Source organism: Nocardia sp. NPDC051463 (genome assembly GCF_040681975.1).
Taxonomy (GTDB): Bacteria; Actinomycetota; Actinomycetes; order Mycobacteriales; family Mycobacteriaceae; genus Nocardia.
Genome location: NZ_JBFBAB010000020.1, coordinates 1 through 57,671 on the forward strand (window position 1 = coordinate 1; position 57,671 = coordinate 57,671).

General features: G+C 65.4%; 51 protein-coding genes (1 of these 51 running past the window's edge). 26 read left to right on the forward strand and 25 right to left on the reverse strand.

Annotated features, from left to right (window positions below):
• The first annotated feature begins 848 nt into the window (after positions 1 to 848).
• Positions 849 to 2,312 (forward strand): CCA tRNA nucleotidyltransferase, encoded by a 1,464-nt coding sequence (locus AB0M74_RS23710; RefSeq protein ID WP_366528467.1) that lies wholly within the window; start codon positions 849 to 851, stop codon positions 2,310 to 2,312.
• 9 nt (positions 2,313 to 2,321) lie between these two features.
• On the opposite strand, the gene AB0M74_RS23715 is transcribed toward AB0M74_RS23710, so the two are convergent.
• Positions 2,322 to 3,161 carry a hypothetical protein gene (locus AB0M74_RS23715; protein ID WP_366528468.1) on the reverse strand — a complete coding sequence of 280 codons (840 nt, stop codon included), beginning with the start codon at positions 3,159 to 3,161 and terminating at the stop codon, positions 2,322 to 2,324.
• A gap of 239 nt (positions 3,162 to 3,400) precedes the next feature.
• Here AB0M74_RS23715 and AB0M74_RS23720 point away from each other — a divergent pair, with 239 nt between their 5' ends.
• From AB0M74_RS23720 to AB0M74_RS23730, 3 genes are read left to right on the forward strand one after another with little or no spacing between them, the layout of a single operon-like run.
• Positions 3,401 to 4,156 (forward strand): 5-oxoprolinase subunit PxpA, encoded by a 756-nt coding sequence (locus AB0M74_RS23720; RefSeq protein ID WP_366528469.1) that lies wholly within the window; start codon positions 3,401 to 3,403, stop codon positions 4,154 to 4,156.
• Positions 4,157 to 4,169: 13 nt separating this feature from the next.
• Positions 4,170 to 4,895 (forward strand): allophanate hydrolase subunit 1, encoded by a 726-nt coding sequence (locus tag AB0M74_RS23725; protein WP_366528470.1) that lies wholly within the window; start codon positions 4,170 to 4,172, stop codon positions 4,893 to 4,895.
• Positions 4,896 to 4,902: 7 nt separating this feature from the next.
• Positions 4,903 to 5,760 carry a biotin-dependent carboxyltransferase family protein gene (locus tag AB0M74_RS23730; RefSeq protein ID WP_366528567.1) on the forward strand — a complete coding sequence of 286 codons (858 nt, stop codon included), beginning with the start codon at positions 4,903 to 4,905 and terminating at the stop codon, positions 5,758 to 5,760.
• 56 nt (positions 5,761 to 5,816) lie between these two features.
• Here AB0M74_RS23730 and AB0M74_RS23735 read toward each other — a convergent pair whose 3' ends face one another.
• Positions 5,817 to 7,346: a DUF4185 domain-containing protein gene (locus tag AB0M74_RS23735; RefSeq protein WP_366528568.1), complete on the reverse strand. Its 1,530-nt coding sequence runs from the start codon at positions 7,344 to 7,346 to the stop codon at positions 5,817 to 5,819.
• A 279-nt stretch (positions 7,347 to 7,625) separates the two neighbouring features.
• Between AB0M74_RS23735 and AB0M74_RS23740 the strand changes: the two genes are divergently transcribed.
• A complete protein-coding gene (locus tag AB0M74_RS23740) occupies positions 7,626 to 8,168 on the forward strand; it encodes a hypothetical protein (protein ID WP_366528471.1) in 543 nt (180 codons plus the stop codon).
• Here the strand turns inward: AB0M74_RS23740 and AB0M74_RS23745 are convergent.
• On the reverse strand, positions 8,142 to 9,488 hold the full coding sequence (locus AB0M74_RS23745; RefSeq protein WP_366528569.1) for an MFS transporter: 1,347 nt from the start codon (positions 9,486 to 9,488) through the stop codon (positions 8,142 to 8,144). The genes AB0M74_RS23740 and AB0M74_RS23745 overlap by 27 nt on opposite strands.
• A gap of 645 nt (positions 9,489 to 10,133) precedes the next feature.
• Positions 10,134 to 10,595, reverse strand: coding sequence for an NUDIX domain-containing protein (locus AB0M74_RS23750; protein WP_366528472.1), 462 nt, complete (start codon positions 10,593 to 10,595; stop codon positions 10,134 to 10,136).
• Positions 10,596 to 10,854: 259 nt separating this feature from the next.
• On the opposite strand from AB0M74_RS23750, the gene AB0M74_RS23755 reads away from it, so the two are divergent.
• Together AB0M74_RS23755 and AB0M74_RS23760 are read left to right on the forward strand one after the other, a co-directional pair.
• Positions 10,855 to 11,646 carry a pirin family protein gene (locus AB0M74_RS23755; protein ID WP_366528570.1) on the forward strand — a complete coding sequence of 264 codons (792 nt, stop codon included), beginning with the start codon at positions 10,855 to 10,857 and terminating at the stop codon, positions 11,644 to 11,646.
• Between the two features lie 218 nt (positions 11,647 to 11,864).
• A complete protein-coding gene (locus tag AB0M74_RS23760) occupies positions 11,865 to 12,464 on the forward strand; it encodes a DUF4190 domain-containing protein (RefSeq protein ID WP_366528473.1) in 600 nt (199 codons plus the stop codon).
• Here the strand turns inward: AB0M74_RS23760 and AB0M74_RS23765 are convergent.
• Positions 12,458 to 12,922: a hypothetical protein gene (locus tag AB0M74_RS23765; RefSeq protein WP_366528571.1), complete on the reverse strand. Its 465-nt coding sequence runs from the start codon at positions 12,920 to 12,922 to the stop codon at positions 12,458 to 12,460. The two genes, AB0M74_RS23760 and AB0M74_RS23765, sit on opposite strands and share 7 nt — an antisense overlap.
• 198 nt (positions 12,923 to 13,120) lie before the next feature.
• Between AB0M74_RS23765 and AB0M74_RS23770 the strand changes: the two genes are divergently transcribed.
• The 3 genes from AB0M74_RS23770 to AB0M74_RS23780 all read left to right on the forward strand — a co-directional run bounded on the left by AB0M74_RS23770 (position 13,121) and on the right by AB0M74_RS23780 (position 16,452).
• Positions 13,121 to 13,972 carry a Scr1 family TA system antitoxin-like transcriptional regulator gene (locus tag AB0M74_RS23770; protein ID WP_366528474.1) on the forward strand — a complete coding sequence of 284 codons (852 nt, stop codon included), beginning with the start codon at positions 13,121 to 13,123 and terminating at the stop codon, positions 13,970 to 13,972.
• Positions 13,973 to 13,982: 10 nt separating this feature from the next.
• Entirely contained in the window at positions 13,983 to 14,360 is a 378-nt protein-coding gene (locus AB0M74_RS23775; protein ID WP_366528475.1) for a DUF397 domain-containing protein, read from the forward strand.
• A 73-nt stretch (positions 14,361 to 14,433) separates the two neighbouring features.
• Positions 14,434 to 16,452: a M13 family metallopeptidase gene (locus AB0M74_RS23780; RefSeq protein ID WP_366528476.1), complete on the forward strand. Its 2,019-nt coding sequence runs from the start codon at positions 14,434 to 14,436 to the stop codon at positions 16,450 to 16,452.
• A gap of 454 nt (positions 16,453 to 16,906) precedes the next feature.
• Here AB0M74_RS23780 and ugpC read toward each other — a convergent pair whose 3' ends face one another.
• From ugpC to AB0M74_RS23820, 8 genes are all read right to left on the reverse strand, one after another.
• Positions 16,907 to 17,983: a sn-glycerol-3-phosphate ABC transporter ATP-binding protein UgpC gene (ugpC, locus tag AB0M74_RS23785; RefSeq protein ID WP_366528477.1), complete on the reverse strand. Its 1,077-nt coding sequence runs from the start codon at positions 17,981 to 17,983 to the stop codon at positions 16,907 to 16,909.
• 88 nt (positions 17,984 to 18,071) lie between these two features.
• Positions 18,072 to 19,400 carry an ABC transporter substrate-binding protein gene (locus tag AB0M74_RS23790; RefSeq protein ID WP_366528478.1) on the reverse strand — a complete coding sequence of 443 codons (1,329 nt, stop codon included), beginning with the start codon at positions 19,398 to 19,400 and terminating at the stop codon, positions 18,072 to 18,074.
• Between the two features lie 19 nt (positions 19,401 to 19,419).
• Positions 19,420 to 20,211 (reverse strand): carbohydrate ABC transporter permease, encoded by a 792-nt coding sequence (locus tag AB0M74_RS23795; RefSeq protein ID WP_366528572.1) that lies wholly within the window; start codon positions 20,209 to 20,211, stop codon positions 19,420 to 19,422.
• Positions 20,212 to 20,282: 71 nt separating this feature from the next.
• Positions 20,283 to 21,212, reverse strand: a complete 930-nt coding sequence (locus AB0M74_RS23800) for a sugar ABC transporter permease (protein WP_366528479.1) — start codon at positions 21,210 to 21,212, stop codon at positions 20,283 to 20,285.
• A gap of 301 nt (positions 21,213 to 21,513) precedes the next feature.
• Entirely contained in the window at positions 21,514 to 22,431 is a 918-nt protein-coding gene (locus tag AB0M74_RS23805) for a L,D-transpeptidase (protein ID WP_366528480.1), read from the reverse strand.
• Between the two features lie 367 nt (positions 22,432 to 22,798).
• Positions 22,799 to 24,181, reverse strand: coding sequence for a cytochrome P450 (locus AB0M74_RS23810; RefSeq protein ID WP_366528481.1), 1,383 nt, complete (start codon positions 24,179 to 24,181; stop codon positions 22,799 to 22,801).
• A gap of 45 nt (positions 24,182 to 24,226) precedes the next feature.
• Positions 24,227 to 25,504 (reverse strand): serine hydrolase domain-containing protein, encoded by a 1,278-nt coding sequence (locus AB0M74_RS23815; protein WP_366528482.1) that lies wholly within the window; start codon positions 25,502 to 25,504, stop codon positions 24,227 to 24,229.
• Between the two features lie 59 nt (positions 25,505 to 25,563).
• Positions 25,564 to 26,100 carry a DUF6764 family protein gene (locus AB0M74_RS23820; RefSeq protein ID WP_366528483.1) on the reverse strand — a complete coding sequence of 179 codons (537 nt, stop codon included), beginning with the start codon at positions 26,098 to 26,100 and terminating at the stop codon, positions 25,564 to 25,566.
• A gap of 234 nt (positions 26,101 to 26,334) precedes the next feature.
• Here AB0M74_RS23820 and AB0M74_RS23825 point away from each other — a divergent pair, with 234 nt between their 5' ends.
• On the forward strand, positions 26,335 to 26,967 hold the full coding sequence (locus AB0M74_RS23825) for a hypothetical protein (protein ID WP_366528484.1): 633 nt from the start codon (positions 26,335 to 26,337) through the stop codon (positions 26,965 to 26,967).
• 63 nt (positions 26,968 to 27,030) lie between these two features.
• Positions 27,031 to 28,560: an MFS transporter gene (locus AB0M74_RS23830; RefSeq protein ID WP_366528485.1), complete on the forward strand. Its 1,530-nt coding sequence runs from the start codon at positions 27,031 to 27,033 to the stop codon at positions 28,558 to 28,560.
• A 43-nt stretch (positions 28,561 to 28,603) separates the two neighbouring features.
• On the opposite strand, the gene AB0M74_RS23835 is transcribed toward AB0M74_RS23830, so the two are convergent.
• Entirely contained in the window at positions 28,604 to 29,278 is a 675-nt protein-coding gene (locus tag AB0M74_RS23835; protein WP_366528486.1) for a S1 family peptidase, read from the reverse strand.
• A gap of 560 nt (positions 29,279 to 29,838) precedes the next feature.
• Between AB0M74_RS23835 and AB0M74_RS23840 the strand changes: the two genes are divergently transcribed.
• The 9 genes from AB0M74_RS23840 to AB0M74_RS23880 all read left to right on the forward strand — a co-directional run bounded on the left by AB0M74_RS23840 (position 29,839) and on the right by AB0M74_RS23880 (position 39,360).
• Complete coding sequence (locus tag AB0M74_RS23840; RefSeq protein ID WP_366528487.1) at positions 29,839 to 30,657, forward strand: ABC transporter permease; 819 nt, start codon at positions 29,839 to 29,841, stop codon at positions 30,655 to 30,657.
• Positions 30,658 to 30,661: 4 nt separating this feature from the next.
• The gene (locus tag AB0M74_RS23845) at positions 30,662 to 31,525 is read left to right on the forward strand and encodes an ABC transporter permease (RefSeq protein WP_366528488.1); all 864 of its coding nucleotides are present in this window, start codon (positions 30,662 to 30,664) and stop codon (positions 31,523 to 31,525) included.
• 39 nt (positions 31,526 to 31,564) lie between these two features.
• Entirely contained in the window at positions 31,565 to 33,052 is a 1,488-nt protein-coding gene (locus AB0M74_RS23850; RefSeq protein ID WP_366528489.1) for an MCE family protein, read from the forward strand.
• A complete protein-coding gene (locus tag AB0M74_RS23855) occupies positions 33,049 to 34,077 on the forward strand; it encodes an MCE family protein (protein ID WP_366528490.1) in 1,029 nt (342 codons plus the stop codon). The genes AB0M74_RS23850 and AB0M74_RS23855 overlap by 4 nt, the downstream gene beginning before the upstream one ends.
• Entirely contained in the window at positions 34,077 to 35,072 is a 996-nt protein-coding gene (locus AB0M74_RS23860; protein WP_366528573.1) for an MCE family protein, read from the forward strand. The genes AB0M74_RS23855 and AB0M74_RS23860 overlap by 1 nt, the downstream gene beginning before the upstream one ends.
• Positions 35,069 to 36,160: an MlaD family protein gene (locus tag AB0M74_RS23865; RefSeq protein WP_366528491.1), complete on the forward strand. Its 1,092-nt coding sequence runs from the start codon at positions 35,069 to 35,071 to the stop codon at positions 36,158 to 36,160. Before AB0M74_RS23860 ends, AB0M74_RS23865 begins: the two co-directional genes overlap by 4 nt.
• Positions 36,157 to 37,260 (forward strand): MCE family protein, encoded by a 1,104-nt coding sequence (locus AB0M74_RS23870; RefSeq protein ID WP_366528492.1) that lies wholly within the window; start codon positions 36,157 to 36,159, stop codon positions 37,258 to 37,260. Before AB0M74_RS23865 ends, AB0M74_RS23870 begins: the two co-directional genes overlap by 4 nt.
• A 5-nt stretch (positions 37,261 to 37,265) precedes the next feature.
• Entirely contained in the window at positions 37,266 to 38,435 is a 1,170-nt protein-coding gene (locus AB0M74_RS23875) for an MlaD family protein (protein ID WP_366528574.1), read from the forward strand.
• Between the two features lie 169 nt (positions 38,436 to 38,604).
• Complete coding sequence (locus AB0M74_RS23880) at positions 38,605 to 39,360, forward strand: hypothetical protein (protein WP_366528493.1); 756 nt, start codon at positions 38,605 to 38,607, stop codon at positions 39,358 to 39,360.
• A gap of 87 nt (positions 39,361 to 39,447) precedes the next feature.
• On the opposite strand, the gene AB0M74_RS23885 is transcribed toward AB0M74_RS23880, so the two are convergent.
• From AB0M74_RS23885 to AB0M74_RS23920, 8 genes are all read right to left on the reverse strand, one after another.
• Positions 39,448 to 40,056, reverse strand: coding sequence for a ribonuclease H (locus AB0M74_RS23885; RefSeq protein ID WP_366528494.1), 609 nt, complete (start codon positions 40,054 to 40,056; stop codon positions 39,448 to 39,450).
• 10 nt (positions 40,057 to 40,066) lie between these two features.
• The gene (locus AB0M74_RS23890; protein WP_366528495.1) at positions 40,067 to 40,537 is read right to left on the reverse strand and encodes an SRPBCC family protein; all 471 of its coding nucleotides are present in this window, start codon (positions 40,535 to 40,537) and stop codon (positions 40,067 to 40,069) included.
• 132 nt (positions 40,538 to 40,669) lie between these two features.
• Positions 40,670 to 41,833 (reverse strand): L-2-hydroxyglutarate oxidase, encoded by a 1,164-nt coding sequence (gene lhgO, locus AB0M74_RS23895; protein WP_366528496.1) that lies wholly within the window; start codon positions 41,831 to 41,833, stop codon positions 40,670 to 40,672.
• Between the two features lie 176 nt (positions 41,834 to 42,009).
• Complete coding sequence (locus AB0M74_RS23900; RefSeq protein WP_366528497.1) at positions 42,010 to 42,771, reverse strand: hypothetical protein; 762 nt, start codon at positions 42,769 to 42,771, stop codon at positions 42,010 to 42,012.
• Between the two features lie 353 nt (positions 42,772 to 43,124).
• The gene (locus AB0M74_RS23905) at positions 43,125 to 43,916 is read right to left on the reverse strand and encodes a TIGR03084 family metal-binding protein (RefSeq protein WP_366528498.1); all 792 of its coding nucleotides are present in this window, start codon (positions 43,914 to 43,916) and stop codon (positions 43,125 to 43,127) included.
• Positions 43,917 to 44,024: 108 nt separating this feature from the next.
• Entirely contained in the window at positions 44,025 to 45,380 is a 1,356-nt protein-coding gene (locus tag AB0M74_RS23910; protein WP_366528499.1) for a hypothetical protein, read from the reverse strand.
• A 163-nt stretch (positions 45,381 to 45,543) separates the two neighbouring features.
• Positions 45,544 to 47,010, reverse strand: coding sequence for an MFS transporter (locus tag AB0M74_RS23915; RefSeq protein ID WP_366528500.1), 1,467 nt, complete (start codon positions 47,008 to 47,010; stop codon positions 45,544 to 45,546).
• A 438-nt stretch (positions 47,011 to 47,448) separates the two neighbouring features.
• On the reverse strand, positions 47,449 to 47,931 hold the full coding sequence (locus AB0M74_RS23920) for a hypothetical protein (protein WP_366528501.1): 483 nt from the start codon (positions 47,929 to 47,931) through the stop codon (positions 47,449 to 47,451).
• Between the two features lie 87 nt (positions 47,932 to 48,018).
• Between AB0M74_RS23920 and lon the strand changes: the two genes are divergently transcribed.
• Positions 48,019 to 50,388: an endopeptidase La gene (gene lon, locus AB0M74_RS23925; RefSeq protein ID WP_366528575.1), complete on the forward strand. Its 2,370-nt coding sequence runs from the start codon at positions 48,019 to 48,021 to the stop codon at positions 50,386 to 50,388.
• Between the two features lie 56 nt (positions 50,389 to 50,444).
• Here the strand turns inward: lon and AB0M74_RS23930 are convergent, their stop codons facing one another.
• Both AB0M74_RS23930 and AB0M74_RS23935 read right to left on the reverse strand, forming a co-directional pair.
• Positions 50,445 to 50,894 carry a PaaI family thioesterase gene (locus AB0M74_RS23930; protein WP_366528502.1) on the reverse strand — a complete coding sequence of 150 codons (450 nt, stop codon included), beginning with the start codon at positions 50,892 to 50,894 and terminating at the stop codon, positions 50,445 to 50,447.
• 35 nt (positions 50,895 to 50,929) lie between these two features.
• Positions 50,930 to 51,490, reverse strand: coding sequence for a TetR family transcriptional regulator (locus AB0M74_RS23935; RefSeq protein WP_366528503.1), 561 nt, complete (start codon positions 51,488 to 51,490; stop codon positions 50,930 to 50,932).
• A gap of 89 nt (positions 51,491 to 51,579) precedes the next feature.
• On the opposite strand from AB0M74_RS23935, the gene AB0M74_RS23940 reads away from it, so the two are divergent.
• The 3 genes from AB0M74_RS23940 to AB0M74_RS23950 all read left to right on the forward strand — a co-directional run bounded on the left by AB0M74_RS23940 (position 51,580) and on the right by AB0M74_RS23950 (position 55,075).
• Positions 51,580 to 52,650, forward strand: a complete 1,071-nt coding sequence (locus AB0M74_RS23940; protein ID WP_366528576.1) for a DNA polymerase IV — start codon at positions 51,580 to 51,582, stop codon at positions 52,648 to 52,650.
• A gap of 71 nt (positions 52,651 to 52,721) precedes the next feature.
• Positions 52,722 to 53,717, forward strand: a complete 996-nt coding sequence (locus tag AB0M74_RS23945; protein WP_366528504.1) for an oxidoreductase — start codon at positions 52,722 to 52,724, stop codon at positions 53,715 to 53,717.
• A gap of 626 nt (positions 53,718 to 54,343) precedes the next feature.
• A complete protein-coding gene (locus AB0M74_RS23950) occupies positions 54,344 to 55,075 on the forward strand; it encodes a TetR/AcrR family transcriptional regulator (protein WP_366528505.1) in 732 nt (243 codons plus the stop codon).
• A gap of 2 nt (positions 55,076 to 55,077) precedes the next feature.
• On the opposite strand, the gene AB0M74_RS23955 is transcribed toward AB0M74_RS23950, so the two are convergent.
• The gene (locus tag AB0M74_RS23955; RefSeq protein WP_366528506.1) at positions 55,078 to 56,958 is read right to left on the reverse strand and encodes an ABC transporter ATP-binding protein; all 1,881 of its coding nucleotides are present in this window, start codon (positions 56,956 to 56,958) and stop codon (positions 55,078 to 55,080) included.
• A 217-nt stretch (positions 56,959 to 57,175) separates the two neighbouring features.
• Between AB0M74_RS23955 and AB0M74_RS23960 the strand changes: the two genes are divergently transcribed.
• On the forward strand, positions 57,176 to 57,671 hold the beginning of the coding sequence (locus AB0M74_RS23960; RefSeq protein WP_366528507.1) for an FAD-binding and (Fe-S)-binding domain-containing protein. The gene runs 2,321 nt beyond the window's last position; the window shows 496 of its 2,817 coding nt (coding positions 1–496); it begins with the start codon at positions 57,176 to 57,178; its stop codon lies off the right edge, out of view.

Consider the following 57,671-nt stretch of genomic DNA (forward strand, 5'->3'; position numbering starts at 1 on the left):
ACGGGCCGCGAACTCTAATGCTCGGTCTCGCTTCGCTCGGAAGACATCATCGTGCCGAGTGGGGCGTCGGTGGCTGAGCTCGCGACTTCGGTGGGTGTAGTGGGGTTGGTGTGAAGGTGGGACACGCCGGCAACTTTGGTGCTGGGTCTCGCTGCGCTCGGAAGGTGTCGTCGTGCCGAGTGGGGTGTCGGTGGCTGAGCTCGCGACTTCGGTGGGTGTAGTGGGGTTGGTGTGAAGGTGGGACGGGTCGGTGACTCTGGTGTTCGGTCTCGCTGCGCTCGGAAGGTGTCGTCGTGTCGGGTGGGTGTGTTGGAGGTAGTTGAGGTTGCGACTTCGGTGGATGCAGTGGGGCTGGTGTGGGGGTGGGCGGGCCGCGAACGCTGGTGTTGGGTCTCGCTGCGCTCGGAAGGTGTCGTCGTGTCGGGTGGGTGTGTTGGTAGTTGAGGTTGCGACTTCGGTGGATGTGCTGTGGGGCGGGCTTGCGAGGTCTGGGCTGGGTCTCGCTGTGCTCAGAGGGTGCCATCGTGCCGAGCGGGGGTATTGATAGCGGGGCTGTGACCTCGGTGGATGGTCGTGGGTCGTGGGGCGCGACGGGGTGCACACTCTGGTTGCTGCGCGTGGTGGGGTGGCGTCGTGCCGAGTGAAGGCGTCGTGAGAGGTGGTCGGCGACCTTGTTGGAGACGCATCGGCTTGTGTGTGGTGGATGGGAGGGGGCAGACGTGCGACCTGAACTGGGGGCGTGGCAGGGATCCGGGGGTCGGCTATGCGGGAGGCCTTATATATCGGGTGGGGTGCTGCATGGGTTGCGCTGGAATATCGGTTGGTGGGGCTCGGTAAGCTGCCGATTCGTGGTTTCGCCCCAGTCTGAGGATGTAGCAACGCAGGATCGACGTACCCGATTGCTGGCTGCGGCCGCGGTCACGCTCGGCAGGTTGTCCGACGTGCTGACGCCACTCGGCGGATTATTCGCGGCGCGCGGATTCGAGCTGTACCTGGTCGGGGGCAGTGTGCGGGATGCGGTGCTCGGACGGTTGGGGACGGATCTGGATTTCACCACCGACGCGCGGCCGGAGCAGGTGCAGGACATACTGCGCGGCTGGGCGGATCATCTGTGGGATACCGGTGGGCTTGCCTTCGGGACGGTGAGCGCTTCCAAGGCCGATCAGCAGCTGGAAATCACTACTTTCCGCAGCGACTCCTACGATCGGGTCTCCCGCAACCCCGAGGTGACCTTCGGTGACTCACTCGAGGGCGACCTGGTGCGTCGGGACTTCACGGTCAACGCGATGGCGGTGCGGATCGGTACGGACGGGGCGATGGAGTTCGTCGATCCGCTCGGCGGGATGGACGCGCTGCTGCAAGGAATGCTGGATACCCCTGCGGCGCCGGAGGATTCGTTCCACGACGACCCGTTGCGCATGCTGCGCGCCGCCCGTTTCGTCGCGCAGCTCGGCTTCGAGCTGCATCCGCGGGTACGAGCCGCGATCACCGCGATGGCCGACGAAATCGATCGGATCACCGCAGAGCGGGTACGCGCCGAGCTGGACAAACTGATCGGCGCGGCGCACCCGATCGACGGCATCAACATCATGTGCGAGACCGGACTGGCCCAGCGGGTGCTACCGGAGGTGCCGGAGATGAAACTCGAGATCGACGAGCATCATCAGCACAAGGATGTGTACTGGCATTCGCTCACCGTGCTGGAACAGGCCATCGATCAGGAAGAGGGCGATCCCGACCTGGTGCTGCGCTGGGCCGCGCTGCTGCACGACATCGGTAAGCCGGACACCAAGCGCAACGAACCAGGCGGCGGCGTCAGCTTCCACCACCATGAGGTGGTCGGGGCGAAGATGGTGCGCAAGCGGATGCGGGCGCTGAAGTACCCCAAGCAGTTCACCGAGGACGTGGCCCGGCTGGTGTTCCTGCACTTGCGTTTCCACGGCTACGGCAAGGGGCAGTGGACCGATTCGGCGGTGCGCCGGTATGTCACCGATGCGGGCGATCTGCTCCCTCGGCTGCACAAATTGGTCCGCGCCGACTGCACCACCCGCAACAAGCGCAGGGCCGCGGCTTTGCGCGCCACCTACGACGAGCTGGAAGTGCGGATCGCCAAGCTGCAGGAGCAGGAGGATCTGGATCGAGTGCGGCCCGATCTGGACGGCAACGCCATTATGGAATTGCTCGGCCTGTCCGCGGGTCCAGAGGTCGGGAAGGCCTGGCGTTTCTTGAAAGAGCTGCGGCTGGATCGGGGACCGCTCTCTCGCGACGAGGCTGAGGCCGCGCTGCTGGAATGGTGGCAGACGCAGCGCTGACTCGGCCGGTCAGAAGACGATCAGCGTGGTTCCGGTGACGATGGCCGAGCGAATCTGCGCCAGATCGAACGACCCGGTTATCTGCGGCAGCTCGATCCGGAACCGGATGAGGTCACCCTCGCGGCTCGCGTGCACGACACGCGCATCGTTGGGCAGGCCCGCGAGTCGTAATTCGGGTGCCGACAGCATCTTTCGCGGCAACCGAATGCCGAGCCAGTTCGCGCGGCGGATCTGGACGGTCAGCAGGTTGTCGCGCACCTCGGCGTCCACCACCGCGGTGATCAGCCTGCGCCGATGGACGGCCTTGATCGACCCGCTCGCGTCGACCTGCAATTCCCAGTCGAGCGGCAGCGTGTTGAGCCATCCGACGAGTGCTGCGGTGGTCACGGTGCCGTCGAGGTCGAGTTGCTGGGTCCGCACCCTGGTCGGCACGCCGGGAATCAAACGGACGCCGTGCGCGATCACGGTCACCGACTCGATCGGGTGATCGTCCCAGCGCATCTGCGACAGGACGGTCTTGGTCTGGAAGTGCGCGCCGCGTCGCCGGACCTTCAGCACCTGCAGGGTGGCGTTCACGTCGTGTCCGAGCAAGGTCGCGGTGACCCGTTGGCCACCGAACCGGCTGAGAATGCCCTCACTGAGCACGGTCATCAGCACATCCGGCATCAGCGCCGTGACCGCGCCCGCGCTCAAGTCGGCGACCGGATCCACCCATGCGGTGGTGAAGGAGACCCACTGCTCGAGCAGGGACTGGTCGAACAGGCGCTTGCCGAGGTCGACGGCCCGCATCGGCGACCATGACGTCGGATCGAAATACGTGGCCATGATTGCTTCGAGGGTACTTGCCATCGGAGGACACGCCCATGCGAGCGAGTCCGGTCCTGTGGGTTTTTTGTCGGTATCGACCGATGGGCGGGCCCGCAGGCAGGGCCGACCCGATCCTTCGGCCGCGCCTTTCGCCCCGACACGTACGACATTCTCGATATCGGTCATCCTCATGGGACGAAGTCCGGCCCTCGAAACGTGGCACGCTGAGTGTGACGCAGGTCCTGGACGGCAGGGCTGGAACGAAGACCGGAAGGAGGCACATGTCGCTGGATCTGAACAGCGATCTCGGCGAGGGATTCGGCGCATGGACGATGGGCGACGACGCGGCGATGCTCGACATCGTCACCAGCGCCAATATCGCCTGCGGCTTCCACGCCGGTGATCCGTCGATCATGCGCCGCACCTGTGCGCTCGCGGTCGAGAGGGGCGTCCGGATCGGTGCGCACGTCGGATATCGCGATCTCGCGGGCTTCGGGCGGCGCGCGATCACCATGGCGCCTGCCGAATTGCGCGACGAGGTGCTCTACCAGATCGGCAGTCTCGATGCCTTTGCCAGGGCCGCGGGCGATCGGGTCCGCTACGTGAAACCGCATGGTGCGCTCTATCACTCGGCTTCGAAGGAGCGCGCGCTCGCCGACGCGGTGCTGGCCGCGCTCGCCGAGTACGAGCGCGAGCTGGCGTTGCTCGGCCCCGCAGGCACTCAGCTCGAGCGGGCTGCCGCGGACGCCGAGATACCTTTTGTCGGTGAGGGGTTCGCCGATCGCGCATACACACCGAGCGGGACCCTCGCCACGCGCGGCACACCCGGCGCGGTGTTGCAGCCGAACGAAGCCGTCGCCCAGGCGGTATCGATTGCGATGTCGGGCACCGCACGGACCGTGGACGGATCCGGTCAGGTGTCGGTCTCCGCGACGAGCATCTGTGTGCACGGCGATTCGCCCGCCGCAGTGGAGATGGCCAGGCGCATCCGAGCCGCCCTGGACGACGTCGGCGTGCCGGTGGGGGCATTCTGCTGAGGCCGGTGCCGTGATGACTTCCCCTCGCAGCGACGCCGTATCCGGCGCGACGGATCTCGACCCGAATCGGCTGATTCGAGCGGCAGGCGACCGAGCCCTGCTGATCACCCCGATCGAGCATGCTGCGGTGCCAGAACTCGTTGCGGCACTGCGGAGCAACCCGATCCCAGGTATCCAAGATGTGCTGCCCGCGGCGGAGACGATCCTGGTGTCGCTGCGTTCTGTGTCGGATTCGGAGCCGGTGCGCCGAAGGCTGAGCGACTTGATAGCGAAGACGTATGAACCTGGGCGTAAGCAGGATTCGACCATTGTTTCCCGTGGAACACTGCCGGACAGCGGCATCCGCGATGACGTGGTGGTGATCCCCGTCCGATATGACGGCGTCGATCTCGACGAGGTGGCTCGTACACTCGAGCTGAGCACCGCCGAGGTGGTCACCGCACACACTGGAACCATATGGCGATGCGCGTTCGTCGGATTCGCCCCTGGGTTCGGCTATCTCGAGTCGCCGGACCGCAGGTTGACGGTGCCGCGCCGGCCCGAGGCGCGCACCTCGATCCCCGCCGGTGCGGTCGGACTGGCCAGCGGATACACGGCCGTCTACCCGCGCAGCACCCCAGGTGGCTGGCAGCTCATCGGCAGCACCGACCTGGAAATGTGGGATGTCGACCGGGATCCCCCTGCGCTCATTCGGGTGGGCGCGGCGGTGCGATTCGTGGACACCGGCCGGCGTGACTGAGCCGCCGATGATTGTTGTCGACCAGGTGGGTCCGCTGGCCACGATCCAGGACCGGGGACGGCCGGGCTGGTTCGATTCCGGGGTCGGTGTCGCCGGCGCGGCGGACCGGTCTTCCTTCCAGCTGGCCAATCGACTAGTCGGAAATCCCGAGAAATGCGCCGGAATCGAGGTGCTGATCGGCGGGTTGGTCTTGCGAACCGCGCGGCGTTGCACGATGGCGGTGACCGGTGCGCCGGCTCCAGCTACCGTCGACGGCACTCCGGTCGGACACACGAGTGTGCTGGAACTGGGTGCGGGGCAGACGCTTCGGCTCGGCATGGCGAGCACCGGACTCCGCAGCTACGTCGCGGTACGCGGCGGCATCGACGTGCCGCCGGTGCTCGGCTCACGTAGTCGCGACACCCTGTCCGGGATCGGTCCGCGGCCACTGCGCTCCGGTGCTCGGCTACCGATCGGACCTGTGCCGCAGACCCTTCCGAACGTCGATTTCGCACCGGTTGCCAACCTGCCCACCGGAATGTGGACGATCCGAGTGATGCTCGGTCCACGCGCCGACTGGTTCGTCGATGCCGACGCGCTTTTCGATGGTGCGTGGGTCGTGTCGACAGATACCGATCGGATCGGCGCCCGCTTGGATCGGCACGACGGTCCCGCACTGCGGCGCAGTGTTTCGCGGGAGTTGCCCACCGAGGGCATGGCGCTCGGTTCTATTCAGGTGCCGCCGAGTGGTCAGCCTGTGGTATTCCTCGCTGACCATCCGATCACCGGTGGCTACCCGGTGATCGCGGTGGTTGTGGATGCCGACGTCGATACGATGGCCCAGGCCCGTCCCGGGCAGCCACTGCGGTTTTGTCGCGCCCGCTGATCAGCACCCCGAACGAGGTCGGCGAAACACCATGCCCGGCAATGGTTCTGTCGATATTACTTCGGCGGATTCAGTCGGGCATGCATGAGATACACGTTGTAACTGTCCCACGCCGAAATCGTGAAGTAGAGATCCTTGTCGGTCGACCACGGATGAATGAAGCCGCCGTAGGACTTCGGATAGTCGGAGGTCGAGACCAGCGGCACCGCATCGGTCCAGGCGCCCTGGGCCGCAGCGGCCGTACGCATCACGATGGCGCCGCGCACCGGATCCAGATACACCATCTGCCACTGCTGCGATGTCTGGTCGAACCGCACAGACAACTCGCTGGCCAAGCCGAAAACAAGGGGGGTGGCCTGGTTTTCGGCGGCAGGCGCCCATGTCCCGCCGACCCAGTATTGGTAGGCCGATTTGTTCAACACCTCGGCCTTCGGCACCCTGGCCAGACCGATCACGCCGACGCGACCGTTGGGAGTGCCGAACATGTAGACGTAGTCCCCCTGCGCAGCCATCGCCGCCACCTGGAAGCGGTTGATGCCGAAGAGGTTGTTCCACTTGGCATGCTGATCCTTGGTCCAGGTGCGTCCGTTGTCATCGGAGTAGGCGAGGCCGCCATAGTTGGTCCACCACAATCCGGGGATCCGACTCCACCGGTTCACCGACATGTAGCTCAGGTACTGGCGATTACCGATCGCGAACCCGGAGGTAGGGATGGTGGTCGTTTCCCAGTTCTTGATCTTGCGGCTGCCCAGCACTTCGACGGCGTGGCAGCGGCTGTCCTGGACCATCGTGTCGATGGTCAGGCCGTCGGACAGATCGCGATCGGTGCTGTAGCCGAGCACGTTGCTGCGCCAATCCTGGTCTTCGCCACCGATGCCACCACCGCTCCAGCCGGTGCCGAAGGTGTCGCCGAAGACCACGGCAACCTCCCCCGGCTTCGTCTCCCAGATCAGACCGAGATCAGTGCCGTCGACCTGCCAGCGCATGTCGGTCCGGTTCTGCGAACCGTGTCCGGTCAACTGCCCGACCAGCCGCACCGAGTCAACTCGAGGCGCGGTGACCGCCGGGGCAAGCGGGCCGGACACGGCCGGATGTACCACCGGGGGTGGCTCGGGTTGCGCAGGCTCGCCCTCGCCGCCCGCCACGGCGAACGGAATGGGCTCGATGTCGGGTTTTATCTCGATGCGTGGCACCATGATCGGCCCGCCCGACCCGGAGCCACTACCTGAACCCGAGCCGGAACTGGAGCCGCTCTGTGGAACCGCGCCGGGGGCTGGTTTCTGGTCGGTGCTGCTTTCCTGCGGTCTGGGTGAGTCGCGAATATCCGGGCACGGATTGCCACACGGGTCCGCCGGCAGCGGCTCGGGATCGATACGGGTGTTGTCCTGCGGTGGATCGGGCACCGGGACCGGCGTGAACTGCGGAACCGGTATCGGGATATCGATCTGCGGCGGCACGGGCGGCGGCGGTGGCGCGTTCGGGTCCGGCTCTCGGGCGAGTGGGTCGAAGCCGGTCTCGCCGCAGCTGTTCACCGGTGGCGGCGCCCAAGGGTGCGGCGTCGCCTGCGCGGGTGTGGGCAGGAGCAGTCCCGCGAGGAGCACACTGAACAGTACGGGGGCACATGAATAAGTGACGCCGGTTCGGGGTGTCACATCGGGTCGTATTTCTGTCGTCACTTCGCGGCGGCCGGTAGGTACGCACGCGACTTGTTCGGCAGAAATCTCATGTGATGTTGCCTCCCTGTCGAATCGGGTCGCCGAAAGATCAACTTACCGGACCTCGGTCTCCGAATGCGGGACGGCGAGCGAATTGAATCGATCGGGTCAGCAGGGAACCGAAAGCGGGCTCGTTGCGTCCAAAAAGACATGAACGAGATCGAGTACGTGTTCGGGACGGGTGACGGCACGGTTCATGTCTGGTCCAGCCAGGCGGATTTGGAGCTGTCGGGCCCCGACGTCGCCGATGCACTGCAACTGGATTTCGACGGTGACGGCCTTACCGATGACGCACTGTGGGATTCCCATGACGCCGGAGCCGCCGACGTGGCGGCGCTGGATCTGGACGAGGATGGCGTCCTCGATCATTTCTATACCGACCCCTCCGGTCTCGGAACCTGGAATCACCTGGTCACCGGCGCCGCGTCCGATGCAGGCAGTGAGCAGCTCGATTGGATCGTGCGCACCGGCCCGGCGTCGGACCATGATGTCGGCGCGGAAATCGCTACTGCACCTGCGGAATCCGATGCGCCGCTCGGCTATCCGTCGGCGTTCACCGATCGTTTGGCGCCGCTCGATCAGATCGGCGCATTACACATCCAGCGTGCCGGATCGGGCAACCATGCGACCGAGCAGCTCGATTCCGAAGGGCGAGAGGGCGAGTCGTCAGGGGATAATCGATCTACGCCGTGAATTGAGTGCGATCGCCGCTATTCCGGCACAATATATTCCGGCACCCGTGACCACCACGGCGAGCGAGCGTCCGTCGGCCGGTATCACCAGCGCCGTGATCGCGATCGCCATCACGAAGGCAATGTTGAAGACGGTGTCCTGCAACGCGAATACCTGGCCGCGTCGCGTGTCGTCAATATCGATCTGCATCGTCGCGTCACCGGTCAACTTGATCGTCTGCCCCGCCAATCCGAACAGAAATGCACCGACGAGCAGCAATTGATGTGCCCGGTGCGCGCCGGGACCAGCCTCGGCGACCGCGGTGGGAGTGACAAACGCCAATTGGACCAGTGTCGCCGTCAGCAGCCCGGCGATCACTGTTCGAGGTCGGCCGAGCCGAGGTATCAGCCAAGGCGCCACGATCGCGGCGACCAGCATGCCCGCCGCAGCCGCGCCGATGGCAAGTCCGAACCGCGTCAGCCCATTGTTCATGGTGCCGCCGTCGGCCGGGGCCTGACGCAGCACCAGCACCATGATCAACGTGTTGGTGCCGAACACGATCCGGTGCGCGCCGATACCGAGCATCGCGGTGGTGACATGCACCGATCCCCAGACCGCTGCGGCACCGTGGCGCAGGCCGGTGGCGATCGCCCGCACCGCGCTCTCCTCGGCTCCATTCTTCCGATCGGGGCCGAGCACCCTGGCGGCGAACCCGGCCGCGAGAACCGCACCGACAATCGACCAGACGCCGCTGATCGCCACTGCGAGCGCTGAAGCGGCATCGCCCGCACCGATCAGTCCGATGACCGACACCGAGGCCGCGGCGCCGACGCCCGCGCACGCCGAGGCGACCGTCGCGAGCACCGAATTCGCGGCAACCAGCCAGTGCTGGTCCAGCACCCGAGGCAACGCCGCCGACACACCCGACAGCACGAATCTGCTGATTCCGACCACCGCAAGCGCAAGCAGCAGTAGCGGTTTCGCACCCGCGCCCGCCAACAGCCCGATGCTCACCGCGCCGATCAGGACCGCTCGCAGCACATTGGCCACCAGCAACACCGCGCGCCGATCCCACCGGTCGAGCAGCGCCCCGGCATACGGGCCGATCAGGGAGTAGGGCAGCAGCAACACCGCGAAAGCCGCCGCGATCGCAAGCGGATCGGTTTCTCGCTCGGGATTGAACAGAATCGCCCCCGACAGCGCCGCCTGAAACATCCCGTCACCGAACTGCCCGGTGAAGCGCACCAGCGCCAGCCGCAGCACACCGGGGCTTTCGCGCAGCGCGCTCCGCAGCGAAACGTGCCGCTCATCCGCAGGTATGGAGCTCTCGGAGCGACCAATAGACACGCCGCGAGGCTACTGGGTTTTTGGCGGTGGTTACGCCACGGCCTGTTCGCTGGGTTTTTGGCAGCGCCTGCGGCGCGAACTCTAGTTGTGATGTCCAGGGAGGAAATGGGCCGACCGCTACCGCGCCGAGGGCACGCCTTTGCGGATGCGGTTCGGTCGTTCGGGAGCGAGATGGGCCGCGAACTCTGGTGCTCAGTCTCGCGGCGCTCGGAAGACATCATCGTGCCCAACGGGACGCCGGTAGGTGGGCTCGCGACTTTGGCGGATGCGCTTCGGCTGCGGTGGAGGTGGGGACGGGTTGGGAGTTGGGTTTGGCAGCGAGCGGAGGGTGTCATCATCCAGAGGGGGTGCGTCGGTGGGTGAGTTTGCGACTTCGGTGGGTGCGCGTCGGTGATTGTGAGATGAGATGGGCCGGGGCCGGGCCTCGCAGCGGGCGAGGGTGTCATCGTGCAGAGGTGGCGATGTTGTGACTGTGCCGGTTGTGCTTCGACTGGTCGGCGATCTTGCCGCGCTCATGGGCCGGTCGTGGAGAGGGGTGTGGTGGTGCTTCGGTGGCGTTGTTGCATGTACCGAGGGCGTGAGCTGGTTGTGAACGGACGCTGGTAAGCGTCGTCAGTGAGGTGCATCGTGGGGCGTGAGTCAGGAGATGTCGACGAGCATGCTGACTGTTTCGCGCATGTCGGGCGCCATCGGGAGGGTGGGGAGGGCGGTGGCGTCGATCCAGGCGAAGGCGTCGTGTTCGCCGGGGGCAAGGGCCACCTCCCCTGGTTCTACCTCCGCCACGAAGCTGTACTTGCGGACCCTGGCCTTGGTTCGGGTGGCGTAGTCGAAGCCGCCGAGGAAGTCGGTGATGCTGCGTACACGCAGGCCGGTCTCCTCGAACAGCTCACGTGCCACGCATTCAGCGAAGGTTTCCCCGGATTCGACTCCGCCGCCGGGCAGTTCGTACATGCCGCCGCGGTAGTCGTCCGGGACCCGGCGCACCAGCAGAAGTTTGTGGTCGCGGAACACGGCGACGCCGACGACGAAATCGGAGATGTCGTCGCGGCGCGCCTCGTCGCGCAGCTGCCGCTCGATGTCGGCGAGCGCTTCGGGTCGCATCTGGTTCTCACCTCCGGTTCTGTTGTGGCACATCATGTTATGAAGGCGGCCACCGGTGGAGCGATGCGCTGCGCCGGTGTCGAGCCGGTCGGCACAACGATGCGGCCTACGGTTCGGTTCTGCTCGCCTGCCGTTCACCCGCTGGTCGCTCGCGTAAAATGCCGAGTGCAGGACAATTTACTAGGAATTCGGAGTACCGCGACTGAAGTGCTCCTACCCTGAAAGGCGATCGGTGCACGGTCCCGAGAGGAGGACCATGATGTCCACACTCACGACACCACACATCGATGTCCATCGTGGCGGGGACCGCATGAAAACGCGCGTGTCCTGGCTCGATTCGAAGCACTCGTTCTCCTTCGGTGAGCACTACGACCCCGACAACACCCATCACGGCCTGCTACTTGTCAATAACGAGGACATTGTTTCCCCTGGTCAGGGCTTTGATACCCATCCGCATCGGGACATGGAAATCGTCACCTGGGTGCTCGGCGGCAGCCTGGTGCACCAGGATTCGCTCGGCCACAGCGGCATCATCTACCCCGGTCTCGCGCAGCGGATGAGTGCGGGCACCGGCATTCTGCACTCGGAGAAAAACGACTCCTGGCGGCTGGACGGCAGCAGCGCCGAACACGACGAGCCCGTGCATTTCGTGCAGATGTGGGTGGTTCCGGATGAGCCGGGGCTGACGCCGGGCTATCAGCAACTCGAGATCGACGACGAACTGGCCCGCGGCGGCCTGGTAACGGTGGCCTCCGGGCTGGCGCGCTACCGCGACAAGACCGCCATCGCGATCGCGAGCAGTCATTCCGCGCTACATGTCGCCAGAATGGCCGGCTCGGAGCCGGACGGCACCGAGCAGACGATCGACCTCCCCGACGCGCCCTACCTGCATGTGTTCATCGCGCGCGGCGAGGTAGAAATGGAAGGTGTCGGCACACTCTATGAGGGCGACGCCGTGCGCCTGACCAGGTCCGGTGGCCAGCATGTCATCGCGCGCAGGCCCTCCGAAGTGCTGGTCTGGGAGATGCATGCGCGTCTCGGCGCTCAATAAGCGGTGGGCTTGCCATCGCTCGGCCTGAGCGCGATTCGTGGCTTGTTTCTGTCGGGCTGTGATCGAGTAGGCGGCGGCCTCTCCGGCCCTCGGGCCGACGCGGGGTTGCGGCCGTGTTCAATGTCGGAGCGGCGTTCGCGGCATTAACATCCCTCAATAGGGAGCGCGATCAGTAGGGGACTGCCGTGTGCACGCCCCGTCGGACTGAGAGGAAGTCCATGTCGCAACATCCGCCGCCTGGTCAGTATCCGCCGCCCGGGAAATATCCGCCGCCTGGCCAAGATCCGCCGCCTGGCCAGCATCTACCGCCCGGCCAATACCCGCCGCCTGGTCAATATCCACCACCCGGGCAGTACCCGCCGGCCGGTCAGTATCCGCCACCGGGTCCGTATCAGCAGGGTCAGCCGAATTATTGGCAGGAGTCGCCCAAGGGCAAGGGTCTGGCGATCACCGCGCTCGTGCTCGGCATCATCGCCTTCCTGACGTGTTGGACTCTCGTCGGCGGCTACCTCTTCGGCGCCGCCGCGATCATCTTCGGCCTGATCGCGTTCGCGAAGACACGTTCGGGCACCGCGGGTGGCACCGGCATGGCCGTCACCGGACTGATCCTCGGTGTGCTGTCGCTGGCCGCCGCGATCCTGCTGTCGATTGTGGGCTGGAGTTTCTTTGTCGACTCCGGTGGCAAGGACTACCTCGACTGCGTGAACAAGGCGGGCAATGATCAAGCCAAGATTGATCAGTGCACGCGAGAGTGGAGCCGAACACTGGAGACCAAGTACAGCGTGACCGTGACACCTGCGCCTGTCCCGACCTACTGACGCTTCAGCGACGCGCAAGCCCGGGTGGCGGCGACGACCTCGGCGAGTTCGGGGCGAAAGTCGCTCTCGGGCGCTGCGATCCAGGTTCGGTAACCGCTGTGCTCGTCCGCGGGCGAGGGCAGCACGATATTGCTGCCAGGTAGCGCGACCGAGGCACAGACCCGGAACAGGTCCGAGAACAGGGCCATGTCCAGGTACGAATTGTCGGTGGGCCCGGTCAGGAAGGTCCAGCGGCCCGAGCGGGGGTGCGCGATGATCGGGCCGTTGCGTCCGTCGAGGTGGTCGCGCACCTGCTCGCCGAGCGCCGCGGGCATGACCACCGCCCCGACCGCCCCGACTTCCAGCATGATGCGCCCGAGCGCGGGATCCACGACACCGTAGAGCCCGTGGTCCTTGCGATAGCTGCGGCAGCGCGTGATGGCTTCCTGGACGGCCGCGAAATCCTGTCCGGGTGACATCGGATGGACGCGGGTCTGTCCGAACACTTCGTGGCTATCTGTTGTGCTCATGACGAACCTCGCCTCGATGCTCAGTGGATCGAAATGGAGTGGATCGAAATGATTCGTGGTACGGCCGCTGAAATCGACCCTAGACCTGCACAACATGCTTGACAATAGTCACACGCCGGTAACTCGACCGGCGTAGCATCGCCTGTCATGGCACCCGTCTCGCCTACCGTTGCCCGTTGGGAACTGGTGCTTCGCCTGCGCGAATTGCGCGAACAACGGGGTTTCGATTCGGCCACCTTCGCCAAGCGTGTCGGTTTCACCCCGGCCAATTGGTCGCATGTCGAGAAGGGCAGACGGGTGTTGACGACCAACACCATCGGCCCGGTGCTGGAGCTGCTCGAGGTCGACGCGGAGGAGCGCGAGGAATTACTCGCCTTGCTCGAGGCCAGCAAGCAACGCGGCTGGTGGGCGAAATCTTCCGCGCTGATCGGCCCGGAGTTGCAGCGGCTCTACGGCATGGAGGCGGGCGCGCAGAGCATCCGTAGTTACGACAGCCTCGTCGTGCCTGGCCTCTTGCAGACCGAGGACTATGCCCGTGCCCTGATCAGTGCCGATGTGATGATCAGGCCGGTGCAGGTCGAGCAGCTGGTCGCCATTCGAATGCACCGCCAGGAGCGGTTGCGCGGCAGGAACCGCATCGAACTGACCGCCGTGATCGGCGAGGGCACCCTGCTACAGCAGACCGGCGGACCGAAGGTGCTCTACGGACAGCTCGAGCACCTGGCCGCATTGATCGAGGAGCTCGACAGCATCGAGGTGCGCGTCATCCCGTTCGCCGCCACCGCGGGCGCGGTGCTCGGTGGCTCGAGTTTCCACCTGATCGACTTCGCGGGCGAGCAACTGCCGACCTTCGGCTGGGCGGAGAGCGCGGTGTTCGGCGGCGCTGTCGACGATCCCGAACAGGTGCGCGATCTGAGCTTCGCGTACGTGCGCGCGCTGGAGCAATCGTTGAACCGTGACGAGTCATTGGCCCTGATCAGCCGCTATGCCGGAGTGTAAAATTCTGCCCATGGCCACCACCGCTACCGCCCGGTCGGTTTTCACCGGCTGGTTCACATCGACTCGATCGAACAACGGCAATCAATGCGTCGAGGTCCGGTTCGATGGTGATGCGGTTCTCATCCGAGACAGTAAATACCGCCGCAACCCGGCCAACCGCCCCGCGCAAGAGCCCATCATCACCGTCACTGCCGACGAGTGGACCTCGTTCCTAGACACCATTGTCCGCGGACGCACACCCAGCGATCTGACCGCGAGCACTTCCGCCGACGGGCACACCACACTCCGTCGCGGCGAAACCACCCTCACTTACACCCCCGAAGAGTGGGACGCCTTCGTTGCCGGCGTTCACGACGGCGAATTCAACCGCATCATTCTGCCCGCATGATCACTCCCCCGGCCGCGCCGCGGCCGGGGCAACCCTCCGGCACCCGGTCGTTCCGATCGGCATACTGGAGATCGTGACTTCCGAGCTGACCAGTCCTTCCGGTATCGACCTGTCCTACCTCGACGCGGCCGTGCGGGTGCAAGACGACCTGTTCGCGCACGTCAATGGCACTTGGCTGGACACCCACGAGATACCGGCGGATCGGGCGGTCGACGGCGCCTTCCGGACGTTGTATGACCAGGCCGAACTCGATGTGCAGACGATCATCCAGAACGCGGCGGCCTCCGAGTCCGAGCCGGGCAGCGATGCCCGCAAGATCGGCGACCTGTACTCGAGCTTCATGGACACCGCCGCCGTCACGGCCGTCGGGCTCGCGCCGATCGTCATCGAGCTCGCGGCGATCAAGGAGGTCGCCGACCGGAGCGCCTTCGCCGCACTGATCGGCCGATTGCAGCGCACCGGTGTCGGCGGCGCACTCGGCTTCCATGTCGACACCGACGACAAGGACTCCACCCGGTATCTGGTGCATGCCTCCCAGTCCGGGATCGGCCTGCCCGACGAGTCCTACTACCGGCAGGACGAATTCGCTGAGATCCGCACCAACTACGTTGCGCACATCGGCCGTATGTTCGCGCTGGCTGCTGCCGACCCGCAGCTCACGGGTCTATTGCCGGACGATCTCGACACTGTCGGTCAGCGGGTGTTCGAGCTGGAGCGCAAGCTCGCGGCCGGGCACTGGGACGTGGTGCGCCGCCGCGACGCCGAGCTCGGCTACAACTTGACCACCTTCGACGAGCTGAGCACTCAGAACCCCGAATTCGATTGGACGGCATGGACTTCGGCCCTGGCCGAAGGTGTGCGGGCAACCGGCCCCGAGCTCTTCGCGGAAGTGGTTGTGCGCCAGCCGGACTATGTGCGCACCTTTGCGCGGACCTGGGCCGCGGAGTCGACGGCCGACTGGCAGGCCTGGGCAGCATGGCGGGTGATCCGCTCGCGCGCGGCGTATCTCACCGACGCGGTGGTCGAGGAGAGCTTCGACTTCTTCGGTCGTACCCTGACCGGTGCGCAGGAGAACCGGGAACGCTGGAAGCGCGGCGTCTCACTGGTGCAGGACCTGCTCGGTGAGGCTGTCGGCAAACTGTATGTGGCCGAGCACTTTCCGCCCCAAGCCAAGGCGCGGATGGTGGAGTTGGTCGCCAACCTGCAGGAGGCCTACCGGCGCAACATCGCCGAACTGGATTGGATGGGCCCCGACACCAGGGCGGCCGCGCTGGCCAAACTGGAGAAGTTCACGCCGAAGATCGGATACCCGGACAAGTGGCGCGACTACTCCGGCATCGTCATCGATCCCGCTGATCTGGTCGGCAACTACCGGCGCGGCTATGCTGCCGAGCACGACCGCGACCTGAACAAGCTCGGCGGTCCCGTCGATCGCGACGAGTGGTTCATGACCCCGCAGACGGTGAACGCCTACTACAACCCCGGCATGAACGAGATCGTCTTCCCCGCCGCCATTCTGCAGCCACCGTTCTTCGACATGCATGCCGACGACGCAGCCAACTACGGCGGTATCGGTGCGGTGATCGGTCACGAGATCGGGCACGGATTCGACGACCAGGGCGCCAAGTACGACGGCGACGGCAACATGATCAACTGGTGGACCGACGACGACCGCTCCGAATTCGGCAAGCGCACCAAGGCATTGATCGATCAGTACAGCGTGCTCTCGCCGAAGGACCTGCCCGACGAGCACACCGTGAACGGTGAGTTCACCATCGGCGAGAACATCGGCGATCTCGGTGGCCTGTCGATCGCACTCGCGGCCTACAAGATCTCGCTGGCGGGCACCGCGGCCCCGGAGCTCGATGGTCTCACCGGCCTGCAGCGCGTCTTCTTCGGCTGGGCCCAAGTGTGGCGTACCAAGGCTCGCCCCGAGGAGTCGATCCGTCGTCTCGCCGTCGACCCGCACTCCCCGCCCGAATTCCGTTGCAACGCTGTTGTTCGCAATATCGACAGCTTCCACGAAGCCTTCGACGTCGAACCCGGTGACCGCCTGTACTTGGAACCTGCTGAGCGCGTGCGTATCTGGTAGCACCCGGTTGGTACCCGGAGCGCACCGAGTGACTCAAGGCAACCCATCGATGAAATGGGTGCGCAGCCTGGCGAACTCGGTGCGCTCCTTCGTTGTCCACCCGGCCATGGCGGCGTCGATGCCGCGCGTCGCCGCAAGTGCGCCTTTGCGGGGATATCGACTCCCCGTTCGGTCAGTGCCAGCACCGAGCGCCTGCCGTCGGTTGATGCGCGGCTCGCCGCTAGACGCTCAACGAGCGCGGCTGGATCGGGCGGACCGCCGACAGTCGCTACCCGCTGACCGCGAACGGCAGGGATGCGCACGCGAAGGCAGCGAAGACAGTCGGGCCGGGTTCGGGCAATGTCCACCGTCGGCGTCGGTGATCAGGATTTCGACACGATGATGGATGTGCTGCAACGAATGATGACCAACCTGGAGCAGCACGGTTGAGGATGGTGACCGCGATATGGCCGCGTCAGCGCAGGCGCTGTTCGGTGGCGCCGTCGAAGAAGAAGACCTCGTCGAGCTTCGGGCGCAGCCGCAGGTTATCGCCGAGTGCGACCTGGAAGCGGCGATCGACCCGAGCGACGATCTTGCCCGAGCGGCTGTTCCACTCCTCGGTGGTGCCGTGGCTGTAGATGAAGGACTCGGCGCCGAGTTCTTCCACGAGTTCGGCGGCGACAGCGAGGCTGTCCGGTTCGGTGGTGACTTCCCAGGATTCCGGGCGCACGCCGACGACAACGCGATCGGATTGCACACTGTGTGGCAAGGGAATTCGCAGGTCGCCGAGGACTGCCGCGTTCTCACGCACTGGTGCGTCGAGCAGATTCATGCCCGGCGAGCCGATGAAACCGGCGACGAAGGTGTTGACCGGATCGTCGTAGAGTTCGCGCGGCGCGGCGATTTGTTGCAGCTTGCCCTCGCGCAGCACCGCGACCCGGTCACCCATGGTCATTGCCTCGACCTGATCGTGGGTGACGTACACCGTGGTGGTGCCGAGCCGCTTCTGTAGGGCGGCGATCTGAGATCGGGTGCTCACCCGCAGCTTCGCGTCCAGATTGGACAGCGGCTCGTCCATGCAGAACACCTGAGGCCGGCGAACGATGGCGCGACCCATGGCGACTCGCTGGCGCTGGCCGCCGGAGAGTTTCGCGGGCTTGCGGTCGAGCAGCGCCTCCAGTTCCAGCATCTTTGCTGCTTGCTGCACGCGAACCATGGTGTCGGCCTTGCTCATTCCCGCATTGCGCAAGGCGAAGCCCATATTCTGCGCGACGGTCATGTTCGGGTAGAGCGCGTAGCTCTGGAACACCATCGCTACGTCCCGTGCCCGCGGCGGCAGCCCGGTCACGTCCTTGCCACCGATCAGGATTCGGCCCGCCTCGACCGACTCCAGTCCGGCCAGCATGCGCAGGCTGGTCGACTTGCCGCAGCCCGACGGGCCGACGAGGACGATGAATTCCCCGTCGGCGATATCGATGTCGAGGCCGTCGACAGCAGGCGTCGGCGCACCGGGATACAGATGCGTCACCCCGTCGAAGTGCACTGTTGCCATGCTGTCGATCTCCTTGTGAGAATGCCTGCGCGCTCACGCAGGTCGGCCGTCGGATGCTCGCGTGTTGTCCGATGAGCGGTAGCGAAATTTACTTGGGCAGCTTCGGTGTGATCTGCCGGTCGATGATCGCCTGCAGCTGGCTGGAGACATTGGCGAAAGCCGTTGCCGGGTCCGCGTTCTGCAGCCCGATCTGCTCGAGCCCGGTGCCGATGATCTGGTCGCCACCCGGCACGAACACTCGTGCGTAGTCCTGTGACTTGGTCAACGGCAGCTGCTCGATGGCGACTTTCGCGTTCGGGTTCTTCGCCAGGAAGTCCACCTCGCTCGGATCGGTGACGGCCGACTTACGCACCGGCATGTAGCCGGTGCCCTGCGAGAAGTACGCCGTGTTCGCGGCGTTGGTGATGAACTCGATGAATGTGAGCGCGTTCACCTTCCGCTGGTCGGGGATGCGCGCCGGAATGGCGAGGCCCGCACCACCGGTGGTGACACCGGGTCCGTTCGGGTGCGGCAGGAACGCGGTGCCGAATTCGAGCTTGCCTTCGGCATTCTTCTTGATGCCCTTCAGATCGCCGGTGGAGGCGATGGTGGAGGCGATCACCCCGGTGCCGAAGTCGACCGCGATCTGCGGCTTGATGCCCGCGTACTTCTTGGTGTGGATCATCTCGCGCAGGAACTGGCCTGCCGCAATGGTTGTGGGATCGGTGAACTTCAGCGTCCACTGATCGGAGTAGGCGCCGCCGAAGGTCCAGTTCGGACCCTGGAAAGTCCAGGCCAGATAGTTCTTCGCGTCGCCCCAGCCGTGCGCGAGCTTGCCTTCGCCGACGACCTGCTGCAACTTCGGGCCCCATTCGTCGAATTCCTGCCAGCTCTGCGGTCCCCGGTCCGGGAGGCCGGCCTTCGACCACACGTCCTTGTTGTAGTAGAACAGCGGTGTCGAGCGGGCGTAGGGCAGTGCGTAGTGCTTGCCGTTGAACACATAGTCGGCGGCCAGCGAGTCGACGTAGTCCTCCAGCTGCACACCCGCGTCGCCGAAGTGCGCGTCCAGCGGTTCGATGGTGCCGTTGAGGGCGTAGTTGAACCACCAGACATCCGACAGCACAACGACATCGGGCAGGTCGCCACCGGAGAGTGCCGCATTGAACTTCTGCGACACCTCCTCGTAGTTCTTGCCCGCATCGACCAGGTTGACCTTCAGGTCCGGATACTTGGCCTGGAATCGGTTGATCAGCTCGGTCTCGAGTTCCTTCGAGGTGCCAGGGTGGTTCGACCAGAAGGTAATGGTGTTGGCGTCGCCGGACTGCTTGCCGCCACCGCCGCTGCCCGCACACGCGGTGAGCGCCGCGCCCGCGGCGACCGCGCCGGCCAGACCGATGAATCCGCGCCGCGACAATGCGGGGAATTGTGAAGTGGACACGTGGTTTCTCCTGTATCGGTTAACCCTTGACCGCACCCGAGGTGAGGCCCTTGATCATGTGGCGCTGCAGCAGCAGGAACACCAGCAGAATCGGCAGCATGGTGAGCAGCGTGCCCGCCATCACCGGTCCCCAGTTGGTGACGCTCGGATTCTCGGTGTTCTGCAGCAGGGTGAGGCCGACAGGCAGGGTGGCGACGGTGGTGTCGTCGGCCATCAGGAACGGCCAGAGGTATTCGTTCCACTCGTTGACGAGCGTGACAACGGCGAAGGCGACCATGGTCGGCCCGGACATCGGCAGTACCACCTTGATGAGCAGTCGCCACCAATTGGCGCCGTCCATCCTCGCCGCCTCGATCACCTCCGCGGGCAGCGAGAGGAAGTGGTTGCGCATCAGGAACGTGCCGAACGCGACGCCGCAGAGCGGAACGATGATGCCCTGGAAGGTGTTTCGCCAGCCCAGCTGAGCGATCAATGCGTAGTTGGAGATCACGGTGATCTGGTTGGGCACCATCAGCGCGGCGATAATGACGAGGAACACCACGTTCTTGCCGGGGAAGCGCAGGAACACCAGCCCGTAGGCGCTGAGGATGCCGAGCACGAATTTGACCGCCGCGATCACGCCGGTGACGATCAGCGAGTTGCGCAGGAACGTCCAGAACGGCAGTGCGGTCGTGGCTTCCGCGTAGTTCTCCGGATGCCAGCTGTGCGGCCAGTACACGGCGGGCTGGGTGTAGATATCGGGGCGCGCTTTGAACGAGGTGATGATGATCCAGAACAGCGGCACGCCCACGATGATCAGCACGCACAGCATGGCGGCGTAGCCGAGCAGCCGTACCAGCCGTTGCCGCGCCTGGTAGGAAGACGTGGTCGGTCCGACATGTTTCACTGCTCGCCTCGATCCATGATCCGCACCTGGATCAGCGTGATGGTCAGCAACACCAGGAACATGATGGTGGCCACGGTCGCGCCGTATCCGGCGCGGAAGTTCCGGAAGGACTCCTCGTAGACCTGGTAGACCATCGTCGTGGTTCCGGTGCCGAGCGGTCCACCCCGTGTCATCACGTTGATGATGTCGAAGACCTGCAGCGAGTTCAGCAGCACCGTGATGGACAGGAAGAACGTGGTCGGGCGCAGTTGCGGCAGCAGTACCTTGGTGAAGGTGGTCCACCGGCTTGCACCGTCCATCTCGGCGGCCTCCATCAGATCGGCCCTGGTGCCCTGTAATGCGGCCAGATAGATGACGAAGGTGTAGCCGAGGTTTTTCCAGATGTAGGTCACCGTCACCATGAACATCGCCCAGTGCGGGTCCTGGTAGAAATCCGGCACCTTGTCCACGCCTATGCGGTGCAGTACATCCTGGACCAGGCCGAAGCTGGGATCGAAGATGAACTGGAACGCCACACCGATGGCGGCCCCGGAGATGACGAACGGCGCGAAGATGGCCGAGCGGACTACATTGCGGCCGAAGAGTTTACGGTCGAGCAGCAGTGCGAGCGCCAGGCCGATAACCATGCTTCCGACGACGGCGGCCAGGGTGAAAACCACGGTGTTGGTGACGATCTGCCAGGAATCCGACCGGCCCCACCACTCACGGTAGTTGTCCAACCCGATGTAGGTCACGAAGGGGTCAGAGATGTTCCAGTCGGTGAACGACAGCCGGATGTTGTCCAGCAATGGTCGATAGACGAACAGCGTCAGCAGCGCGAGATTCGGTACCAGCAGCACGAAGAACAGTGCGTAGTCCTGCCATGGCCGACCCCTCGGTCCGCGGCCTCGGGGCTGTGGGAGTACTCGCTCAGGGCTGGTTCGCACAGCGCGGACTTTACGGAAATTAGCAAACGGCCGGTTAACATCACCTGCCAACCTGCTGAATCTTCCAAACACGGACCAAGTGAAGCAAAAGCCGAACACTACGATCGGACTTTGCCCGAATTGATCGTAATGTTCGGCTCTCGGTCACTTGGTCAAGTCACCGTGCCCATGCCGTTCGCGACAACCGATTCGCGTGGACACGGGTAACTCGGCGGGGCGCTCGAAGGCCGGCCAGGCGGCCGATCACCAGTCCGCGACGTCATCGTAGAGATACCCGACGACCCGAAGAGGCGGGCGAGCCCTACATGTTCCAGTCGCCCAAACCGTCACCAGCGCTCAGGGTGCCGCCGTTGGTGTTCTGCACGATGACCGGGTCGCCCTTCTTGGTGTTCTCCAGGAACCACTTGGCGTTCTCGGTGCTCACGTTCAGGCAGCCGTGGCTGGCGTTCGAAACACCCTGCTGCGCGACCGACCACGGGGCAGCGTGCACGAAGATGCCGCTGGTGGAGATCCGAGTGGCGTACTCGACCTCGAGCTTGTAGCCCTCGGGATCGGTGATCGGGACGCCGTAGGTGGACGAATCCATCGTCATCTTGCGCAGCTGCTCGCCGACGTAGTACGTGCCGTTCGGGGTTTCGTGCTTGGTCTTGCCCATCGAGGTCGGCATTTCCTTCACGACCTCACCGTTGAGGGTGATCGTGATGGTGTGGGTGGTGTCGTCGGCCGTGCTGACCAGCGCGTCGCCGATGCGGAAGGCGCTGCGGGTGTCGCCCGCCTGCACGGTCACGTCGGTGTTGGCCGGCCAGAAGTCGTTCGGCCGCCAGCGCACCTGCTTGTCGCTGACCCAGCGGAAGTGGCCGGGCGCCGGAGCCGACGAGGTGACCTTGATGGCCTTCTCGGCGGTGGCGCGATCGGCGACCGGGTCCACGAAGGTGATGATGATCGGCTGCGCCACGCCAACGGTCTCGCCGTCGGCGATGTTGATCGACGGCGGCGCGAAGTTCGCCATCGGCGTCGGTTCGGTGGCTGCGGCGGAGGAGGAGCCGGTGCCGCCGGGCAGCGGTGCGGCCTGGGCGGGCGCGATCAGCGCAGCGCCGGCCGTCGCGATCGCCGCGGACAACAGGACGCCCTGCCGAATCCGGCGGGCCAGCTGCGCTCTCCGGTGTGTAGATGGCAACGACCTGGTGTGCAAAGCGACATGCATAGGTTTCTCGTCCATTCCATTTCTCAGCCCGCCTGTAGCGAGCGAGATCTTTCATAGGCGCGGAGCCTCTCGAGGCACCCCACGAATGTGTTGCGGAACCAGTGACACGGCTCCACGGATGAAGCGCGGAGCCCATGACGTGGCCCCGCGGGCATTTGACGCACCCGCCCCTGACGTCCATTTCTACCGTCGAGCGCGGCTCGAAGCCACCCGCTTTTCACATTGATTCGTGCTGACTGGTTTATGTGAGACATGTCACAGCGGCCAAGGGTGGTCGCCGACTTTCGTGAAAATCGCCGGTCACACCGGCGAGTCTCGAGCCCGGCGCGGGGCAGGCCGGTTGAGCGGCCGTAGCTGACACCAAACCGGTTCGTGATGTAAATCACGCCACAACATCGAAGGGGATCGACCGTCGCGGACCGGTCGCGATGTTGTGTGGCACTGACAGCGGCGCCCGCCCACGCCCATAGCGTCGCGCCAGCCGCAGCCGAACTCGGCCGAGGATCGTCGCCAGCACGATCCGCAGTTCGTAGTCGGCCAGCGATGCCCCGACGCAGCGCCGGTGACCGCCGCCGAACGGTGCGAACTCGAACGGTCCGTACCGGCGCTCGAGGAATCGCTCGGGCCGGAACTGCCCGGGCTCCGACCACACCCGCGGTTCGGAATGCAGCAGCGGTACCGCGACGCCCATGGTGTCGCCGGCCGCGAGCGGGACTCCGAGCAGCGAGAACGGCGCGGTGACCCGGCGCAGCACGATCGGGACCGTGGGATGCAGACGCAGCGTTTCCTGGCACACGGCGTCGAGATAGGGCAGACCCGCCAGCTCCAGTGACGTCGCCTCCGGGCCCGCGGCCGGTATTTCCGCCCGCAGCCGACCCAGGGCCTCTGGTTCCCGATGCAGATGGAACAGTGCCCACACCAACGTGGTCGCGGTGGTCTCGTGCCCCGCGACCAGCAGGGTGCGCAGCTGCTCACACAGATCGGCGTCGGAGATCGCGGTGCCGTCGTCATAACGTGTTGTCAGCAGCATCCCGAGGATGTCGGCCGATCGGCTCGGCTCGTTCTTGCGCCTGGCGATATCGGCCAGGATCAGTGCGTCGAGCCGGTCGCGCGCCGCGACGAACCGGTCCCACGGGGCCTGTCCGAATAGTCCGTGGCGCAGCACCGGCAGCAGCATCAGCGGCCCGGAAAACGCGGTGAGGAATGTGGTGATCGCGCTGGTGTACGCGGCCCGCCGCTCGTGGCTGTCCACTCCGAAGACGGCCTCCAGGATGACCCGCAGGGTGATGGCCCGCGCGGCGGCCTGTGAGTCGATGCGTCTGCCCGGCCGCCAGGCCGGGCCGGATCCTGCTGTGTCACTGGATATTTCGTCCAGTGTCGAATCGCGGATGAGCTCACCGTAGGCACGAATGCGGGCGCTGTGGAAGGCGGGTGCGAGCAAAGTCCGGTCCTGCCGGTGCCGCTCGCCCGCGACGAGGATGAGCGACGCGCTGCCGACCAGCGGTTCGATCGGATTCGGCCGCGGCGGTTCGAGCAGGTCGGTCGGCGCGCGAAACATCTCGCGGGCGCCCTCGGGCGTTCCGGTGAACAGCACCGAACCGAAGCCGGGAAAGCGCACGAAGAATGGATCTCCTTCGTGCGCCCGGCGCCAGCGGAAGTACCGCTCGAAATCGATGCCCGCCGCAAGTGCGTGCGCGACTACCAGCCTCGGCGTCCGTGGGACAACCGGTGCTGATTCACCGTGCTGCGGTGTACCGACATCCATACCTATAGGTACGAACCGATCAGCTTCGCGGTTCGACGCGCCGCATCAGGACGGCGGCTCGATCAGATCGACCGCGCCGTCGGTGGCCTGCCGGTATTTGCGCACGATGTTGCCCGCGATGGCCGCGACCTTCGCGAGCCGGGCGTCACCGAGCGCGGTGACGGCATTGCCGAGCCGGTTGGTGACGAAGGCGATCGACATGCCGAGCAGAGGGTCGGCATAAGCGCCCGAACCACCGATGCCGTAGTGCCCGAAAGCTTTGCGCGGCTGCTGCTTGGACATCAACACCGGACGGTGATAGCCGAGGGTGAAGCGCAGCGGGAAGCCGAGCACGTAGTCGCGGTGTTCGGATGGCTGCACCTGGTTGATGGTTTCGATCGTCTCCGGCTGCAGGAACTGCACGGTCTCGATCCCCTGGGTGCCGCGATCCACCTCGACCCGCCCGCCATTGGCGAGCGCACCGTACATCTTGGCCAGTGCGCGGGCCGAGAACACGCCGTTCCAACCCGGCATCACCGCATCGTGCACCCGCGGATCGCGAACCAGTTCATCGAAGCTCTCCGGCATACCCGCCTCGGCGAGTCCGCGGCTCGGCCGCACCCAGGACAGCACCGAAGATGCGGTGTTCCAGCGGATTCCGGGCGGGCTCAGGTGCGGGAAGATCTTCGCGATCCGGTAGCGCTCGGATTCCGGTACCTGAAACCAGAATTCGTCGCTGCCCAGCGGTACGGCGATCTCCCTGCGCAGCACGTCGGTGAACGGATCACCGGTCACCCGCTGCACGATTTCGGCAACCAGCCACCCGAAGGTGATTGCGTGATAGCCGGAAGAGCGGATGCGGCGCGGGTCGGCCGGGCTCTCGGCGAGGGCCCGCACCACCGCGTCGTAGTCGAGGATGCCTTCGCGGCCGGGCACCAGCCCGCGCACTCGGTGCAGCCCGGCCCGGTGCGACAGCACATCACGCACCGTGATGTCGGCTTTGCCGTGTGCGGCGAACTCCGGCCAGTACTCGGCCACCGGCGCCTCGTAGTCGATGAGGCCGCGTTCGGCCAGCCGGTGCACCACCGTGGAGGCGACGCCCTTGCCGGTGGAGAAGGTAAGTGCCACGTTGCCGCCGTTCCAGCGGCGATCCTTGGCCGCCCACCCGGCCCAGATATCGACGACGGGCCTACCGTCGAGATAGATCGCAAGGGCGCCGCCGCCGCGGTTGGGCTGGGTGAACATGCCGAAGAAGTGGTCGGCCAGTCGGACGAACCTCGGGTCGACGAGCATTTCTCGGGGCGCTGCCAGTCGCCTGCCGGATGGTTGGAAGGCAGAAACCATGCGTCGCACCTCCTGACCAGGGGACGGCCGAAGCGGGCACGAACTCAGCGGCCGGACGTTCAGCCTATCGCGGCGGCCGCGGTTTGCCAGCGACCGAACGGAGTTGCCAGGCAGGTGGCGCCGGTCGCCGAACTCCAGGCGAGTGCCGCCGATCCGAGGCAGACCACGGCGTTGTCCGCGGATTCGACACCGGCGCGCGATCCGTCCAAGGCAATCGACACCGCGAGGACCGGCGTGCCGGCGCCGCGCCCGCCCGGATCGGAAATCGAGGTCAGAGCCACGGCATCCCTGCCGATACCGATCGCGATCGGAATCCCGCCCGCCCCTTCGCTCGCGCCGACGCCACCGGCGGCGCCGATCCCGAAGGCGATCGCGCCGAAGGTCGCGTTCGCGTAGCCGACGCCGTCATACCCTGCGGCGCGGGCTCGGCTGAAGGTATCGCTCACGGCCCGGCACGCGGTGCGTCCATCGATAACGGTGATGTCGATCCCCTGGTCCGATGAGCAGTGCACATCGGTTGCTGAGGCTGCTGCCGGCAGCAGTAAGGAGGTGCCCATCGTGGCGGTCGTGCAGACGATTGCGCTGATCAGCTTCACGGACAACTCCTCTCGCAGTGGAATTCCCACCATACTCAGATTGGTTGCTGGGAATGCGATTCCGCTGGTTGGCTGCGGTACCGCGGGTATTGACCGGCCGCTGTGCCGTCTTCGACTCGACGTTCGCGCCGCGCATGGTGTATGCATGGCGTGGTATTTCAAGCTCTGCATGGTCAACTTCGGATTCTGACGGGGGTGTGAGTTCGGAGCGTTACAGCTCGGGAGGACTGTTACGTGTCTGGTCGACTTCACTCGGGGCGGCTCGCTGTTGCCGCCGTCGCGGCGGTAGCCGCTGTTGCCGCGATCTTTGTGGCGGGATGTGGTTCCACGATCAGTGGTTCTGCACAGCCTGCGATGAACAATGGAACGGTCGATGCGATATCGACAACAAGCACTCCGAAGACCTCGTTGGCCAGGCCGACGACCGGCAAGCCGACACCGACTTCGGCGGATCGTGGCGGCAGCACCGACTTCCAGGCCAACGTCGGTGACTGCGTGACCCTGGGCGGTACGGTGTCCGATGCCACCATCGCCAAGGCGTCCTGCGGCAGTCGGGCATCGAACTACAAGGTGGTCGGCAAGGCGCCGAACAACGGCCAGTGCATCAGCGACCGCGACAACTACTATGCGGAAACCCTCAACGGCGTCGAGCAGGGCGCGCTCTGTCTCGATATCGACTGGGTCGTCGGCGGCTGTATGGATGTCGGCGGCGAGGATCCCAAGCGCATCGACTGCACCGAGCGCGGCACCCAGCGTGTGAAGGTGACCAACATCCAGCAGAACGCCGACGATGCGGGCGCCTGCAGCAGCGGCACCGGATTCACCTACCCGGTCAGGCATTTCGTGGTCTGCGTTCAGGAGCTCTGAGCCGGCGGGTATCCCCAGCAGCGGTCACCGGCGGAATCCTGGCCCTGCGGCTAGGTTGGGTGGGTGAGCACCCTCGAGCTGCCCCGCTTACATTCGGCCAAGGGCCGCTGGATCCTGCTGGCGACCATTCTCGGGTCGTCGGTGGCCTCGCTCGATGCCACCGTCGTCAACATCGCGCTGCCGCGTATCGGTGAGGCACTGGACACCGATGTCGCAGGCCTGCAGTGGACGCTCAACGGCTACACGCTCACGCTGGCGTCGTTCATCCTGCTCGGCGGATCTCTCGGTGATCGCCTCGGCCGCCGCAAGGTCTTCGTCTGGGGCACCATCGGTTTCGCTATCGCCTCGGTACTGTGTGGTGCCGCGGTGAACATCGAGATGCTGGTCTTCGCCCGCATCCTGCAGGGTGTGGCAGGCGCCATGCTGACGCCGGGCAGCCTGGCGCTGATCTCCTCGTCCATCGATCAGCGCGACCAGGGTGCGGCGATCGGGCTGTGGTCGGGGTTCGGCGGCGTCGCGGGTGCGCTCGGCCCGTTCCTCGGTGGCTGGTTGATCGACGTGGCGGGCTGGCAATCCATCTTCTTCATCAACGTGCCGCTTGCGGTGGTCGTTGTGCTGGTTGCGCTGCGGCATGTGCCGGAAAGTCATGACCCGAATGCGTCCGCGCGCTTGGATATTCCCGGCGCGGTGGTCGTCGCGCTGGCACTGGGCGCGCTGACCTTCGGTTTGATCGATGCGATGCCGATGCTCATTGTCGCGGGCCTGCTGTTGCTCGGGCTGTTCGTGGTCATCGAAGTGCGTAGTGACCATCCGTTGGTGCCGCCGTCGTTGTTCACCGGGTCGATGACGCGGGAGGCGAGTGCGGCGCACGGTGTCGCCGCTGGGCCGTTCCCTTCGGGCGGGCGGGTGTTCACTGCCGCGAATCTGGTCACCCTGGCGGTCTATGCCGCCCTCGGCGGCGTCTTCTTCCTCCTGGTCATGCAGTTGCAGCTGGTGGCCGGGTACTCGCCGTTGATGTCGGGCGTCGCCACTGTCCCCGTCACGCTGATCATGCTGGTGCTCTCGGCGCCCGCGGGCCGATGGGCCCAGGTACACGGTCCACGCATCCCGATGACGGTCGGGCCGCTGCTCGCGGGCGGTGGGCTGGTGCTCTTGCTGCGCATCGGACCGGACACCGCCTATGTGACCGACGTGCTGCCCGGTGTGTTGTTGTTCGGCCTCGGCCTGTCGGTGCTAGTGGCCCCGCTCACCGGGGCGGTGCTCGGCGCGGTGCCCGCCAGCGAGGCCGGTATCGCCTCCGGTGTGAACAATGCCGTCGCCCGCACCGCTCAGCTGCTCGCTGTCGCCGCGCTGCCCGGGCTGGCCGGGATCTCCGGATCGCTCAGCGACCCGGTCGAATTCGATCGCGGGTTCGGTGTCGCTCTGTGGATCTGTGTCGGCCTGCTGGTGACCGGTGCGCTGCTGGCAGCATTACTGTTGCGGCAGCCGCGCCATGCACCGTTGCTGGACAACGTCGACTGCATGCCGCAGTGCGGCATGTCGGGTCCCGCGATGGCGCCCGCCGTGCACGAAGCGGCCGTCAACGAAAAATGAGCGGGCCCACGCGGGCCCGCTCATTACTTCCGACAGCGTTGGATCAGATCGGGTTGAAGCCCGCGCCGACGCCGCCACGCGCGTTGATGTCACCCATGATCGAACTCATGTTGGTGCCGACTTCGGGCCCGAAGCAGGCGACGGCGAGGTAGGCGTTCACCATGCCGACCAGCGTGCTGCCGACGACGACCGGCGCGCCGGAATCGCCTTCCACCACACACATCTGTGACCAGGTCTCCATATTCGTCCCGAAGACGTCGCCCCAGGAGATCCCGCAGGTGTTGCCGGTGGTGCGGCCCTCCTTGCAGACGATCATCGGGAACCGGGCCGGGCCGCCGATCCCGGTAATGGTCACGTTGCCGATGCGGTTCACCGGGGTGATCTTGCCTGGCTGGAACTCGATGACGGCGTAGTCGAGATCGTGATTGGAGTAGGCGAACCGGCCGATCTGGCCTGCGCCGCGGTCTGCCTCGGCGTACACCTGAGCGCCCGGGTCGCCGCAGTGTCCGGCGGTGAGGCCGACAAGTCGACCGGCGCCGTCGTAACCCACTGTGGTGACTGTGCATTCGTACTGATTGTCGATGATGATCCCCGAACCACCGCCCACGACCGGCGGGCCGGGTGCCGCGTCCGCTGCCCCTGCGCCCGTCCCGAGCAGCGCCGCACCAAGAGCTACGGCGAAGGCGGCGTTGGCCACCTTGGCGAGTTTGCTGAACATGTCCCTCCAGACGTCGGAAATCCGCACGATATCAATCTGTCGCACCCATCGTGTCAGTATTCGGCCCCGGGCGCGTCATGTACTGGCCACGGCCGGGAGTGGTGCAGTGGCCGCCTCATTTTTCGACATTTTAGGTCGAGCGTCTCTTACTAGCGTAATAGCAGTCTTCTATAAGCGATGTCGTTTGCGCATCGAGTTTGTGTTTCGGTGACAAGTTCGTTGTGCGTGTCCGGTGCTCCGAAACAAATGCGATTTTCTATGAATATTATCCTTGTAATTGCGTCGAGATACTGAACTCGGCGCTGATCTGCGCAGGTGAACTGTAACTTGTTCCAGAAGATGGACGGTTAACTTTGGGGCGTTCACCAACGTCCGTGCCGCGTCTCATAGCTTTTCGTGAACAGTGACACGCATCTATGACTGCAATCACATGACGATGGTGTGTTCTGCACTACTCCGTAGTAAGGTGCGTCAAGCAAAGCAAGTCGTCGGGGTTGGTTACCGGCGTCGAGAGGGGTTAGCCAGTGCAGTCGACCAAGAGTCCACCGTCGGAGTCGCGGATGAGTGATGCGGTTGATTGGGCAAAAGGTTACTGGCAAGACCATCCGAAGCGGTCACTCGAGACCTTTGGTCGGCAGATCACCATGGGATTCGCCGCCGTTGCCGAGCTGTTCATCGCGATATTCCGACGACGCTTTCCCTACAAAGAGTTCATCAAGCAGTGCGCTTTCATGTCGAGCGTCGCCGCGGCGCCGACGCTGTTGGTCGCCATCCCGATCGGTGTCATCGTTTCCATTCAGGTCGGTGCGGTCGCGGGCCAGGTCGGCGCGACCTCCTTCATCGGCGCGGCCAACGGTCTCGGCATCATCCAGCAGGGCGCACCGCTGGTCACCTCGCTGATGATCGCGGGCGCCGTCGGTTCGGCGATCTGCGCGGATCTCGGCTCGCGCACCATCCGCGAGGAGATCGACGCGATGCGGGTGATGGGTGTCGATCCGCTGCGCCGCCTTGTCGCCCCTCGGCTCGGTGCCGCGATGTTGGTCAGCGTGTTGCTCTGCGGCTTCGTTGTTTTCGTCGGATTCTTGACCGGCTACATTTTCAATATTTTCGCACAGAACGGTACGCCGGGTTCTTACGTCGGCACCTTCTCCTCATTCGCGGTGACCATCGATCTCCTTGTGGCACTGGTGAAATCGCTGATCTTCGGGTTGCTCGCGGCCATCATCGCATGCGATACCGGGCTCAATACCCGTGGCGGCCCCGGCGGAGTGGCGAACTCGGTGAACTCGGCGGTGGTCAGCTCCGCGATCATGCTGTTCGGAGTCAACCTCATCATCACCCAGATCTACAACGTACTTCTCCCCCCACAGGTGGTCTGAGCCGGTGTCATCAACTTATGTGCCGCCGCTGCTGCGGCCACTTCAGCAACTGAAGAAGTCCGCGCAGGCGCCGGTAAATCTCGTCGCGCGCCTCGGCCACCAGGTGTTCTTCTTCCTGCGGTCGATCGCGTCGATCCCGACGGCGCTCAAGCAGTATCCGAAAGAAGTGTGGCGGCTGCTTTCGGATGTCACCTGGGGCAATGGCAGTCTGGTCGTCGGCGGCGGCACCATCGGCGTCGTACTGATCCTCAGCGCGTTCGGCGGCATGACGGTCGGCATCCAGGGCTACACCTCGCTGAATCTGCTCGGCCTCAGCCCGATCACCGGCGCCATCTCGGCCTTCGCCACCACCCGAGAACTGGGACCGCTGTTGGCGGCCTTGGCATTTGCCGCGCAGGCAGGCTGTCGATTCACCGCGCAGCTGGGTGCGATGCGCATCTCCGAGGAGATCGACGCCCTCGACTCCATCGCCATCAAGCCGCTGCCCTACCTGGTGAGCACCCGGATGTTCGCGGCGATGGTCGCCATCGTCCCGCTCTACTGCCTCGGCCTCTCCATGGCCTACATCTCGTGCTCGCTGACCGTGCAGTTGATCGGAGGCACGTCGAGCGGTACCTACGCGCACTACTTCTATCAGTTCCTCATACCGACGGACGTGCTCTACTCACTGGCCAAGGCCATGCTGTTCGTCGCGATCACCACGTTCATCCAGTGCTACTACGGCTTCTTCGCCTCCGGTGGACCGGAAGGCGTGGGTGTCGCGGCAGGCCGGGCGATCAAGATGTCCATCATCGCGGTGGTGTTCGCGGACCTGTTCATGACGTTGGCGATCTGGGGCGTCAACCCCGGCATCCGGATTTCTGGGTAGGGCGAGATGATCATCGATCCGAGTGGGCGCGGACCCACCATGAGGCAGCTGGTCATCGCGGGCGTCTGCGGTCTGGTCGTCTTCACACTGATATTGGGCTTCCTGTTCGCCCGCTACACCGGCTATTTCGTGCCGAAGGTGAAGGTGGTCGCCAATCTGACCACCACCGGCGACGGACTGCCGAGCCAGGCGGACGTGAAGTTCCGCGGCGTGCTCGTCGGGGCTGTCAAGAACGTCAACGTGGCCGCCAAGGGCGAAGAGCAGAGGGTGCAGATCGAGCTGAAGCCGGAGTTCGCAGGCGACATCCCGTCGAATGTGACCGCCCGCGTGGTGCCGAGCAACCTGTTCGCCGTCACCTCGGTCGAGCTCGTCTTCAACGGACCTGCCGACCAGTACCTGCACGAGGGCTCACAGATCGCAGAGGACCGCAGCCAGGGCACTATCGCGCTGCAGGACACGCTGACCACGGTCCGCACCATCCTGGACAAGATCGACCCGGTGCAGTTCGGTCGCGTGCTGGGCACCCTGTCGCAGGCGCTCGACGGCAGCGGCCGGATGCCGGGCTCCACCGTCGAACGGCTGGATCGCTGGCTCACCGCGGTCGACGAGTCGATCCCGAATCTCGGTGTGCTGCTGGACGATTTCTCGCACTCGTTCCAGGCGCTCAACCAGTCCGCCCCGGAATTGCTCGACGTGCTCGGCAGCTCGGTGAAGACCGCACAGACGATCGCCGACCGCCGCACCGCGCTGATCGCCCTGATCTCCAACGGTGCGGGCACGGTGGACACCGTGAACGCACTCTTCGCGCGCAATGGTGACGTGGGCAAGCAGGTGACCGCCGGCACCAGCGACATGTTCGGTGCGCTGGCGGCCGATGCGAACTCGATCCCGGAGGCGATCGAGAGCCTGAACACTTCGCTGCGCAGACTGAGCCAGGCTTTCCATTGGGGCCCGCAGCGGCAGATGGTGTGGAACGCAGGAGTCACGCTCACCCCGTACAAGCCGTACACCTTGGACGACTGCCCCCGCTACGGCCCGCTGCCCGGTCCGAGCTGCGTCACCGCGCCGACGATCGCGGACCCGGGCTACCTGCCGGAGTCGATGCGGCCGCGAGCGCTGGATTCGGCGGCCGGCCTGCCGAGGCTGCCGCTGCCCGCGGGGCTGCCGGAAATCCCGGGTGTCACCGCTGCGGGTGGCACCACGGAGGCCACAGGCGCTCCCGGCTCGAACGGGCCGAGGTCCTCGAGTCCATTCGCGGGCACACCGCTGGAAGGGCTATTCCCCCAGCTGTTCCCGCCCGCACCCGGCGGCTCCCCCGCCCCCGCGCCTGCGACCAGGCCGGTGCCGGATCCTGGGCCGCCCGCGCGGCCGGCCAGCACCCCGTCGGCCGGTCCCATTGCGTACGAAGGAGATGCCGCGATCACCGCGCTGCTCGGGCGGCGTCCGACGACCGCCGAATATCTGTTGCTGAGTTCAGCGCTGCGTGGGGGAACCCTGCAGGTCACCGAGAGCGGTGAGGGCAAGTGAGCGTGCGCAAACCCCTGATCGGATTCGGTCTGTTCGCGTTGGTGTCGATCCTGGTGACCGTGGTCATCTGGAACACCCTCGCGCGCGTCGTCGACGGTGACACCAACAGCTACACAGCCACGTTCACCGATGTACTCGGTCTGCGTGAGGGCGACGATGTCCGCATGGCGGGCGTGCGGGTCGGCAAGGTCGAGAAGATCGAGCTCGACCGCAAGAGCGACGCCAAGGTGACGTTCATCGTGCAGCGCAACCAGACGATCTACGACGACACCAAAGCGCTTGTCCGCTACCAGAACCTGATCGGCCAGCGGTATATCGCGCTGGCGCCGGGCAAATCGGCGAGCCCGGCCGCACTGAAGAACAAGGCGAGCATTCCACTGGAACGCACCGAGCCGTCCTTCGACGTTTCGGCGCTGCTCAACGGATTCCAGCCGCTGTTCCAGGTACTGCAGCCCGAGCAGGTGAACAGGCTGTCGGAGACCTTCATCCGGGCGCTGCAGGGTGACGGTGTTTCGTTGAGCGCGTTCATCACTCAGGCCGCGACCCTGGCCACGGATTTCCAGCGCCGGGACGCAATTCTCAGCGATGTGATCACCAACCTCAGCGGCGTCATGCAGGGGTTGGCCAAGCGAGGTGATGAGTTGGAGACCTTGGTAACCCAGACCCGGTCACTGATCGGCGGTCTGTACGACCAGGGACAGTCCCTGCAGCAATCCACTGAGCAGATCGCGGATGCGACAAGCTCCCTGGTCGACATGGTCGGACTGGTGCAGCCGAAGATGAAGACGGCGCAGGACTCGACGAGCGCCGCACTGACGCTGTTGATCGCCAACGGCGCCAAGCTCGACCAGGCGGCCATCGACCTGCCCGGGATGCTCTCCAATCTCGGCAAGGCCACCCAGGACGGCGCCTACGCGAACGCCTACCTGTGCCGCCTGGATGTCTCGCTGTACGGCATCCTGCTCCCGCGCGGTCTGCTCCCACAGGTCGGTGGCAATGGACAGTCGGCGGTGTGCCGCCCATGATGACGAAAATCAGGTCCAGGTGGGACAGCAACCGGAACTTCTGGCTCGGCGTCATCGGCGCGGTGCTCGTCCTCGGGCTGCTGATCGGTTCGAGTGCCTACAAGCTGATCGGTGTCGGCGAGCAGACGGTGAAAGCCGAATTCGCCCAGACCGCAGGGGTCAAGGTCGGCGACAAGGTCAATGTGGCCGGCGTCCCGAGTGGCCGGGTTGCGGATGCGAAGCTCGAGGGTGGGCACATTCTGCTCTCCCTGAGCGTCAATGACGACATAGAGCTCGGACCCGATGCCAAGGCGTCCATCAAGATGGCCACGCTGCTGGGCGCCAGGTACGTGGATCTGGAGCCGGGTGACGGTTCGGGTCTGAAGGGCAATCGGATTCCGTTGTCCAACACCGCGGTTCCGTACAACCTTGCCGACGTGGTCGAGATCGGCACCCCGAAGTTCGAGGCGCTCGACACCAAGAAGCTGGCCACCTCGCTGGACATGATCAATAAGCAGATGGGTGATTCACCGCAGCTCACGGCGCAGGCGCTCGACAGCGTCGGCGTGCTGGCCAAGGTGCTGGACAGGCGCAAGGGCGAGGTCGACGGTTTGCTCAAGGATCTCGACCGGGTCACCAGGATTCTCGGCGACAATCGCAACAGCGTGCTGCTGGTGATCACCCAGGGTGAGGCTATCGCCAACCGGGTGATGGAGCGCCAGGGCCTGCTCCGCCAGCTGCTGGACAATGTTTCGACGCTCAGTAGGCAATTGCAGGAGATCGGTGCCGCGAACAACAACCAGCTCGGCCCGACCATCCAGCAGCTCAACACCATGGCCGAGGGTCTGCAGAAGAACAAGGACAACCTCGACCGACTGTTGCAGATCATGCCGGTGTCGGTGCGCCAGTTCAACAATGCGTTCGGTAACGGCCCCTACGGTGAGGTCGGCCTGCCGTGGGTGTTCCCCGATAACTGGTTGTGCTTCGCCCACATGATCGAGGGATGCCAGGGATGAACCTCAGGACCATCGCCAAGACCGTCGCGATCAGCGCCGCGGCGCTCGCGGTCGGCAGCTGCGCGATTCTGCCGAGCTCGGTGAACAACGCCTTGGGCAACCACATGCACATCACCGCGGACTTCGAAAACATCGCGGGTATGTACGAGGGCAATCCGGTGACGGTGCTCGGGCTGGAAGTCGGCAAGGTAGACAAGATCATTCCGAGGGGCACTCTCGTCGAGGTGCACCTGTCGATCGACTCCGGGGTGAAGATCCCGAAAGATGCGATGGCCGCGATTGTTTCGCCGTCCATCGTGACCGATCGGCACATCGAGCTCACCCCGGTCTACACCGAGGGCGCCACTATGTCCGACGGTGCCCACCTGCCGAAGGGGCGCACCAGAACACCGGTCGAGCTGGACACGATGATCAAGACCATCGATCAGTTCGCCGCCGCACTGAAGCCCGAACCCGGCTCCGAAGGCCTCGGCCCGCTCTCGGGCCGGGTGCTCTACCCGATGGTGAACGGGCAGGGCGAAAAGATGCGCGACACACTCAATGCGCTCTCCGGCGCGCTGAAGGTCGGCGTCGACAATAAAGACGCGGTTTCCAACATCATCGTCAAGCTGAACGAGCTGACCACGATGCTGGCCGAAAACGACCAGTCCGTCCGTGATTTCAGCAATCGGATGACGCAGATGACGGGACTGCTCGCGGATCAGGCGCCCGGCCTCGAGGCGACGCTGCAACAGCTCAACGACTTCCTGAACAACACCAGTTCGGTGTTCGTGCAGTACCAGGATCAGTTGTCGAGCTCGCTGCTCGGGCTGACGAAGGTGACCGACCAGCTGCGCGCCAACGCCCGTGGCGTCACGGAGGTCGTCGATCTCGCGCCGCTGCTCATGCAGAACCTCGATCGGTCGGTGAACAGGGAAATGGGTTTCATCCGACTGCACGGAAACCTCCCGACCTTCCTCAACGGCGAACTGTTGAGCGTGTTCTGTGAACGGATTCAGATGAAGCCGGACGGATGCCGAACCGGGAAGCTCGAGGACCTGGGACCCGACCTGGGAATTACGGCGGCGCTGCTGGGGATGACCAAATGACCAACCGGCTGATGAAGAACGCGAGCCGCACGCTGATCGCGTTGGCGGTAACGACCGGTGTGGCGGTGACCTCCGGTTGCGGATTCACCGTGGAGAAGCTGCCGCTGCCCAAGCCGGGTGCGAGTGGCGAAACCTATACCGTGCATGCGGTTTTCGAGAACGCGCTGAACCTGCCGGATCAGGCCAAGGTGAAGATCGGGGGGTCGGATGTCGGGGTGGTCTCCAACATCAGGACGAAGAACTTCCAGGCCATCGTCGATCTGACCATTCGCAAGGACATCGAGTTGCCCATCGGCAGCACCGCCGAGTTGCGTCAGGCCACGCCGCTCGGTGATGTCTTCGTCGCGGTGTCCAAGCCCAAGGCGGAGTCGGGCACACAGGTCCTGCACCAGGGTGACACGCTCGGTCTCGACAAGACCTCGGCGGGTGCCACCGTCGAGGAACTGCTCATCTCGGTCTCCATGCTGTTCAACGGCGGCGGAATCGCCGCGTTGAGCAAGCTGACCTCGGAGCTGGATTCGATTGTCGGTGGTCGCGGTGATCAGATGGCTCATCTGATCACCGAGATGACCGGTGTCGTCACAAGTTTGAACGACAACACCACCCGCGTCGATAACGTGCTCAACCAGTTCAGCGCGCTGGCGACGACCATCGAGACCAGGCGCTCGGAACTCGGTCAGGTCGCCGACACGCTGCCGCAGATGATCGGCGCGGTCGCCGAGAACAACCGGGCCATCGGCGATTTGCTGACCAAGCTTTCGACGACCAGCGCGGCACTCGGCGATTACGCCAGCAGCTCGGGCGGTCAACTGGCCAGCCTGCTCGACAATGTGCACCAGCTGATGGACGCGCTGGCCAGGACCGAACAGAACTTCGGACCGGCGCTGGATGCGCTGCACCAGATGAAACCCGGTGTCGACGCGTCGTTCCGCGGCAACAGCCTCGCGGTCTACGCGACCGCGACGAACCTCGACCTCAGCGTGCTGAGCGACCCGGCGCACGGCAAGATCCAAGATCTTCGTGACGTGGGCGATTTCGCGGGCAGCCTGATCACCGTCCTGCAGTTGATCCAAGCCCGAGTGACGGGGGCCTACAAGTGACCTGGCTGAAGAACCTGTTCGGGCGCAAACTCCTGTTGTCGAGCATCGGTCTGGTGCTGGTGTTCCTCGTCGGTGCCAGCTATCTGCTGGTGAGCGTTATGCGGGTGAACCCGCTGAAGTCCAACTACACCGTCACGGTGAATCTGGACCGCTCGGGCGGTCTGCAGCCCGGCAACGATGTGACGCTGCGCGGATACCGGATCGGCAAGGTGACCTCGATCGAGCTGACCGACCGCGGCCAGTCGATCGCCGCCAAGGCTCAAATCGACTCGAAGTACAAGATTCCGGTCGATACCGCGATCGCGGTGCAGGCACTGTCCGGCGCGGGCGAGCAATACGTCGATTTCCGGCCGGGCACCGAGCAGGGTCCCTATCTTCGCGACGGTTCGGTCATCAGGTTCGATCCGGAGAAGATCAAGACCCCGACCCCGGTGTGGTCGGTGCTGGACAACTCCAGCGCGCTGATCGCGCAGATCGACCCCGACAAGTTCGGCGCCATCCTCTCCGAGCTCGACATCGCGCTCAGTGGCGGCCCTGATCAGTTGCGCGGCATGGTGAACGGCATCAGCCTGGCCATGGCCGGCTTCGATTCGCTACTGCCGCAGACCCAGAACCTGATCACCAATCTGCGCACCATCGCCGACACCACCTCCCATGCCCAGCCCGATCTGGCCACGCTGACCCGCAATTCCGGTGCGTTGTTCGATCAGTTCAACAACGCCAACGCCGAATTGCAGAAGATTCTCGAGCAGGCGCCCGGCCAGCTGACCAGTCTCGGCGCGGTGCTGGACAAGACCGCGGACCCGATCACCAGTCTGGCCGCCAATTTCTCGGCGATGACCAAGGCCGCGCAGTTGCGCATCCCGGCGCTGCAAGCCCTGTTCCCTTCGTTGAAGGTCGGTCTGTCGGCGGCCGGTGTGCCCGCGCACGACGGCGAATTCTTCACCGTCGTCGACATCTGGGTTCGGCCGATCTGCCAGTACAAGCACGTGCCGCTGCGCAATGAGGTCATCCAGGACGGCTCGCTGCCGAAGTGGAACTACTGCGAGAGCCCGCCGCCGGGACTGCAGATTCGTGGTTCGGCGAACGCGCCACGACCGGACATTCCTGACAACGGCGCCCAGACACCGCCCAACGTGGATCCGAATGAAATGACCCTCCCACCGGTGCGGTGAGTCGACCCCCGCTGGTGACTGTGTGCAGGTCGCCCGAAACAACCCGCCGCGGTGGCGCTCGAGCCGGGCGGGGATACTCGCCCGCAGAGTGCGAAAGGTTCGCCGCATGCGAGCTGACAAGGCTGAATCGGCGTGCCAGAGCGCGCCGGGAAAGTGCAGGATTGTATCGATGTCCAACGATGATGCTGGAACCGACAACCCCGAATCGAAGCGTGACCCGGAGGCCGAGGACACCACTGCCGCCGACTCCACGACGCCGGACAGTTCGGTAGCCGACGATAAGACCGCCGAGCTCGGGAAGTCGGATGCCGCGCCGAGGGCCGCCGGGGACAGAGATGCTGCCGCCGAGACCGCGGCGGCCGCGAAGAAGACGGCGAACGCCGAGCCTACCGCCGCCAAGGGTGGCTTCGGGGCTGTTCCGCTGGTGGCTGCCTTCGTGGCGGGCATTCTGCTGGTGGCCGCGGTGACCGCGGTCGTGGTGTTCTATCTGCAGGCCACAGATCGCGGCGACAAGCTGGACGCGCAAGTCGACGCGACCAAGGCCGCCTGCGAATACGGCCGTCTCATCTCCACCTACGACCCGGACACCATCGACGACTACCTGAAGAAGGTGGACGCCGCCTCGACCGGCGAGTGGAAGGAAACCTTCGGCAAGCTCGGCCAAGACCTCAAGGGTGTGGTCGTCGATGCGAAGGCCAAGTCGTCGACCTACGACATGCAGTGCGGCTTCCAGTCCGGTGACAAGGACAAGGCCACCGTGCTCGTGGTGATCGGCCAGACCACCACCAATGTCAACATCGCCGCGGCGGGCAAGCCGCCGAGCCGAGTCGAACTCGTCGTGGTTGCCGGCCTGGAAAAGGACGGCGACAAGTGGCTGGTCAACAAGTTCGACCTGCCGATACTCAAGCAGCTCGGCAATAACTGACCCGGCCGAAGCGCCTCCGGCGGTGGGTTGAGACACCACCGCCGGAGGTCTTTCGGGCGGTCCTGCGCTCCGTTCGCGCCGACGGACTCAGAACAGGGTCAATGTCTGAGGCGCCGCCGGTGCGACCGGCTTCCCCGCGGACCGCGGCCCGGGAGTCTTTTCTTTGTCGGGCTCGGCCACCTCGACCGGCTTCGATAGTTCGACCACCGTCGACAGCTCGGGCACCGTCGGCAGTGCCGCGGCCGCCACTTCGCTGCCCGCGGCGGTCACCGCGGCCTGCCTGGCCGCCTCGCCCGCCAACTTGTCGGCTTGCTCGTTGAAGTAGTTACCGACATGGCCGCGGACCCAACGGAACCGGACCGGCCCCGGTCGGGTGGCGATGGCTCTATCGATCTGTTTGATGAGCTCGACATTCTTCACCGCGCCTCCGGTGGAGGTGCGCCAGCCGTTGATCCGCCAGCCCGAGATCCACTCCGACGCGCATTTGATCGCGTAGAGCGAATCGCTCTCGATGAACAGGGGTTCTTCCCCGGGATGCGCGAGGATCGCCTCCAGCACCGCGCGTAGCTCCGCGACCTGATTGGTCCCCGACGCGGCTCCTCCACTGCGGGAAGAGCCCTGATGATTGACCCACGCCCAGCCGATGGCGCCACCGGGGTTGCGGAGGCAGGATCCGTCGGTGCTCACGATGATCATGGCTGGCACCCTACGCAATCCGACCGACAAGATCGGTACCGTGGAATTCCTCTATCTCCCTTCGCAACTGCGACTCGGTGCGGCGCAGCGCCGATTTCACGGCGGATTCGACCAAACCGAGGCACAGGCGGCCGAGGAGGCCGCTCGGTGGAGCGTACTCCGCCTCGGACGTCAGCACCGACCGTCCGTAGCCGAGTGGATCGAATCTGAGTGTCAGTGTTCCCGATAGTCGTCCGCGCAGCGTGTAGCCGATCACCACATTGCGCCGGTACTCGGTGATCTCGCATTGCGCCGTCGGCCGCCACCAGGCCAGCCGTGTTGAGGTCGTGTAGTTCGCCCCCAGGCCGTGATCGATCTCCCCGGTCGGCTCGAAGCCGTCGACAGCGAACATCCAGTCCGGCACGAACAGATGGTTGTCGGTATAGGTGAAGGCAACCTCGACAGGTGCTCCGACGTCACTCGCGTACTTGATGTGGCCCATAGGCCCTCCCTGTTCCACGGCTGCCGCTAAAAATACTACAGTTCTCCTCTTTATTGGAGGGTTGCCGCGGATTTGGTTGGACGGCTTTCGGTATCGCGACCGGGCGGTTGCTTGGTTGCCGGTCGTGTCGGATCAGAGTTGATCGACCAAATACTCGGCGATCGGCATCGCCGAGGTCGCCGCCGGTGACGGCGCGTTGAGCACATGGATCGACCGCGGCGTGCGCTCGATCATGAAGTCGTGCACCAGAGTGCCGTCACTCAGCACCGCCTGCGCCCGGATTCCCGCCTCGCGTGGTCGTAGGTCCGCGACCGTCAGCTCGGGACAGTACCGTCGGCATTCGGCCAGGTAGCCGCGTTTGAACAGCGAGTTGCGTAGCTCCCGCACCCCCGTGCGCAGATGGGCACGGGCCACCCGGTGGACGCCGGAGAACCCGAGCACCTCGCGGGCGTCGCGCGCATTGACGCTGCCCTTGCGGTAGCCCTCCCTGGCCAGGCCGAGCACCGCGTTCGGGCCGACGGTCAGCGCACCGTCGATGGTCGGGCTCAGATGTACACCGAGAAACGGCAGGTTCGGATCGGGGATCGGATAGATCAATGTCCGCACCAGTCCGGCGCGTTCGGCAGGCAGCTGGTAGTACTCGCCGCGGAACGGCACGATACGGAAATCGGTAGGCAGGCCCGCGAGCGCGGCCATTCGGTCGGCCTGCAGACCGGCACACACCACCAGGGTGCGTGCGGTCCAGGAACCCGAAGCTCCCGAGATCGTCACCGCGTCATCGGTTTCGGTGATCGCATCGATCTCGGCGCCGAGCACGATCTGCCCGCCGGCCCGCCGGATCTCCTCGGCCAGCGCCGTGGTGATGCGGGTGTAGTCGACGATGCCGGTGCTCGGTACGAACAGCGCACCGACCCCCGTCACGTGCGGTTCGCGGCGAACCAGCTCGGCGGCGTCGATCAATTCGACCTCCACCCCATTGGTCACCGACCGCTCGTGCAGCGCGAGCATGCGTTCGTATTCGGCGGCGTCGGTGGCCACCAGCAGCTTTCCGCACACCTCGAATGGAATCCCGTGCGCTGCGGCGAAATCCTTCGTCCACTGCGCACCTTGCCTGCACAGTTTCGCTTTCAAACTGTCGGGCGGATAGTAGATGCCGGAATGGATGACGCCGCTGTTGTGCCCGGTCTGATGGGTGGCCAATGCCGAGGCCTTATCGACGAGCACCAGGCCGGCCCCGGGATGGCGCTCGAGAATTCGATGCGCCGTCGCCACGCCGACGATCCCCCCACCGATCACGCAGAAGTCTGTTGCTTCTGCGCCTCTGCGCGATTGGTGCCGGTCGACGGCTCCGCGACGGTTTTGTCGCGGGCCGCCAGTCGTGCGGTTGGGTCGGGGCGTGCCCGGTGAGTTACCCATGTGCATACGAAATCAGCTGTTGCCGTGTGTCGGCAACTGGATGCGTCCTGCGCAGGTCAGACGTTGATGGTGCTCGGCGCGGTTTTCAGTTTCGGGTGCGGGGTCGAGTCCACAGGTGCGACCGGAGTTTCGGGTGCGGCTGAGTCGGCCGTCGTCGCAGTGGTGACTGCGGATTCCGGCGGTGTCGCGTCCGGCGCGTCCTTCGGAGTCGGTGCGGGGTGCTGGTTCATACGCAGCGCGTGCTCACCCAGGGTGGGGTCGGAAAACGTCACTGTGACCTGACCGTGGGTGTCGAGTTCGGTGCGCACCTGTGTGGTCGCGGCCGGGTCGGTGCCGACGTCGAGCCGGTTGCGGATCGGTGCGGACAGCAGGAAGTTCGACAGCGCGGACAGTGCGTTGGTGTCGACGGTGAAGGCGACGGTGTCGGCGCGGATCGGGGTCAATTGCGCACCGACATAGGTGGTACCGAGCCGGAGCTTTCCGGCCAGACCTGCCGAAGTGCCGACGGCCGGATCAATATGTGGTGCAGCGGTATTCGGGGACGTGGCGGTGGTATCTACCGGCATGTGCACGAATAGCGCTGGGAGATCGCGACTTCCGCCGGTCAGCACAGCCTCGGAGATAGTGGTGCCTGCGTCGGGGGTGATGTCCTCGGCGGTCGCCGTGGGGGGTGCTGAGAGTTCGCTGCCTGCTCGATGGGTGTCGGCCATCTGGTTCACGATGTAGGCCCCGGAGACAACGGTGAGGCTGAGACTGGCTGCGCCTGCGAGCACGATCGCGGCATGCCGAACGACCTGAGCAGGCTTGTGTGCAGTCACGATGCTTTTCCTTCCCTCCGCCCCTGCTCCCCTTGCAGCGCGGCCCGCATCGTTGAAAGCCGTACACTTGTCCAGGTTACGGTGTTGCCTGTGGGGCTGCCGCATCGGTGAGAGCAGCATCACAAAGCCGGGCGAAGGGCGTCATCAGGGCCGGGATCGCGCATATTTTTCGCATGTTCGATGTTTCCGGCAGCAGACGTGCGGGTAAACCCAGATAGCTGGCGAGCGCCATTCTCGACTGCCACATCGAGACACCCCGGCCAACGGCGTCCGGCCGTCGACACGAACGGCGCACCCAAGTGTGGCGCTCGCCCGCTCCCGAAGCCGAACGGGTGGTCGGGAAGTGCGGCGGGTCAGGCGAACTGACCCGCTGTTCTGCCCTCGCCGGTGTTTCCGGCAAACGCCTGCGCGATCATCAGCCAATCCGCGGCGTCCGGGCCGATCGTCTCCAGCGCCAGGTCGTCACGATGACGGCGTTGTGTCGCCAGCAGGCAAAAGTCGACGGCAGGTCCACTGACCCGCTGTGCGGCATCGTCGGGACCCCAGGTCCACAGGGCGCCGTCCGGCGCGGTGAGCTCTACTCGGAATTCCTCGGCAGGCGCCGCCTTGCCGTGCACGGAGTAGGCGAAGTTTCTGGTGCGGACGCCGAGGTGGGCCACCGTGCGCAGCCTGGCGGTCGGTGTCCTGGTGACCCCGAGGGCGTCGGCCACGTCTTGGCCATGTGCCCAGGTCTCCATGATCCTGGCGCTGATCATCGACGCCGCGCTCATCGGTGGGCCGAACCAGGCCAGCTTGGTGCCCGCGGGCACCGCACGCAGCGCGGCGGCGAGGTCGGTCCGGCCCTGGCGCCAGCGTTCGAGCAATTCCGGCGGCGGCGTGGCGGCGGCGGCTTCGGCGGCCTCGTCCACAAAGGTCAGCGCCTTCGGTGCGGCCTCGGCCAGCATTTGTGCAAAGCCGGATCCGTCGGTGGCGGCGAGGATGGCCACCTCATCGGTCCAGGCCAGATGGCCGATCTGATGCGAAATGTCCCAGCCTGCGGCGGGCGTGGGAGTGGACCAGTCCGTCGGCGCAAGCGGCGCGACCAGGAGTTCCAGATCCGCACATTCCGCTGCGAAATCGCCGAGTAGCGCGTCGAGGTCAACCATCTGTTTCCTTGCCGGTCGCGGGCACACTGCTCCGTGCGCCGTCGCGGTTCAGCATCGCAGCGGGCTCAGAAAAATGCAAGCACGCGTGCTTGTATTTGTGCGAGCTGCTTACCAGCCGAAAAGCAGCAGGTGGGTCGCACCCACGAGAAGGCCGAGCACCGCGCCGTGCAGATAGAGCAGCCAGGCGTCCTGCTCGACAGAGGCGTAGAACATCTCCATGAACTCCCCCGGTGTCAGGGTCTGAAGCTTGCGGGCGGCGAATTCGTCGATCTTCTTCGCCTGCTCGCGGGTGAACACCTCGTCCTCGACCAGACTCGGCGCCAAGCCGACAGCCGCACCGGCCGCGCCGACCTTGAGGTTGTCGAACTGGCGGCGTCCGAAGGCCGCGCGCACCAACGAGGTGGTCGGGCCGAGCTGACGATGGATCTCGTCGGCGATCAACCGCTCCAGCAGCCGGCGGGTCTTGTCACCGTTGGGGCCCTCGAGCAGTTCCCTCGATAGATTCGGCAGGGTCAGCACCTGGTAGGCCAGGATGTGCGCGAGGTCGGTCGCGGCCTGTGGCTGCCGCTTGGCCAGCAGTGCCTGCCGCCACAGGTATTTGTAGCGCGGCTGCGGATCGCCCGGCTCGAACACCATCTTGACCGCGATGACATTCACGATGACGCCGATCGCCGCGCCCGCAAGCAGCACGATCACCCAGCCAGGCACCCAGCCGAGCACCGGAATATGGCTGTGCGCATGCAGATACAGAGCGAGCAACAGGCCGAACGGTGCGCCGAGCAAACCGACCCGCACCATGAACTTCAGTTCGGGCGCCGCGATGGTGGTGGTCAGGTCCTTCAGGATGTACGGATTCTCCCGCAGGTACCGGATGACGAAACTCTTGATATCGATGAGCTGATCGACATTGTCGCCGAGTGACTCGAAGGCGCGCCTGCACAGTGCGGGCAATTCGCGATCCACTCTTTGATAGACGAGCTGCTTCATCGCGCGCGGCATGGTGCGCCACAGATCCGGGTTCTCCCGATACATGAGCTCGTCGACCAGCGGTTGCACCTGTTTGCTCGCGAGTATCGCTATGTAGTCGGCGATTCCGTCCAAATCCAGTTCGTGGATGAAATCCTTCGGGCTGCCGATCCGCATCAATGCCTTATCGACACAAATACTTGCCATCTTTTCCGCGCGTGCCGGAATGAACCCCTGGAATCCGAGCCTGCGCCCGTCTCCCGAAAATGTCGGTAGCACCTGGACCCGCCGCGGGAAATAGGGATACAACACGTGCAGACCCGGGATCCGCACACCGCGGAATGCGATGGGCCAGAACAACATCAGCACGCCGGTCCAGTTGGTGAGCCAGCCCGCCAATGCGCTGAAGATGGGGAATGTAATCAGATCGACGGTGAACTTGGACTGCCCGGTCAGATTTTCCCAGTCGATGAATACACCGGAGGCGATCACTGACATCGCGGGGTCCCCCTAGTGCTGACCGGGTAGTGACATATCGAGGCCCCAACATTCTCATTGGCTCCTGCGGGGTGTCAACGCGAGCCCGGCGCGGTCCTCACCGGCTTACGCAGCGACCCCGAACTCGGCCGGAGTCCGGGGTCGTATCGATGCGAGCGCCTGCTCAGTGCGGCTCGTTGGCCTGCTTCGGCAGACCGAAAACCACCGCGAACGACACCACGGTGAGCAGGATCGCCACACCGGTGATCGTGTGCGCCGCCGACAGCGCCGCGTCCACCCCGTCGCCGATCGTGAACCCGGCGAAGAAGATCGAGCCGAGCCCCGCTACGCCGAGCGCAGCCGCGCCCTGCTGGAAAGACTCGAGCAGCCCCGAGGCCGAGCCGACCTCGTGATCCTCCAGATCGCCGACGATGATGCCGAACAGTGGGACGAAGATCAGCCCCATGCCGAGCCCGTAGACCAGCAGGGCCGGTGCGAATGCCAACGGTGCCGGGGCTTCGGTGCCGCCGAGTTGGAAGAACAGCGCCACCAGACCGATCGTCATGCCGAGCAGTCCGATGTGCAGCACCTTGCGGCCGAGCTTGGGTGCGAGGGCGGCGCTCGCCCCGGATCCGAGGAACGCGCCCAGTGCCCATGGCGTCATCGTCAGGCTGGCCTTCAGCGGACTGAAGCCGAGGCCGAGCTGCAGGAACAGCCCGATCGCCAGCGAGAATCCGGTGATGCCGCCGAAGAAGACCATCACGAATCCGATGCCGGAGGTGTAGGACCGCTTGGCGAAGACGCTCATCTCGATCAGCGCGGTGCGCCCGGCGCGTGACCGGCGAACCTGATCGAGCGCGAACAGGCCGAGCACCGGGACCGACGCAATCAACATCGCCACCGACCACCACGGCCAGCCCAACTCGCGGCCCTCGACGAGCGGGTACAGCAGCAGGCTCATTCCGATGGCCGCGATGCACGCGCCGCGCAGATCCAGCCGCATGCCCGCGATCGGCGATCCCGTCGGCAGGATCCAGCTGCCCAATGCCAGCGCCACCGCCCCGAGCGGCAGGTTCATCAGGAAGATCGACCGCCAGCCCGCACCGAGCAGATCGGCGTCGACGAGCAGCCCCGCCACGATCGGTCCCGCGATGGTCGCCACGCCGATGAGCGGACCGAAAGCCGCGTAGGCCTTGCCGAGTTCGCGGCCGTACAGATCGCGAATGAGCCCGAAGCACTGCGGCACCATGACCGCCGCGAACAGTCCCTGTGTGATCCGGCCGATCAGCAGTATCTCGATCGAGCCTGCCGCGCCGCACAGCAATGACGTGCCGAGAAAGCCGATCAATCCGACCAACATCACCCGCTTGCGTCCGAACATGTCGCCGAGCCGCCCACCGGTGAGCAACCCGACCGCAAGCGCCAGCGTGTACCCGGCGGCGAGCCACTGAATGGTGGCGGTCGAGCCGCCGAGTTCGGCCCGGATCGAGGGCGCCGCGACATTGACGATGGTGGCGTCGAGCAGGTTGAGCAGGGTGGCGGCGAGGATCGCGATGAGCCCGAGCCAGCGGCGTGGGTAGCGCTGCTCGACATCGGATTCTGGGGCGGCCGTGGTGGTTTCGACTTGTGGATCTTCGATGACAGCGGTCACGTGCGCCTCCTGGAGCGAGCCCGATCTGAATGGAACGGAATATTTGGTTCCGTTACATTAAAACAGACTACTTCGTTCCGTTCAAGACTGTTGTCGGCGGAATAGAGTCGCCTCGCATGTGGTGACTCTCCGCGGTACGTACATCGCTGTCCACCCGACCGACGGCTACCCCTCGCGCACGCGATCTGGATTGGTCCCGCCCAGGAGTCCTGCGGCCAGTGGGTGCGCGGCACGGTCGATACACCGCCGCCGGCACTGGCGTCGATGCCGGGCCAGGCGGCCGTCGCCGCAATTCGTGTAGGTACTTACTGGTGAACGAAACGTGCCACCGGACACCACCCGTGCATATGGTGTGGATCACTGTCAATGCCCCCGGTGGAGTGGAACCGGTTTCCATCAACGGCCGTCCAACGCTATTGACGCACAACAACTTCGGGCTCACCAGCATCGGTGCGTATCTGCCGCACCCACCGCTCGGCGAGACAGCTGCGGAGGGCTGAGAAATCGGGGACGGGACGTTATGAAGAACACACGACGCGCATCGGCAATCGCCTTCATGGTGGCGGGGACGTTCATGGCGGGTATCGCGGTATCGTCAATTGCTACGGCCGCACCGAGCAACCCGACGCCGGTGGCGGCCGCTACGCCGGTGAAGCCAGTTGCGGAGAGGTTGGCACCGTTCCAGCGCGCGCCGAAGAAGATCACCGTTCGGGTGCGGTGCGACCAGGTCAAGAACGGAACCCCGGCGAACGGCCATTCCACCCAGCAGATCGAGGGGGAGGGACGGGCTTTCAACCGGAATGACTGGTCAACGACACGAACGTGAGAAAACGACATGTCGCTGAGAACCTGCAATTCGCCCTGAGCGAACGTGGCGAGCAGGCCGGAACAAACGTGGAACCACCGGGGTTGACTGGGCATCGCTCAACTTTTGGAAGGGTCGAAGACGTGACTACACCACAGAACCTGCCGGTGCTGTTCCTGACCGATCCGATCGTGCTGCCGGGCATGGTCGTGCCCATCGAACTGGACGAATCGGCGCAGGCCGCCATCGACGCCGCGCGGGCGGCGAAGACCGAAGCGGTGCTGCTCGCGCCGCGACTGACCGAGGGTTACGCCTCCTACGGTGTCGTCGCCACCATCGAACAGGTCGGACGGATGCGCGGTGGCGCACCTGCGGCGGTATTGAAGGCCGAACGGCGCGCCAAGATCGGCCACGGGGTGACCGGGCCCGGCGCTGCGCTGTGGGTCGAGGCCGAAGCGGTCGATACGCCCGCGGCCGATGGGCGCACCAAAGAACTTGCGGCCGAATACAAGAAGCTGGTCGTCTCGGTGCTTCAGCGCCGCGAGGCCTGGCAGATCATCGACGCGGTCAATCAGCTGACCGACCCGTCGGCGATCGCCGACACCGCGGGCTACGCACCGTACCTGAGCAATGACCAGAAGCGGGAACTGCTCGAAACCCCCGAGGCCGCCCAGCGTTTGACCACGTTGATCGAATGGACCAAGGCGCATATCGCCGAGGCCGAGGTCACCGAGAAGATCAGCGACGACGTGCGCGAGGGCCTGGAGAAGAGCCAACGCGAATTCCTGTTGCGTCAGCAGCTCAACGCCATTCGCAAGGAACTGGGCGAAGACGAGCCCGATGGCGCCGATGACTACCGGACCAGGGTCGAGCAGGCGGATCTGCCCGACGACGTCCGCGCGGAGGCATTGCGTGAGGTCGGCAGGCTGGAGCGGGCCAGCGATCAGAGCCCGGAATCCGGCTGGATCCGAACTTGGCTCGACACCGTGTTGGAGCTGCCGTGGACGGTGAAAACCACCGACAGCACCGATGTCTCGGCCGCCCGCGCGGTGCTGGACGCCGATCACCACGGCCTCGACGAGGTGAAGGATCGCATGGTCGAGTACCTGGCGGTGCGTTCCCGGCGGGCCGCACGTGGCCTGGAGGTCGTCGGCGGGCGCGGCTCCGGCGCGGTGCTCGCGCTGGTCGGCCCGCCCGGTGTCGGCAAGACCTCGCTGGGTGAGTCCGTGGCACGCGCCATGGGCCGCAAGTTCGTTCGTGTCGCCCTGGGCGGCGTGCGCGACGAGGCGGAGATCCGTGGCCATCGCCGCACCTACGTCGGCGCGCTACCCGGTCGAATCGTGCGTGCGATGAAGGAGGCGGGTTCGATGAATCCCGTTGTCCTGCTGGACGAGATCGACAAGGTCGGCTCCGACTTCCGTGGCGATCCGGCGGCCGCATTGCTCGAGGTGCTCGATCCGGCGCAGAACCACACCTTCCGCGACCACTACCTGGATCTCGATCTGGACTTGTCGGACGTACTGTTCATCGCGACGGCCAATGTCATGGACACTATCCCCGGCCCGCTGCTGGACCGGATGGAGCTGATCACCGTCGACGGCTACACCGAGGACGACAAGGTCGACATCGCCCGCGACTTCCTGGTGCCGAGGCAGCTGGAACGCAACGCACTGACCACCGACGAGGTGACCATCACCGACGCGGCACTGCGTGAGATCGCCGCGAACTACACCAGAGAAGCCGGTGTGCGGCAGATGGAACGCCTGATCGCGAAGGCGTTGCGCAAGGCGGCGACTCGACTGTCGGAGGTCGGAACCGACTCGGCCGCAGGCGAATCGGTGGTGGCCGATCTGGGTTATGGCGCAGATCTGGGCTATGACGCGCCGGTGAAGTCCGCTCCGGATGACGCACTGACGATCGACCTGGGTGATCTGAAGGAATACCTGGGCCGTCCGCGATTCACCCCTGACTCGGTGGAACGCACCGCGGTGCCGGGTGTGGCAACCGGATTGGCGGTGACCGGTCTGGGCGGCGACGTCCTCTACATCGAGGCCAACGCCGCCGAAGGCGAGCGGTCGCTCACCCTGACCGGCCAACTCGGCGACGTCATGAAGGAGTCGGCGCAGATCGCCCTCACCTATGTGCGCTCGCACCTGGAAGAGATCGGCATCGAACCGTCGGTGCTCGATCGCAATATCCACGTGCACTTCCCGGCGGGCGCGGTGCCGAAGGACGGTCCTTCGGCGGGCGTCACCATGGTCACCGCGCTGGTGTCGCTGGCCTTGGGCAGGCAGGTCCGTGCCGACGTCGGCATGACCGGCGAGGTCACGCTGAACGGCAGGGTGCTGCCGATCGGCGGCGTGAAGCAGAAGTTGCTCGCCGCTCAGCGCGCCGGTCTGAAGACGGTGTTCATCCCGGCCCGCAACGAACCGGACCTGGACGACGTCCCCGCGGATGTGCTGGCCGCCTTGGATGTTCGCCCCGTCGCCGACGTCGCCGACATCCTGGCCTACGCCATCGAACCGGTCGCCGAGCCGGCGCTGGACGGCCGCACCCTGGCGGCTACCGCCTGATTCGGCCGAAACGGGCCGTGCACGAGAATTTCGTGCACGGCCCGTTTTCGTCTCGATCAGCTACTGTTTTTCGGCAGCTCCCGTTCCACGGTGCGTGTGGTGCCCTGAGCGAGGGCGCACAGCACCGGCTCGGAATCGGCACTCTCGGCGAAGATTTCGCAGTTGACGACGGCTTGGCGGCGGGTCGACCCGCTGACGACCGCTTCGGCGCGCAGCCGGAGGCCCGCGGCCGGCCGCAGGTAGGTGATGGTGAAGCCGCCGGTCAGCACGTTCGCCCCGAGGACCGTTCCGGCCGCGAAGGTCAGTGCATTGTCGGCAAGATAGGACAGCACGCCGCCGTGGACGAAACCGAACTGCTGGCAGAGTTCCGGGCGGATCTCGACGACCAGCGTGGCGGCGCCGTCGCCGAACGCGGCGATCTCGGTGCCGACCAGTTGGGCGAAGGGCTGGCCGGCCAGCACCTGCTTGGCGAGTTCGATGTCGAGGGTGAACGTATCGGCGGTCATCGTGCTCCGTTCGTGCGGGTTTCGGTTCCGGTTGCTCAGTGATTCGAGACGCCGAGCGCCTGCCAGGCAGCTTCGGCCAGTTCGTCGGCGACATCGTGTGGGGCGATGCGCATGTCACCGCCGAGCCACTGCCGCGTGTATTCCTGGGCGGGTCCCAGCCACAGGGCATAGACGAGATCGAGGCTCAGGTCGCGCACCGCGCCGTACCCGGCATGGGTCCGCCACCAGCGCGTCACATTCGTCATGAATTCGCGGTTGCTCTCGCTCTCGCGCACCCCTGGTGGGCGCGCCGAGGTGAGAACCTTTGCGCGATATCGGTTTTCGGTGACCCACCGCAGATGCTCGCGCACGCCCACCGTGATGCCCTCTCGCGCGTCGGTGCTGTCGCCGACCGCGCGCCAGAAATGGCCTTGGTAGTCGGCGAGTGCGTGCGCCCACACCTCGCGGTACAGGTCGGCCTTGTCCGGGAAGTGGTGATAGAGCGCCCCGACGCTCGCACCCGCCGCGTCGCGGATCTGGGTCAGTGTCGTCTCGAGCGCCCCCCGTTCCGCGAACTGTCGCTCGGCTGCCACCAGCAACCGATCTCGAATCTTCATATCCAGAATTTAGTTCTGTTTTTCGGGTGACGCAATGGGTCTGGGCGGAATATCTGCTGCTTGTCGGTGTGGTGCGGTATGACGGACGGGTGGCCAGATGGCTGATGCACGTCGATCTCGATCAGTTCCAGGCGGCGGTAGAGTTCCGCCGTCATCCGGAGCTGCGCGGGCTGCCGGTCATCGTCGGCGGCAACGGTGACCCGACCGAACCACGCAAAGTGGTGACCTGCGCGTCCTACCCTGCCCGCGCATTCGGCGTCCGTGCCGGGATGGCTCTGCGCAGCGCGCAACGCAAATGCCCCGACGGCGTGTTCCTCCCCTTGGACATGGCCACCTATGAGGAGGCGTCCGACGAGGTGATGTCACTGCTGCGGACCTTTCCTGGGCGTGTGGAAGTGTGGGGCTGGGACGAGGCATTTCTCGCCGCCGACGCCGACGACCCGGAGGCATTGGCTCGCGAGATCCGCAGTGCCATAGCGGAATTGGATCTCACCTGCGCTATCGGTATCGGCGACAACAAGCTGACCGCCAAACTCGCCACCGGTTTCGCCAAGTCCGCAGGCAAGTCCTCGGCGCGACCGGCCGACGGCGCGGGTACGGCCGAGGGCGTCTTCCGGCTCACCGCGGCGAACTGGACCGAGGTGATGGCGCACCGGCCGACGAATGCCCTGTGGGGCATCGGAAATCGGATCGCGGCCCGGATGGCCGATCTCGGCATCGAGACGGTCGCCGATCTGATGGCGGCGGACCGGCAACGGCTCGCCGCCGAGTTCGGCCCCAACACCGGCCCGTACCTCTGGGTGCTCGGTCACGGCAAAGGCGACACGGATGTGACAACCGAGCCACGAGTTCCGGTGGGCCGCAGCAAGTCCGAGACCTTCCCGCACGACCTCACCGATGCCGGCGACATCCGCGCCCAGGTCGCGCGGTTGGCCACCGAGGTCGCCGAGGAGATGGCCGAGGCCGGTCGCGTCAGTATCCGGGTCTCGGTCACCGTCCGCACCAACACCTTCTACACCCGCAGCAAACAGGCGAAGCTCCCGGAGCCGACCACCGATATCGCCAGGATCGTGGACACCGCGCTCCACATCATCGACCGATTCGACTTGGACCGCCCCATTCGGCTGCTCGGCGTCCGCCTCGAACTCGCGCCGGAATGATCGATGTGCGCCGACCCGGTTCGACGGCAAGTTCTGCCCGGGCGCACGCCGACGCTCGTATGCTCGTCGACATGGAGTTCTGGGCGATGGTGGCACACGAATCGGACAGCGGGATCGTGCTCACGCGGCAGCAGGTCGACGAGGATTTCCTCGGGCCCGGCGATGTGACGATCAAAGTGCATTACTCGAGTGCGAACTTCAAGGACGGCCTGGCGATCACCCCCGGCGGTGGTGTCGTCCGGAAATACCCGATCATCCCCGGCATCGATATCACCGGTGAGGTCGTTTCCTCCGAGGACGACGACTTCGCCCCCGGCGATCTGGTGGTGGCGCACGGCTATGACATCGGCGTCTCGCACAATGGCGGCTTCGCCGAGTACGCCAGGGTGCCCTCTGATTGGGTCGTGAAACTCGACGGCCTGAGCACGCGCGACGCCGCCGCGCTCGGCACCGCCGGTTTCACCGCCGCATTGAGCGTGCAAGGGCTGCTCGAGCGCGAGCTCACCCCGGAAACCGGCCCGGTGCTCGTCACCGGCGCGACCGGCGGCGTCGGCAGCGTCGCCATCGACATCCTGTCCGGTCTCGGTTTCGAGGTGGTCGCCTCGACCGGCAAGACCGACGCGGCCGACCTGCTCGCCGACCTGGGCGCCAACGAAGTGATCGGCAGGCTGCCCGAAGACCCGGACGCCACACTGCGCCCCCTGACAAAAGCCACCTGGGCCGGTGCCGTGGACAGTGTCGGCGGCAAATCTCTCGCCTACATTCTCAGCGCAATCGGCTACGGCGGCGCGGTGGCGGTCAGCGGCCTCACCGGCGGCTCGGATCTGCCGACCACCGTCATGCCCTTTATCCTGCGCGGGGTCGCCCTCCTCGGCATCGACTCCGCATACGTGCCCAGTGACAAGCGCCGCGCGCTGTGGGCTCGCCTCGGCAATGAGCTACGCCCCCAACATCTTTCGACGATCGAGCACTACTCCCCCATCACCGACGCCGAACAAGTACTGCGCTCCATCCAGAGTGGCACCCACTCCGGCCGCACGGTTTTCGGCGTTGCGGGCGAATTCTGATCAAGTCGGGCAGTCCGATAACGCAACCACAGGCATCCTGCCCGCTGGAAGCTGTTAGGGCTTCTCGCTGTCGAGGGTAGTGAGATGGTTGGTTGAGAGGCGATTCGTGGCCGCCATTTGACTACCCCCGACCGAGAAGGGCCCGGGTCGATCGGAGGATTGTGATCGACCCGGGCTTGGTGGATTTGCGGTGGGCTACTGGGTGATCGGCAGCTCTGGGCTGGGTTCTTCGGCAAGCGGGGCTGCTTCCTGGAGCTGCGCATGAGGAATAGCGCCACGGCGGCGGCGAGGACACTGGCGGCGCCTGCGATGAGGCTGGCCGCCATGGCGGCTGTGAAAGCTTCGCGAGCCGTGGTGACCAGTGTGTTGTTGGCGGAGCTGGTTGCCACCGCGAGGGCGTCGCCGATGGAGCGGTGCGCCGCTTCTGGAGCCGAGTCAGGCATAGCGTCGGTGAAGGTGCTCGACAGAATGCTGCCGAGGATGGCGATGCCGAGTGCGGCATCCGCCTGTTGGATGGTGTCATTCAGCGCGGAGCCGACTGTCTTGCGAACACTGTACGCATAGGTGTCGAGCGTTCGCAATTGGGAACGTTGTGCGCCATGCTGGCGGCATCGAAAGGAGTCGACATGCCCGTCGAGAAGCAGCAGGTCGGATCGGTCTGGACACGCCCGCGGCGTGGCAGGGAACAGCCTGCGCTGACCAGGGAGCAGATCGTGGCGGAGGCAGTCGCGCTATTGGATGCCGAAGGCATGGAAGCGCTGAGCATGCGTCAGCTCGGCGCTCGTCTCGATGCGGGCGCTACCTCGCTGTACCGGCATGTTGCCAACCGCGACGAGCTCATCGAACTGGTCGTCGACGAGGTGTACGGCGAGATCCGGGTCCCCGAGATCGAGGCGGGGGCGCAGTGGCGCGCGGCCACCGAGCAGTGCGCGGCGAGTCTGCGGGCGATGATTCTGCATCATCCGTGGATGGCCTCGACGCTCGGTCAGGTCGGCCTGTCGTACCTGGGCCCGAATGTCATGCGGCTCAATGACCGCATGCTCGCGCTGTTCGAAGTCGGCGGATTCGCGGTGGATGAACGCAGTGACGCCATCGGCACCGTCATCGGCTACGTCATCGGCATCGGTATCAGCGAGGCCGCGTGGCTGACCTTGCTGACCCGCAGCGGTCAGACCGAGGCCGAACTGGTCGCCAGCCTGCGGCCCGCCGCCGAGCAGGCCGCCACCGACTACCCGAGATTGCGGCAGACGGATGCGACCGGCACGTGGAACCAGGAACCGGCGGTCGCGCGCGACCGCCAGTTCACCTACGGGCTCGATCGAGTCCTGGACGGACTGGAATCCCGGCGCAACCGCTGACCTCAGGCGGCGACGGTGACGGGGTCCTCCGCGAACTGGGTGCGATACAGCTCGGCGTAGCGTCCATCGGCGACCAGCAACTGAGTATGCGTGCCGCGCTCCACGATTCGGCCGTCCTCCAGCACCAGGATCTGGTCGGCGGCGCGAATCGTGGACAGCCGGTGCGCGATGACCAGCGCGGTCCGCCCGGCCAGCGCTTCGGAAAGTGCTTCCTGGACGGCGGCTTCGGAGGTCGAATCCAGCGAGGCGGTGGCCTCGTCGAGGATTACCACCCGCGGCTGCTTCAACAGCAGTCGTGCGATGGTCAGACGCTGGCGCTCGCCACCGGAGAGTCGGTAGCCACGCTCACCGACGACAGTGTCGAGTCCGTCCTGCAGTGAGTCCACCAGAGTGCGTAACCTCGCCCGATCCAGGGCATCCCACAGCTCGTCTTCGGTCGCCTCCGGACGTGCGAGCAGCAGGTTGGCGCGGACCGTGTCGTGGAACAGATGCCCATCCTGGGTGACGAGCCCGACCGTCTCGCGGATCGAGGTCGTGGTCAGGTCGCGCACGTCGGTGCCGTTCAATCGCACCGCGCCGCCGTCCACGTCGTAGAGCCGGGAAACGAGCTGGGCCACAGTGGACTTCCCCGCGCCCGAGGACCCGACCAGTGCGACCAGCTGACCGGGCTCGGCCCGCAGCGACACCTGGTGCAGCACCTCCACCCCGCCGCGACTGTCCAGCGTCGCAACATCTTCCAGCGAGGCCAGCGACACCTTGTCGGCGGAGGGATAGCCGAAGGTGACATTGTCCAACTCCACCGCGACCGGTCCTTCGGGCACCGCGACGGCCCCCGGCGCGTCCTCGATCAGCGGCTTGAGGTCGAGCACCTCGAACACCCGCTCGAAACTCACCAGCGCGGCCATGACCTCCATCCGCGCGCTCGCCAGCGCGGTCAGTGGGGTGTAGAGCCTGGTCAACAACAGCGACAGCGACACAACCGCGCCCGCGTCCAGCTGGCCGCGCAGGGCGTACCAGCCGCCGAGTCCGTAGACCAGCGCGAGCGCGAGCGCGGAAACCAGCGTGAGCGAGGTGACGAACACGGTCTGCAGCATTGCGGTGCGCACGCCGATATCGCGCACCCGGCGGGCCCGCAGCGCGAACTCGTCGGACTCCTGCTGCGGTCGGCCGAACAGCTTCACCAGGGTCGCGCCCGGCGCGGAGAACCGCTCGGTCATCTGCGTGCTCATGGCGGCGTTGAGACCTGCCGCTTCGCGTTGCAGACCGGCGAGCCGGTTGCCCATGCGACGGGCGGGAATCACGAAGACCGGGAGCAACACCAGCGCGAGCAACGTGATCTGCCAGGAGATCCGCACCATCACCGCGAGCGTGAGCGCCAACGTCACCAGATTGGTCACCACCCCGGAGAGGGTGTCACTGAATGCGCGCTGCGCACCGATCACATCACTGTTGAGCCTGCTGACCAACGCCCCGGTCCGCGTCCGCGTGAAGAATGCCACCGGCATCTTCTGCACATGATCGAACACTGCCGTGCGCAGATCGAGGATCAGCCCCTCACCGATCCGCGAGGACAGCCACCGCACGATCACGCCGAGCGCGGCGTCGATCACCGCGAGCCCGCCGATCACGAGCGCGAGGGTGACCACCACCCGCGGCGCAGCGCCGCCGACGATGTCGTTGACCACCCGCCCCGCCAGCACCGGCGTGGCCACCGCAAGTAGTGCGGAAACCACACTGAACAGCAGGAACGCGCTGATCCGGCGCCGATGCGGCCCAGCGAATCGCAGAATCCGCTTGGCGGTGGCCAGCCGGAACGGCCGCTGTTCATCGGGCGCGTTCATCCGCCGATACATCTGGCTGTAAGCCACCGACTCGATACTCACGTCGTAACTCCCTCTCGCTCCCCACCCATCAAACCTCTGGCCACCGACACTAAGACCTCAACAAAGGTTTAGAGCAAGCCCATTCCCGCCTCCCGGCACCCGATGCACCCGCACTGCTCGGTGGAACTCCGGTGGACGAGCCTTTCCGGCCCGTCTTCAGCTGAGCGTGGAAGTGTGGATACGGCAGACCACCCACCACCGCACCTAGGCTGACGAAGTGACCGAGGACCGAATCGCACAGGCGCTGCGGGGCAAACTCCGCGGCGAGGTCGACGCGTCCGCGCGCCGCCGTGCGGAGTACTCCTCGGATGCTTCGAACTATCGCGTCCTCCCCGCTGCGGTGGTATTTCCGCAGATTGAGTCGGACGTCGCGGCCACCATCGACTTCGCGCGCGACAACGGATTGCCGGTGACCGCGCGCGGCGCGGGAACCTCGGTGGCAGGCAATGCGATAGGCCCCGGGATCGTGCTCGACTTCAGCAGGCACCTGAACTCGGTCCTGGAACTGGACCCGCAGCGCCGGGTGGCGCGGGTTCAGCCGGGAGTGGTGCTCTCGGAGTTGCAGCGGCGAGCTCGTCCGCACGGCCTGCGATTCGGACCCGATCCATCGACCGAGAATCGGTGCACCCTCGGCGGCATGATCGGCAACAACGCTTGTGGACCCCATGCTCTCGCCTGGGGCCGCACTGCGGACAACGTGCGCGAACTGCGCA

Excerpts from the sequence above, each read along its gene's own strand:
- ugpC (WP_366528477.1), bottom strand. The coding sequence starts at position 17,983 with ATGGCAACAGTGCACTTCGACGGGGTGACGCATCTGTATCCCGGTGCG.
- AB0M74_RS23805 (WP_366528480.1), bottom strand. The coding sequence starts at position 22,431 with ATGGACGAGAAACCTATGCATGTCGCTTTGCACACCAGGTCGTTGCCA.
- AB0M74_RS23810 (WP_366528481.1), bottom strand. The coding sequence starts at position 24,181 with ATGGATGTCGGTACACCGCAGCACGGTGAATCAGCACCGGTTGTCCCA.
- AB0M74_RS23730 (WP_366528567.1), top strand. The coding sequence starts at position 4,903 with ATGATTGTTGTCGACCAGGTGGGTCCGCTGGCCACGATCCAGGACCGG.
- AB0M74_RS23725 (WP_366528470.1), top strand. The coding sequence starts at position 4,170 with ATGACTTCCCCTCGCAGCGACGCCGTATCCGGCGCGACGGATCTCGAC.
- AB0M74_RS23890 (WP_366528495.1), bottom strand. The coding sequence starts at position 40,537 with ATGGGCCACATCAAGTACGCGAGTGACGTCGGAGCACCTGTCGAGGTT.
- AB0M74_RS23920 (WP_366528501.1), bottom strand. The coding sequence starts at position 47,931 with ATGCCCAGTCAACCCCGGTGGTTCCACGTTTGTTCCGGCCTGCTCGCC.
- AB0M74_RS23945 (WP_366528504.1), top strand. The coding sequence starts at position 52,722 with ATGGAGTTCTGGGCGATGGTGGCACACGAATCGGACAGCGGGATCGTG.
- AB0M74_RS23910 (WP_366528499.1), bottom strand. The coding sequence starts at position 45,380 with ATGTCAGTGATCGCCTCCGGTGTATTCATCGACTGGGAAAATCTGACC.
- AB0M74_RS23850 (WP_366528489.1), top strand. The coding sequence starts at position 31,565 with ATGAGGCAGCTGGTCATCGCGGGCGTCTGCGGTCTGGTCGTCTTCACA.
- lon (WP_366528575.1), top strand. The coding sequence starts at position 48,019 with ATGGTCGTGCCCATCGAACTGGACGAATCGGCGCAGGCCGCCATCGAC.
- AB0M74_RS23770 (WP_366528474.1), top strand. The coding sequence starts at position 13,121 with ATGGCACCCGTCTCGCCTACCGTTGCCCGTTGGGAACTGGTGCTTCGC.
- AB0M74_RS23885 (WP_366528494.1), bottom strand. The coding sequence starts at position 40,056 with ATGATCATCGTGAGCACCGACGGATCCTGCCTCCGCAACCCCGGTGGC.
- AB0M74_RS23795 (WP_366528572.1), bottom strand. The coding sequence starts at position 20,211 with ATGCTGTGCGTGCTGATCATCGTGGGCGTGCCGCTGTTCTGGATCATC.
- AB0M74_RS23740 (WP_366528471.1), top strand. The coding sequence starts at position 7,626 with ATGAACGAGATCGAGTACGTGTTCGGGACGGGTGACGGCACGGTTCAT.
- AB0M74_RS23765 (WP_366528571.1), bottom strand. The coding sequence starts at position 12,922 with ATGTCACCCGGACAGGATTTCGCGGCCGTCCAGGAAGCCATCACGCGC.
- AB0M74_RS23930 (WP_366528502.1), bottom strand. The coding sequence starts at position 50,894 with ATGACCGCCGATACGTTCACCCTCGACATCGAACTCGCCAAGCAGGTG.
- AB0M74_RS23950 (WP_366528505.1), top strand. The coding sequence starts at position 54,344 with ATGCCCGTCGAGAAGCAGCAGGTCGGATCGGTCTGGACACGCCCGCGG.
- AB0M74_RS23860 (WP_366528573.1), top strand. The coding sequence starts at position 34,077 with ATGACGAAAATCAGGTCCAGGTGGGACAGCAACCGGAACTTCTGGCTC.
- AB0M74_RS23870 (WP_366528492.1), top strand. The coding sequence starts at position 36,157 with ATGACCAACCGGCTGATGAAGAACGCGAGCCGCACGCTGATCGCGTTG.
- AB0M74_RS23935 (WP_366528503.1), bottom strand. The coding sequence starts at position 51,490 with ATGAAGATTCGAGATCGGTTGCTGGTGGCAGCCGAGCGACAGTTCGCG.
- AB0M74_RS23755 (WP_366528570.1), top strand. The coding sequence starts at position 10,855 with ATGTCCACACTCACGACACCACACATCGATGTCCATCGTGGCGGGGAC.
- AB0M74_RS23905 (WP_366528498.1), bottom strand. The coding sequence starts at position 43,916 with ATGGTTGACCTCGACGCGCTACTCGGCGATTTCGCAGCGGAATGTGCG.
- AB0M74_RS23715 (WP_366528468.1), bottom strand. The coding sequence starts at position 3,161 with ATGGCAAGTACCCTCGAAGCAATCATGGCCACGTATTTCGATCCGACG.
- AB0M74_RS23775 (WP_366528475.1), top strand. The coding sequence starts at position 13,983 with ATGGCCACCACCGCTACCGCCCGGTCGGTTTTCACCGGCTGGTTCACA.
- AB0M74_RS23815 (WP_366528482.1), bottom strand. The coding sequence starts at position 25,504 with ATGGTTTCTGCCTTCCAACCATCCGGCAGGCGACTGGCAGCGCCCCGA.
- AB0M74_RS23760 (WP_366528473.1), top strand. The coding sequence starts at position 11,865 with ATGTCGCAACATCCGCCGCCTGGTCAGTATCCGCCGCCCGGGAAATAT.
- AB0M74_RS23865 (WP_366528491.1), top strand. The coding sequence starts at position 35,069 with ATGAACCTCAGGACCATCGCCAAGACCGTCGCGATCAGCGCCGCGGCG.
- AB0M74_RS23835 (WP_366528486.1), bottom strand. The coding sequence starts at position 29,278 with ATGTTCAGCAAACTCGCCAAGGTGGCCAACGCCGCCTTCGCCGTAGCT.
- AB0M74_RS23720 (WP_366528469.1), top strand. The coding sequence starts at position 3,401 with ATGTCGCTGGATCTGAACAGCGATCTCGGCGAGGGATTCGGCGCATGG.
- AB0M74_RS23750 (WP_366528472.1), bottom strand. The coding sequence starts at position 10,595 with ATGCGACCCGAAGCGCTCGCCGACATCGAGCGGCAGCTGCGCGACGAG.
- AB0M74_RS23840 (WP_366528487.1), top strand. The coding sequence starts at position 29,839 with ATGAGTGATGCGGTTGATTGGGCAAAAGGTTACTGGCAAGACCATCCG.
- AB0M74_RS23880 (WP_366528493.1), top strand. The coding sequence starts at position 38,605 with ATGTCCAACGATGATGCTGGAACCGACAACCCCGAATCGAAGCGTGAC.